Origin of the sequence: Virgibacillus sp. NKC19-3 (assembly GCF_019837165.1) — a bacterium.
In the GTDB taxonomy this organism is placed as follows: domain Bacteria; phylum Bacillota; class Bacilli; order Bacillales; family Amphibacillaceae; genus Virgibacillus_L; species Virgibacillus_L saliphilus.
In genome coordinates, this window is record NZ_JAGYHC010000001.1 from 3,632,661 (window position 1) to 3,690,331 (window position 57,671).

Sequence of the window (57,671 nt, forward strand, 5' to 3'; positions counted from 1 at the left end):
ACGTCGTTCTACTTTACTGCGGGCATGCATGACATCCATATCCACATAAGCTTGCTTTTCTGTTGGATCTACGATAACCGGAGACATATTTTCCAAACTGACAGTACCTGCTCCATAACCCCCATGGCCATCTGTGGAGTCATCTTTAATAATGGTGAACGTATTTTTCTTCTTTGGCTGATCTTGCTCTGAACTCATCGCAGGAACCTCCTCCATATTTCTTTTGCTTCCATTGTAGCACAGGAAATGCGCTAATTTCACTATTTGGCTTTAGTAACGGTTTTTGTGCATGAATCTCACCTGATTAACGCCCAGCAACTTTCATATTGTCGCTACGATAAAGAAAACTTGTCGATCGGGTGCTGCCAAAGGAAATAAGACCTCAACGTTCTATCGTGTATCTTTTTGTTGTTTCAACAATTCTATATATCATAGAACCTTCCTAGCGTACATCATTTGGCTATTTCACCTATTCCATGTACCGTAGAACCTTCCTAGCATACATCGTTTGGCTGTTTCACCTATTCCATGTTCCGTAGAACCTTCCTAGCATACATCGTTTGGCTATTTCACCTATTCCATGTTCCGTAGAACCTTCCTAGCGTACATCATTTGGCTATTTCACCTATTCCATGTTCCGTAGAACCTTCCTAGCATACATCGTTTGGCATTTTTTATTGCTTACCAGGTGAGATCGTGTCTCTGCTAGTGTTTCATATCAGCGATAACACGCCCCGCCTCCTGTATTTCTTCATCTGTATAATTTTGCTTGCCCTTCACAAGATGAATTTTTTCTATCATTTCATCGAAAGACAAACCGTCAAAATAAAGCATTGTCGCAACAAGCTCCAGAAAGCGTGAGCTCCGATGTTGCAGCATTTCCACTCGTTCCGCAATGGCAGGCATTTCAACCGCGAATTGATCTAAGAATGTCTCCCCTTCAGACGTGATGGTATAATGGTATTGGGAGTAATTCCCTTTATCTTCTTTTGTTTCATCCAAAAAGCCCAAGTTATAAAGCTCTTCAACTCTTAATGTCAGTTCTTCTGAATATGGACCGTAAAAGTGAAAATGAAATTTTTCCTCAAAAGGCACATTGCTTTTTTGAAGAATGTAGATCATTTTTTGCATTTTTTTCCTGCCCGTGATTTCTTTTGCTACTGAAAAAAACTGCATCAATCGCGCATGATTAGTCAACATCCTGTATCACTCCCTGGCCATATAAGATTTCATCTATACGTTTTCTCTTGCTTTCATCACACATCTCGTCCAATAAATCCTTTGGAAAATATAGCTTATGGTCTGTGCGCTTTTTCCCGGAAATCGCCTCAACAATATCAGAGTGCTCCGAGAGCTCTTTTAACCTCTCGTCCGGCATACGTAAATGAATGGGAAGGCGTCCTTCATCTTCTCCGGGACGATAGAAATCATATGGCAGATCCGAAGACGAATCTACTTCCAGATAATAATTCGGGTCAATTCCTGCCTCCTGAAACAACGCTTGCAGCTCCAACCATGCATCTCGCTGTGACTTCGGATCAAATTCAATATATTTAAACAGACGCCGATTCATGAACCGCTCGCACAAGTCGCGTAAAATCGCATCATTCTCTTCCTGCCACATGTGGAAATAATATTGGACGACAGCCTCATCCAACTTCAAATATTCATCCAACGCAACCTCCCCCTTGAAAAAAGATAGGAAATGTGTCGGTTCCAGTTTAAATGTGAAGGTTTGCGATTCAAATAAGTATTTGGCGCGTTGCAAGATTTTCGATAAAATGACTTCTGCACTTCTTGTCACAGGATGAAAGTATACCTGCCAATACATCTGATAACGACTCATAATATAATCTTCAACCGCATGCATCCCGGTTGATTTAATCACAACCTCATCATCAATCGGGCGCATAACCCTGAGGATGCGTTCCATATCAAAGTGGCCATAACTTACACCGGTAAAATAAGCATCACGCTGCAAATAGTCCATTCGATCCGCATCAATCTGGCTTGAAATAAGGCTGACAACTAATTTATCTTCATACGTTTTTTCAATCACATCTGCCACTTTTTGTGCAAAGCCGGCACTTACACGCTCCAGAATTTGATTAATATACGTATCGCCCAGAATAATTTGTTGTGTAAAATCCTCATGATCCAATTTGAACACTTTCTCAAAGGAATGGGAAAACGGCCCGTGCCCTAAGTCATGCAAGAGCGCCGCACATAAGCTAAGGAGACGCTCATCCTCATTCCAATGCGGTCTGCCTTTAAAATTGTAAATAATACGCCGTACAATTTCATATACACCGAGGGAGTGGTTAAAACGGCTATGCTCCGCACCATGAAACGTATAATTCGTTGTCCCAAGCTGTTTTATCCGGCGCAAACGCTGAAATTCCGGTGCGGCAATCAAATCCCAAATGACTCGATCGTTAACGTGCACATATCTATGTACAGGATCCTTAAACACCTTCTCCTCATGTAATTGTTCATCTTTATATGCCATCGATGTCTCTCCCGTTTCTTTTCGTTCATTGGTTTAATATACGTTCAAAAAGTCGACCAGTTGGAAGCAAGAAGGTCGGGGTGGCGAAGTTTTGAGGAACGAAGCGTATTCCTTTCATACGTAAGTAGCGAGGGGCATTCCAAGAGGAATCCTCTGTGCTGCCTTGCACTGAGAAATTTCCCTCTTTGAATATGCTTATAGGTGCATTTCTTTTAAATCAAGCCAACGAAGAGATTCGTAGCTTATCATTTGGTGGCTTTTTGAACATCCTATATTATTATATAATAGATAAGCAAATGAAAAAAGGAAATGCAAGGAGTAAATTATGAAAAACTGGAAAGAAATCATCAGCCATACAACGTTTCGATATCTGGATCATTCAAGTAAACCTACATTCGATCATGAACCCTATACAGCGTTAACTTCTTTTGCGATTGATGATGCTCTGTCGCTGTCTGTCAGTAACGATAAAACGCCTCCTACCATTCGTTTGTGGGTCCATCCAGATACGATTGTCCTTGGAATACCTGACGGACGCCTTCCTTTTATTGAAGACGGCGTAAAACTACTAAATCATCAAGGGTACGATGTCATTGTGCGAAATTCCGGCGGGCTTGCCGTTGCGCTGGACAGCGGTGTATTAAATCTTTCACTTATTTTACCAGGAGTGAGGCATATTTCCATCTATGACTGTTATGAGGCGATGGTCAGCTTTGTGAAATATATGCTGCGGGATGTAACGAATGAGATTGAGGCTTATGAAATTACTGGTTCCTATTGCCCCGGGGATTATGATTTAAGTATTCATGGAAAGAAATTTGCCGGTATCTCCCAGCGCCGTATTAAAGACGGTGCTGCGATCCAAATTTATTTGGATGTGGAAGGAAACAGTTTCGAGCGAGCTGCTTTAATTCGAGATTTTTATGCCGTTAGCAAACGAAATGAAACGACAAAATTTGAATTCCCAACCGTAGATCCGAACGTTATGGCATCATTATCAGAGTTATTAGGCGGGCATATGACGGTGAAAGACATGAAACACCGCGTCTATCAAGCTTTAGAGGCTTTTAGCGATGAAATTGTTACGATGGATTTTTCGAAAGAGGAGCTTGCGGCATTTGAGCATCGGCTGGAGCACATGAAAAAGCGAAATGAGCGTATTGCCGAGATGCAATAATTACCCACCCCAATCACGCACACAATACGAAAGGCAAGCGAAAACAATGAAACGTTAAGATAAGAAGAGGCTGCAGGAAGATTGGATTCTCCCTGCAGCCTCTTCTTACATCCTTTAATCCGCCTGTGCTGCTGTTATCAGTGCCAATTTAAATACATCGTCTGCACTGCAGCCGCGTGATAGGTCATTCACTGGTTTGTTCAAGCCCTGTAATACCGGGCCTACTGCTTCGAATCCGCCGAGGCGTTGTGCGATTTTATACCCGATATTTCCAGCTTCCAGGCTAGGAAAAATAAACGTATTCGCATCCCCATTCAGCACAGAATCCGGTGCTTTTTTTGCCGCAACATCCGGGGCAATTGCAGCATCAAATTGAAATTCCCCATCGATCACAAGGGATGGATTTTTTTCCTTGGCAATTTGTAGAGCATCTGTTACCTTTTCCGTCTCCTCTGATTTGGCCGATCCCTTTGTTGAAAAGCTTAACATGGCAATACGTGGATCCACATCAAATAATTCAGCAGTAACGGCACTCTCTACCGCTATTTCAGCAAGATCTTGAGCTTCCGGTGTTATATTGATGGCACAATCGGCGAATACATATTTTTCCTCGTCACGAACCATCACAAATACACCGGATGTTTTCTTGATGCCTTCTTTCGTTTTAATGATTTGCAGCGCCGGCCGAACGGTGTCAGCAGTGGAATGTGTTGCTCCGCTCACCAAGCCGTCTGCCTGATTCATATAGACGAGCATCGTACCGAAGTAATTTGCATCAAGCAGCATTTTTCTGGCATCCGCTTCTGTTGCTTTCCCTTTGCGTCTTTCTACAAATGTCTCCACCATTAAATCAAATTCCGCGAAATGATTTGGATCCATCATTTTACAAGAAGACACATCGACACCAATCTCTTCCGCTTTTTGTTTTATATTCCCTTTATCTCCGATTAAAATCGGGGTTAAAATCCCTGATGCACTAAGTTGGCTGGCTGCAGTCAAAATACGATCATCCAAACCTTCTGGGAACACAATCGATTTATTTTCTGTAGTAACTTTATCTTTTAATTGATCAAATAATGTATTCATGTTTTTAAACCTCCTGCTTGTCTATACTTATAATAATATCTAATTTTACACGTGAATGAAAGCAATGCCCTTTGCGGGAATGGGATTTTTGACAGTCTAATGACAAATTGTTTTTTCACAATGGATGAGAAACGTTGTATAAGATTAGATTCCCCCATTTATGATAAACTAATTATTGGAGAAAGATTTATAAATAAAAAGGAGCGATTTTAATGGTTGAAGCAGTAGAGACCATGGATGGCTGGTATAGCCTGCATGATTTGCGTAGCATAGATTGGAATTCTTGGAAGTTAGCATCCGTTGAAGAACGCAAGGAGGCCATTGATGGCTTTGACAAGCTGCTTGCAAAATGGGAAGCAGTTGAAGAAGAGAAGAAAGGGAGCCATGTTCTTTATAAGGTCGTAGGACAGAAAGCCGACTTAATTTTCATGTTCCTGCGTCCAACGATGGATGAGTTAACAGACATAGAAACTGAATTCAATAAATCAAAACTTGCGGAGTTTCTAATCCCAGCACACTCCTATGTATCGGTGGTTGAGCTTGCTAAGTACCGTCCTGCCAAAGATGGAGTTGATCCGGAGACATTGCCGGAAACGCAAGAACGATTGAAACCAATCCTTCCAAAATGGGAGCATATTTGCTTCTATCCAATGGACAGACGCCGTACTGGTGATGAAAATTGGTATACCTTGGAGAAAAGCGATCGTGGCAAACTACTTTATGAACACAGTAAAACCGGTCGCAAATATGCCGGGAAGGTGAAACAAATTATTACTGGATCCATTGGGTTGGATGACTGGGAATGGGGCGTTACATTATTTGCCCATGATCCACTGCAATTCAAGAAAATCGTTTATGAAATGCGCTTTGATGAGGTGAGCTCTCGCTACGGTGAGTTTGGAGAATTTTTTGTTGGGAATAAATTGCCACGGGAAGAGATTGCAGATTACTTGAGCGTGTAATCCGGAGCGTCTCCCGTTTCAGAGGTGCGCTCTCCCGGTTTGATGTGGGCGTCTCCCGTTTCAGAGGTACGCTCTCCCGGTTTGATGTGGGCGCCTCCCGTTTCAGAGGTGCGCTCTCCCGATTTGATGTGGGTGTCTCCCGGTTCGGAAGTGCACTCTCCCGTTTTAGAGATGCTCTCTCCCGATTTGAGGCGAGGGTCTCCCGTTCTATGTTAATTGAAGGGAAGAACTTCACACTTCTTATAAGGACTTTCTGTATAAATAAATGCAGAAAAGTCCTTTTTTCTTGTCATCATTTTCTAGGCATTTGCATAGGTATAATTAGTGAGCATTAGCACCAGAGATTCAAGGAGCAATGCGTGCGATGGTTTGATAGAAAGCACATTGCTGTATTCTCACCGGATGCACCGAATGCCCTTTTCGTTTATTCATTCTATGAAGGAGGTTTTTTTATGAGTCAAGATGCAAACAATACAAACCCACAATTTCAGAATCCCTATCAGCCATATCCGTACTTCTATTATCCTCAAGCGTCACCCGCATACTATCCAGCGTACTATAGGCAGGAATCCATGCAACAACAGCAAGAACAACAGATGCAACAAATGCAACAGGCACAACAATCACAGCAAGCTGGCGAAAATGGTATGCTTCCTATGCAGGAGTCCTACATTGAAAACATTTTACGCCTGAATCGAGGAGAGCATGCGACGGTCTATATGACATTTGAGAGTAATGATCAGTGGAATGCGCAAGTTTTCAAAGGGATTATTGAAGCGGCAGGAAGAGATCACATCATATTAAGTGAACCACAAACAGGTAAGCGGTACCTGCTTCTGATGGTCTATCTTGATTATGTCGTATTTGATGATGAAATTAATTATGCCTACCCATATGGCGGAAACGGCCAGCTGGCGAACTACCAACCCCGATAATAGGAAGAAGGATGACACAAAAATGGAACGTGTCATCCTTTTTCACAAGAAATGAAATGTGGTTTTCTGATTTCTAATGTCTATCCGATAGCTGGTCACTGAACTCCGGAAAGCCTAGGTGAGCATTTTGCTTAGCAGAAAGGGCGGTTACATGCGACATCCGTATGAAAAATTCATTCGCATCGAACTCATTTGCATTACATTTGTCATTTTAGTCGGTGTATTCGCTATCTTTCAAAGTGCTGCACTCGTTATATTGATGTGCTTTTTTGTCCTTGCCCTCAGCTTATGCTGTGATGCGCTTATCGAATATTATTCACACCGCACCGTACAAGCCGCAAAACAGCTTATTCGCGCCATTATGATCATCTTATTTACCACTATCCTCTTTTTCCAATTATAGGTTCCTTGCGATAGCCGTTCCAAGTAGAACCCACCCGATTAAAAATGCGACCCCTCCGATGGGGGTAATCATAGCAAATGTTTTGATCGCTGTTGTGGAGTAAATATAGAGGCTACCTGAAAACAAAATAATCCCCGCAAAGAACATCCAGCCAGCCCAAACGGCCCCTCCGCTGGTGATTCTCGCTAAAACGAGACCTGTGATGAGCAGCGCCATTGTGTGAAACATTTGGTAGTTCACAGCTTTATCCCATGTATCCAATGAACTCGCAGATATCCTTCCCTCTAAACCATGCGCCCCGAAAGCGCCCAGCGCCACAGCTACAAATCCATTTATGGCACCCAGAATGAGAAAAACTTTCATCATAACTAAACACTCCTACACTAAAAATCAAAGATAGAATCTCCATTTGCACCATCATGATCCATCGGCTTTGATTTTATTGTTTTATTTTCGCTTGCTTGTTTGCCAAGCATTGCTTTCATTTCCTCTGCTGATATCGTCTCTTTCTCTCCTTTAGAAGGAGAAGCTTCCTCTAAAAAAAGATCGCATAATAAACGAACATTTTCAATATGTTTTGTCATTTTATCCTGATTATCCTGCTCTTGTGCCTGAGTTAATTCATGGATCATTTTCCGAATCACCGTATTATTTCCTACTGCCACTGCGATCGCTCCCTACTTCGCATTTCTGCCTGCATTATACCATTATTTTCTCTAATGTAAAAAGCCTTGGAAACTTCCAAGACTTCCCTATGTATAATATATTTTATCATTACGTCTCTTTACGCTATTGCTTTGTATACTCAAGCTTTTTCTCCTGTTCCTCTGTATAACGGCTGTACATCCATCGCAAAAATTCTACTTCATTTTCTTGCAATTGCCGATTGAGTTTCTCTGTCGTATCCTCACATACCTCTAAAAAGCTCTTCATAGCGTCTAAGAACCCCCTTAAACTGACGTAATTTGGATATTTCTAACATTATTATACCGCGATCCGATTGAAGAAGCAATAACAAAAGTGAAATTAATAAGAATTTACAGAAAACAGCAAGGTTAGACAGCAAAATTTGCTGGAAGCGACAAACTTCAAGCATTTCTCTTACATTATTAAAGATCATACGAACAAAAGCGGAAAGACCTTCATGTGGCCCTCCCGCTTTTCATTAATTATCTTCTTCCAGTTTTGCTTCCAGTTCCGTAATTCTAGCTCTTATTTCATTGATATCCTCTTTGGTCGCCAGTCCAAGATCCTTAGCCATCTCTTGGGTTTGCTCATATTGCTTGGCGCTCCATTCATCTTTTTTCATTTCGCCTTTTTCAATGAAATTATTCATCACTGTCCTTGCCTGCTCCGTTGTTAATTCGTTTTTTTCAACCAATTCACTGAGCTTGCTTTCCAGTTTTTCCTTCCCACTAACTGCGGCACCAAGTCCCAATAAGAATCCTTTTTTTAATGTATCAGCCATGTGTGGTTCACCCCCTCATTTTGCGGATCGAATCATTCGAAAATGTTTAAACAAAAGAATACTTGTTATGATTGTAAATAAAGCGATGAGCACAATTGCGATTATGCTGACGCTTGCTAAACTGTAAATACTAGCATATACCTCTAATCCTATTCCTACTACTATCATGATAAAACTAATGGCCTCTAAAAGTAAATAAAAGTGATGCTTCAGTTGCCTTTGATGTTTCTCTTTATCCCATTGCCTATCCTTTTCTCCACTTTCCAGAAACGATAGCAACGCACCTGGCAAGGATAAAACAGGTTGTGCCAAGTCTTTTGCCTTCTGTTTATAGATCGATTCAAAGATGTTTCGCCTACCAAACCACTCTTTAACCTTTGGTTTTGCCCATTCTTCAATATCCATGTCCGGGTAAACCGTAAATAATATCCCAACCACAATAGAAACCGCTCGCCCTAAATAGGTATAGTCTGCAGGCAATTGGATGGGTTCTTCTTTGACGAAATGCAGGATCTCATCTTTTATTTTTGTCATTGCTTCTACGTCCATGTCCTTGAGAGAGCCGCTTTCATACATTTCTACCGCCTGTTTCAGCGTTTTTTTAATCTGCTTCTTATCTGCATGTGGCAACAGAAAGTTCATCTCTTCCAGTGACTCGACAACGATATCATAATCATCGATAATAAAACCTTGAACAAGCATTTTAAAATTATGCGTATCCTGTTTGCGTAGTTCACCCACCATGCCAAAATCAATAATTGCAATGGTTCCATCCTGCTGTATTAAGATATTGCCGCTATGTGGATCCGCATGAAAATTACCCGGATTGAGAAATTGATCAATATAAAAATCAAACAGTGTCTTCGCCGTTTCCTCTGCGCTAATATGATGTTCCTTCATAAATTCCAGATCTGTTATTTTTGCCCCATCCATCCATTCCATCACAAGGACTTTATTTGTACTTAAGTCTTCATAATAGGCTGGGATATGTACGGCATCAAACGCTTGATAGCGTTCCCTGAAATACTTTCCGTATTCCAACTCCTGCTCAAAGTTCAACTCCCGATCCATGACGCGAACGATTTCATGGTAAAGTGCCTCCATATCCGCTTTTTTACCAAATGACGTGAAAACAGATATGATCCAGAACACCATTCTCAGTGCAATAAAATCTTTTTGGAAAATCTCCTGTACACGATACCGCTGCACCTTTACAGCGACTACGCTGCCATCTTTTAATTTCCCCCGATAGACTTCGCCAATCGATGCAGAGGCGATAGAAGATTCATCCATTTCCAGTAGATGTTCATCAATGGCCGTTCCCCATTCTTCTTCCAAGAGTGATTTAGCATAGTCGAATGTCATCGGTGATACCCGGTCAACTAACCCCGAGAGCTCCTTAATAAACACATCCGGTAAAATATCCGTCCTTGTCGTTAAAAACTGACCGACCTTTACTAATACACCACCCAGTCTCACTGCTTTCATTCGATATTCTTTCGCCATATTTACTAATAAATCATTCCATTTTTTTTGCGTTTTGCTATCCCATACACTATAGCGAAAAAGGAAGAAGTAAATTTGAAAAATAAATTTAATAACCATCCATACGATGACGGTATAGCGATAGATAAAATTATATTTAAGGGAGCCTTTCAAGATTAACACCTCATCTAACTTATACCCGATTGTGTATTAGGTTAATCCTAGTTTACTACATTCCATTATTCTATGCGAACGGTTCTCGGTTATGTATAATTATTCATTTTATACTGGACATTTGCATATATTCACTTATAATAAATAAAGAAGTATTTTATAAGGTGGTACATGTCTGATGGAAGACAACAAATATACATTTACTGATCATTTAAAATTTATCATCCCATCATTACTCGGTATCTTTTTATTTATGACACCTGTACCAACAGATGATGGATTTACAATACCAATTGCCGTTTTAGCAACGTGGCTAGAGGAAACATTAGCTGGTCAGTTATCTGCTATTATGATGATTATTATCGTTTTTACAGCAGTGATGACGTTGATTGCTAGATTCATAGGACCTAACGCGTTTGCCAAAACTCCTTTTTTCCAAGGTCTTTTTTATACCGGCTGGTTTTGGACCATAGCTAGGGTTCTTGCAGGTATATTTGCTATAGCGATCTTTTTCCAATTAGGGCCTGAAGCGATTCACGGTCCGGATACCGGACAAATGTTGCTGGACGACTTGCTGCATGTATTATTTGCCGTCTTTTTATTTGCGGGATTATTTTTACCGTTGTTAATGAACTTCGGTTTGCTGGAATTATTCGGGACATTGATGACGAAAGTGATGCGGCCTTTATTTAAACTCCCCGGTCGCGCATCCATTGATTCCCTGGCATCCTGGATTGGGGATGGTACGATCGGGGTACTATTGTCAAGCAAGCAGTATGAGACCGGCTATTATACAAAGCGGGAAGCAGCCATCATAGGTACAACGTTCTCGGTCGTGTCGATCACATTTTCATTGGTCATTATTTCTGAAGTCGGACTGGGGCGTATGTTCGTTCCTTTCTACCTAACTGTCCTTATTGCAGGTGCTGTAGCAGCATTAATCATGCCACGTATCCCGCCGCTGTCCAGGAAGTCAAACACGTATATCGACGGGAAAGCTGAGGGGATCACGGAAGAAATCCCCGACGGCTATAATAGCTTTACGTACGGCTATGAAAAGGCTTTGGAGCGAAGTAAGAAACAAACGAATGTTTATGCGTTTTTTAAAGAAGGCGGACAAAATATTCTCGATATGTGGATGGGGGTAGCCCCAATTGTGATGGCCTTTGGTTTAGTTGCATTGATTATCGCGGAATATACACCCCTATTCCAGTGGCTCGGCCTACCTTTCGTACCATTGCTTGAATGGATGCAAGTTCCGGAGGCTGCGGCAGCATCGGAAACGATGTTAATCGGGTTTGCTGACATGTTCTTACCATCCATTTTCGCTTCATCTATTGAAGCAGAGATCACCCGTTTCATCATTGCTGCCTTATCCGTTACGCAATTAATCTATATGTCCGAAGTTGGCGGATTGTTATTGGGATCGAAAATCCCCGTCTCGTTTAAGGATCTCGTTATTGTATTCTTACTCCGGACGATCATCACCCTGCCAATTATCATATTGATTGCGCATATTATATTTTAATAGATAGGTACGCTAGTACGAGTACGAAGAGAGATTGACAGTTTGCAATTTGTTTTCTTGTTTTCCAATAAACATCGAAACTCGATTCCCTTTAAGAGAGGCAATCACAGATAAGGAATAGACCTCCCCAGGCTGTTAATTGAAGGAGAGGTCTATTTTTATTGGATGATTATCCAAACAAATCTTGCAAATGCTGTTCTTTATCAATATTTAAATGACTTTGGCTATTTCCAGGGGGAACTACTAAGAATTCGCCTGTTTTGACGAACCATGAAAACAATGGGGACAGAAGAAAGACTGGCACTTTGTGATGGATGAATAGAAGCGTATAAAGAATCTCACTTGGATAAATGATTAGCCACCAATATTATTCCCAAACGAACTCATCTTCTTTTATATAAAATAGAACATCGCCACGAACCACTTTATCACCAGCTTTCACAGCTAATGTCTCAATCACTCCACTTGCCCCGGACAAAATTCGCTTTATATTGCTCTGTTCATCTTGAATCATTGCCAGCAATTGCTGAGTGCGAACTTTTTCACCTGATTCGACCTTGATGCTTTCCACACTTCCTTTGATTGGACTTGTTATAATATGCCCATATCCCCAACGTCTCGGGTATACTTCATACTCCATCATTCGATTCATCCCCTTTATAGATAGATGCTGTCCATATCTAACTGTCATTATCATTTTTCCTAATTTTCAATCGAATTGCGCATACGTTTTTAAGATCGTATTTTCTGTATATTATTAATGATACCTTTTCAAATCAATCGAATCAATATAGATTTAAGATAAAATCAATCGAATTTTGATATAAATGATCAGCGATATTATGGGGGGCGAAACAAATCACGTTTCAACAACCAATTTACATGATGCCTTAAAAATAGAAACAAGGCTGGGATAAACAAATATGTTCCGAAGCGATATATGTTCGGATTTATTTGTTAAAAACACTTTTATCCCAGCCTTTTCTTCTATCTATTGTTCAAAACATATCACCCAGATGTTGCCCTTTCTATACATATTCGTGATATTCGTTGGGATCCTGCCCCTCTACACGGCCGGCTTCTCCTTTATCCAATGAATCCATTTTTTCCATATCTTCAGGGGCTAATGCAAAATGGTACTATGGATATTATCTTTTTGATGCATTGGGTTACTTGATTTTGGAATAGCAAATACGCCGGCCCGATAGTTCCAGTTTAAAATAATCTGTGCCGGGGTTTTATCGTATTTATCCGCAATTTCCTGAATGGAGCTATTTTCCAGTACGTCATTCAAATAACCCCGACCAAAAGGACTCCAAGCTTCCGTAAGAATACCCCGTTTTTCATTTTCTTCAACCATCCGATTATTATTAAAATACGGATGACGCTCCACTTGGTTTGTAGCAGGAGTCACACCTGTTTCTGCGATAATGTTGTCCAGATGTTCAGGTTCAAAGTTGGAAACACCAATAGTTCGGATTAATCCTTGTTTTTGCGCATCCACTAAAGCCTTCCAAGCTTCTACATATTTGCCGTCTTTGGGATTTGGCCAATGAATTAAATACTTGTCAAAATATTTTAATCCAGTGCGGCGCAAAGATTCTTGAATAAAGATAAACGCTTTATCGTATTCATGGTGAGAGCCGGGCAATTTCGCACTGATTAAAATTTCTTCTCTGGGCAGTGCGGAGCGACGAACAGCTTCGCCGACAATACCTTCATTGTTATAGTTCGTTGACGTATCGATTAAGCGGTATCCTAGATTCAAGGCGTTTAAAATTTCAAATGTACCTTGATCACCGTCAATACCGATCGTACCTAATCCCACAAGGGGAAGTACGGAACCATCATTTAGAATAAAACCGTTATGATCAACTGTCATGGTCTCATCTCCTTTAAAACCTTTGCAATGTGCGCCTGAGAATGGTAGAAAAGAATATTTCCTTCATGTTTGCCAATAGGCAACCAACAGGCTGTCTTCACCAAACTAAAGTCCCGGTTAAATAGCCACCGGGGAATCATCAAACCCAGGTCACATTAGCCGTATTTCATGTTTTCATCTCTCCCTGAGATGTCCATAAGTAGTATACCCCATTTCCAAAGCTCCTACACCAACGGAACCATAGATGAGAATATCTTCGTAATCAACCATTTTATTAGCAGGTACAAATTAGAGCATGAAAAGCGTTTTTGAACTGGCGGGCGATGAGCATCTGCAAACAGTTGAAGGTCTTCCGGATGCCATTTTAAAATGGATGATACAAGTCCAACTCCTTTATCCACCACTTGAAAAACATATAATATACAGATCCTTCTCTTACGCTTTTAATTTACAATTTTCTCCCTATTATTGCCCTTTATTAAAAAGAATGTCATATTACTGATTTACTTGTTACTTGTTATGTTCGAGCACTATTCAGTTTAATAACAGGTTTTAACTGCTGTACTTGCTCCAAGCTGCTTTATTCCAGAATAAACCCCAATTTAAGTGGCTAGCATTATTCCGTTACTGCACCCGGCAGTTGAACACCTTATTCAAAAAAGACCTTTGGATACTCAATTATACCGGAAATATTATCAAGGGAGCCTTCCTGTAATTCAATAGCCATTAATGCTTCTTCAGGCACTTCAAATGGTGCTCTAATTTGCCATTGAGATGACTTCCTAAAACCAAATTTCGGATAAAATTCTGAATGGCCTAGTACAATAACTGATTGAAATTCAAGCTCCTTTGCCTTTTCTAATGCATTTTGTATTAAGTTCCTCCCTATACCTTTATTTTGATAATCAGGTAAAACAGAAACGGGCGCAAGTGCTAATGACTCTGCCTTTTGTTTGCCATCATTAATTAATACTTTAGATAAAAGTATATGTCCTAGTATCTCATGATTATCTTTATCAACAGCCACTAAAGATAACTCGGGAATGAATGTATCTGATCGTCTGATTCGCGAAACTAACTTATGCTCATTCTGATCACTTTGAACTGCAGAAGCAAATGCGATTTCTATAATCTTCTCAGTTGATTGATAGTCACTTTTTTGCTCTTGTCTAATAATATAATTCATATACACAACTCCTAATTCCATTATCTGGCCCGAACGAGCAATGTTTCGAATAGCATCTATTAATAGAAGAAAAGTGTCAAACTCTTTTAACAGTAAAAAAGTAAAACGCCCCACCAGCCATCCAGAATGGCTCCCAAAAAGTTAACCTCCAAAACGTTGCATAAGAATCTAAGTCAAAATCTAAAATATGAAATACACTTAATGCAATGGTGATGAAATTAAGAAATCCGTACAAGAATAAAAAGACTCCCGAAAATTTCGTCACGTAATAAAGCATCCTGGTTATTAAAGGCTTTCTCCATTGAACGAGAAGCATCAACAATACGGTTGCGCCAAACAATTTTATAAAACCGGTAATCCATATCATAATAACGAACGATAGCTCAGGATTTAAGGACATCTCGTAGATACTCCCACCTAAGGATCTAACACCGAGCATACCGCCCATTGCCCAGTAGAAACTCATACCAGCAAAAATCACAGTCCAAATAATTCCTAAGGCAATGAACCAACAGTTAACCCTCAAATAGAAAGCACCTCCGAATGTAGCCAAATTTCCAAAATAATCATCGTCGTTCCAATCTACTGCATCCATTTTGACCCCATTGCTTATGGCTTATGTAATAAGGGGCTTTCATCTTCTATCAATTTTCGCTGTTGTGCTACTGTCTTTTGAAATTTTTCATCAGACGTCGTAATATTGTCCAAGCAAGCTAAAGCTTCCTCGTCTTGATGATTCCTATGAAGCGCCGTTGACAGACTTAAATAATAAACAGATACTCCCTGTGTTGTTTTTGGAGAATAATCCATACTTTTAAGGTCATCTAAAAACAATGATGCATCCCCTGTTTTATGGTAAGTTTTTAGGATATTGTTATATTCCCTATTAAAGTGGCGATCTCTAAATCCTTCTATATTTAACCCTATATATGCAAATAGGAAAAAATGAACGATAGCCATTAACACAAGAAAAACTAATAATAGCAGCATACTATCGGGCGCGACCTTCTGACTAAGAAATAAGGCGCCGATTTCCATTACCAGCAACGTTGCCAGATACAATAATACCAGTAACTTTTTCTGTATTCTTTCCTTCAGCGGTGACTTGTGAGTCACAGCATACAAATCTCCCTCAGATCCAGGGACATTCCTTTCTAAAGCGAGCGCTAGACATTTTCTATCCCGGCGTTTTATCTGTCCCCATACAATCGTATAAGGATTAACACGCATCCCTTTTTTTATAATTTTAAGTATCCCAGACTGATTTGATAGACCTTTTTCTTCATCATACAAAATAACTTTCAGAATTTTATTATGATTAAGGGTTTCCAAACGGTAACCTCTTATATCTTCCCACGGAACAATTATCTCGTTCCTATCCGACACGTTTATCCATAACGCTTCCTCTGTTAACAAAAGATATGGATGTGTTGTCAGCATTCTTTTTAAAATAATCAAAGAAATAATAGCCATAAAAAGTGTGAATGCTATCCCCATATAATATGAAAAACCTTCAAATCCATAGTAGGTTACTACTCCAAAAAAGAGCGCAGCTGCTGCACATATGAGCACTAACCAAAATAACTTTCCTTTTGATCGATAAAAATACAGTTCATTTGAATTTTCCATGATAGCCTCCCGGTTTGACATTCGTATATGATCTTCTTAAGTGATTTTATAAAATACCTCCTTCAATCGCAAAAATTGGTGGAGTTAGCCGGTGGGTCCTTTGTTTTTCTTCTTGCTTCCTTTCTGATAATAAACGTTAATAATGCAGAGTTGATAATTTGTCACGGGACATATTCCTTTATCGAAGGTGTTAAATTGGTAATGATGGCAAGCAAATGTAATCTTTACAACCTTCTCCGTTGATTCATAGTCATTTTCCTGTTCTTGTCTAATAATAAAGTTCTTCTATACAACTCCTAAATCCATCATTTTATGAGTGCAATTTCTTTTTTATGGACAAATAGTATACGGTTACTTGAATAATTGGGAAAAGCATTAATATGACGACTGGATAGGCAGCAAAATAATCAGAAATAAACGGCTGAAACAACATACATGCAGCAAGAAATGGAAATACAATCGCCATTGCAATATAAGAATTACGAGAAGCCCTTGCGGTCAGTGCTTTTTCCCGCTCATCCCTTTCTCTGAATTCAGATGGAAAAAGAAGAGCTTCTTTCCATCCCTGTTTATCTTTGATTTGTTTACGCGTGAATACAATCCCGGCTGGTATCGCAACGATTAAAAAGAGAATAATAGAGACATTTAACGTAAACACAAATTCATCGGTATTTGAACCATCAATGGTAGCTTTAATATCCATCACAGCCTCATAAAATGCTACCATCGCCCATCCAAATAAGCCTAACACTGTAACAATCACTAAATAATTTCTTAAATTCACTGCTGATCCCCTCCTTTGAATTGAAATACTTCTTCAACAGTCATTTGAAACGCATGGCAAATGTTCATCGCTAAGAGAAGAGAAGGAATATAATCCCCCTTTTCTAATGCAGCAATGGTTTGTCTCGTTACTCCTACTTTTGACGCGAGATCTTGTTGTGTCCATTGAAAACGCGCACGTAATTCCCTAATTCGATTGGATATTTGCAAATTAATCTCCTTCATTTCTTTGGTTAAACTTATATATATAATATAACCTAACATAATGTTAAGTCAAGTTAACATTATGTTAGGTTTATTATTGGTTTCATGACATGCAAAAAGACGCATTCCAATATTTCAGAAAACGTGTCTGTTCGTTGGTGAAAACATTATTAGCTATTTGAATTCTATTTTCTCAATATCCGGTTCTCTTCCATTTTCATTGAGAAGGACATTAGCCTCTTTATCATTTTTCCATTCCACAGATATATTATCAGGATTAGGTAGCACATTCAGTTTATTAATGTATCTATTTCCATATTTAATTTTAAGAGTTGGATCAGGAAATTCAGCTACTTTATAAAATTCAATTTTGTTCTCCCCATTAGGAGACTGATTAACCATTATCTTCGTTTCTTCAGGAGTAAATATATGGTCTAAAAAAATCCATGCACTCAGTAAAACAACCAAGGATGGCTAAAATTTTAGTTTTCTGTGCAGTCATTCTGGTCTTATGAGGGGCATTGGTATTCATTTGACTTCCATTCCTTTTCCAACTTTATTGCCTCTATATTTCACTGAATGGCAGCTTATCTTTCTGTTCTTGCACCGATCGTTTATTCCTTCTCTGTTGATTCTAATCGTTTTCGCTCCAATGCTAATCTTTCCTGTTCCAATTTCAACTCTTGCTCCTTCAATTTAAAGTTTTTGTTTGTAGAATATATAATCATAATAAGACTTACTACCACCACAATAACAATTAGCCAAATAATGATTTCCAAAGTAACTCACTCTCCTTTTCTAATCAATTATCACCCGATCGAAGGCAACGATTACTTGGGATATATTATAATAGAGCGTCTGTAATTGGACAATATGTATCACGTATTCGCCACTTAAGTCATTGTCATTGGAATCATAAACTACCATTTTATATAAGATGTTTCTATTATTTTATCCGCAACTTCCTCTGGAGAGCTGCCATTTGTGTAAACAATATATTTGGCTAAGAGCCTATTAGACTTGTTTTTAACAAAGTGCTCATTTAGCTTATACACATCATTGTTAGTGGTCACATCTTTTAGCCTTTTGTTTAAGACATTGATAGATTCCCTTTCATTTGGACTTGGCAACAATAGAAATACATTTTCGTAGTCATTGAGGATATTCTTGACATTCGTGAATAAACTTTGGTCTTCATAAACAGAATGCCCAGCACCAAAATCGTGGATACCATTCGGATAATCTTCCAATATCCTTTTAACTGCGTGCGCTTCAAACGGCTTCCAATATGCATACATAGCCATATAACCATCATTTTTACGTATTTCATTTTGCTTTTCTATGCTAAAACCTATTTCTTTATAGTAATCAAAACGCTGATCATCCATCGGCCGTTGAGGAATCCCGGTTTGAGTTGAAATCTCCTCAGCCACTGTACTTTTACCAGCACAAATTGGTCCGATTAAAATAATAGTAGAAGACATCTGAATCCCTCCGATATCCATTTATCATCTCCATGTTAAACACTGACAAACCTTTTGATGTAAACAGTGGAAAACAATTACTGGAAGAACATGCTTTTTACAATCTGATAAACAGCAATACCAACGGCAACACCCGAAGTAGTAACCAGCCATTTCGGCAATGTTCGTTTGTGTTCTATATTCATTTAGAACTCCCTTTCCATGTGGTTTTTTATGTATATAAACCCGCATAAAACGTTGGGATTTTGACGCCCACCTTGAGAATATACGATTATGGTATATCCATATGATAGGATGAATATTTCATCATTTAAGGCCTTTCTAATGAAAAAAATCATCATGAGGTCTGGGATGGCTTTTCCTATTTCGAGCCGCAAAAAAACAGACGGCCGTCTCTATAAGGCGACCTTCTGTTTTCTTAAAAACGATAGTATTTATCTAAACCTCTGATCCACAACGCCAGTAATTTTTTCCGTGACGAGGGATGTATCTTTAGGCACCTCTTCATCTGCTTCTTCATATTCCGATGCTCTTTCAACAAGATTGGCATCATATCCAAGCTGCTCTGCCATACCACTCATAAATTCGTAAAAGCTTTTATTTGTAGAAGGCCCTGTATTATAAATACCTGTATTATCTTGTTGCGCGAATTTCACAACAACATTAGCTAAATCTTCCACATGGACAAAGGTCCGAATTAAATCATCGCGAAAGGCAATCGGCTTACCTGAACGTAAATGATAAGCCAATTCATCTGTCAACTCATCCCATTTGCCAATTTGATTTTCCCCATAAATAGGGCCTGATCTTAGTATTACAAAGTTTGTTAATTCATTGTTAATAAATCGCTCTGCCTTTACCTTTGCATTTGTATAATTACTATAAATATGATCATCAGGCAATGTACTTAAGGGGTCGTGTTCCGCGTACGGTCCTTTTCCCTCACTATAAACGAAGTCGGACGAAATATAAATCAACTTCGTAGCTGGAGTGATGTGTGTTATTAAATGCAATAGGCCTTGATCGGTTAACTCGTGTTCGTTTGGTCCATTCATAACAGACCAGATGACAACATCCGGATTTTCCTTTTTAAAGAAATCGGAGAAAGATTCCGGTTCATTAATGTCCAGTTTATACAACTCGTCATATTCAGGTTCCGTTTCCAGATACGTTCCAATGACTTCCATATCAGACTGATGTTCAAGTAATTTATAGACAGATGTTCCTACATAACCACTAGCTCCAAATACGATTATTTTCATTATGAACACCTTCCTTCTCCCTAAGCATTAAGCTTTTGTTTGTGCCGATTTCTTATTTGTCTTCCCAATGTGCGCATTTTTAATCACAGTGGCCTTTCCTTCCATGAGCGGCTGCGTTATTCCAAGAATCGGTTTACTTGATAAAACAAGCACAAGTACAGCGGAGATAATGCCAAGCCCTATTACATCGAGTGCATTACTAATTTTAAATACATCTGCCTCCCGGAAAAATTGAATGAAAAACCCGTGCAGCAAATAGACATATAGTGTTCGTGATCCAATAGGGGTAAACCACATTTTTGAACGGGGGACCCAAGACAGAATACTAATAACCATGAGTGTTGCGATCATATAAACCCCGAGACGAGCCAACCCGCCATAAACAGGTAATCCCAAATCAGCATAGGAGGTGGATCCAAGCAACCAGTCCGTATTAATAGCAGGAAGGTAATATACCGCTACAGCAAGTGTTGCCATGATAAAAACGGATGCTATTTTTACCCCCTTTTGTTTCACCTGCATGATCTGTTTTTCGGTAATGAAATAGCCTATTAGGAAAAATGGAAAGAAGACAAATGTGCGTGATAAACTAAACGTGTGTCCAATGTCTCCAAAATAGCCTACAATTAATCCGAGCTGAACGGCAATCATCACGCTTAATCCAGCCGGTATTTTTTTAAACCAATATAAGAGCATATGCCAGCAAAACAAGCTAATTAAGAACCACAGAGCCCACTGTGGATAAAATAGAGTCGATTGCCAATCTGCCTTTCCAATAAAGAAATAGTATCCCGTATATAGCAATTGAAAAATGATATACGGCATGATTAATTTCTTTGCTAATTGAATGATATAATCTTTATTCCCTAAACCTTTTGCAAAAAAACCTGCCAACAAAATAAAGGCGGGCATATGGAACGTGTAAATCCACGTATAGAGTGTATTTATTCCCCTTGACTCATCGATAAAAGGCTGAATCATATGGCCAAAGACAACAAGGAAAATCAAAAATATCCGCGCGTTATCAAAAAATGGGTTCCTTTTCATTTACTTCTCATCCCTTTACGTTCATCTAATGGTGTACCCCCATTCTACCCGTTTTTAGTGAAAAATACGTGCGATTTGCCTTGTTTTTATAGACTTGTAAGGGGATTGTAAATGGAATGAAAAAATATGGGCAGTTTTGTAAAAGGATTGCTGGGATTGAAACCGGCTTTGAATAACGATCCCGATTGGACCTTCTACTCTCCCGTTTTCAAATTATACTCTCCCGATTCTAGCTTCTGCTCTCCCGAATTCGAAATGCTCTCTCCCGATTCCAGCTTCTGCTCTCCCGAATTCGAAATGCTCTCTCCCGATTCCAGCTTCTGCTTTCCCGAATTCGAAATGCTCTCTCCCGATTTGGCTGTTTGCTCTCCCGATTCCTGGATTTCCTCAAATGATAACTTGTTTTATGTCGCCTTTTTCTTCTTTTTGGTTGCCGTTGTCTTTTTCTTGGGTTGTTTTGGTTTCGGCTTATCTTTTTTCGCTTTATCCAGCGAGGCTTCCAGTGCCCCCATTAAATCAGTAACGTTATCCGGAGTTTGCTTTCCTTTGTCGTCAGCTGTGGTTGTTGCTTCTTCATTATTTTTCTTTTCCTCGATTAATTCCAATAACGCCGTTCGGTAATTGTCCTTGTATTTTTCCGGGTCGAATTCGGTTGTTAACTGGTCGATGAGCATTTTTGCTGTATCCAGTTCTTTCTGCGCTGTTGTTACCTCATCAGGGACATTCGGGACATCTCCTACGTCGCGTACTTCATCCGGGTAATGGATCGTTTCAACTACCAATGTATTTTCATACACGCGTATTACTGCCAACTGCTCTTTTGATCGGATCATCATTTTTGCAATACCAATTTTCCCGGTGTCCTTCAGGGAATTGCGCAATAATCCATAAGCATTACCCCCACCTTCGTTCGGTGACAGGTAATAGCTTTTTTCAAAGTAGATTGGGTCAATCTCTTCCAACTTTACGAAGTCAACAATTTCAACTGCTTTATCCTTTTGTTCCTTTTGTAATTCCTTCAATTCCTCGTCGTCTAAAATCACAAATTTATTTTTGGCATATTCATATGCTTTCACAATATCGTCGCTTCCTACTTCCTTATCACAATTCGGGCAGACTTTCTCGTATTTAATCGGTGTTTCGCATTCTTTGTGCAATTGCCGTAATTTGACATCCTTGTTTTCCGTAGCGGCATGCATTTTCACAGGGATATTGACAAGCCCAAAGCTGATCGAACCCTTCCACATCGTATGCATGGAATAAAACCTCCTTTTTTCTATTAGTTTGGCTTTATGGAACATTTTTATCCTACAGCGGGTTTATTTTGGTGAAATTGAGCCATGATACATCAAGAAGGGAGCTGTTTTTAGTGGATATGATGAAACCGATAGTAAGCGCTGAAAAACCAATCGGCAACGAATGGTTATATGAGGTTAAGTATGATGGTTTTCGCTGTGTTTTGCATTGGAACCTCCCTGAAACCGGTAATAGAAATATTTATCTTACAAGTAAAAATAATACAGATTTAACGGCTAATTTTCCGGAGATTGTAGCATTTTGCCAGGAACACGAGGCGCTCGTTAAACCTTTTCTTCCACTCCAATTGGACGGGGAATTAGTAGTTTTAAATCATGCTTTTCAAGCAGACTTTTCCTCGATTCAGAAAAGAGGGCGGTTAAAAAATAATTCCTCCATTCAACGCGCAGCAGCATCGAGACCAGCCAGCTTATTGGTATTCGATCTAGTACAATACAGGGGAACAGACTGCACGAAGAAATCTATTCAACATCGAAAAGCACTGCTTGCTGACATTTATGCCGTAATGGGAAGGAATAATCGGGTTGATTTTATCCAAACTTATGATAATCCGGATGAATTAGGTACCATCATTTTTGACTATAAAGCAGAAGGGATGATTGCGAAGCGGAAAAATAGTGTCTATCATTCCGGAAAAGATCATAATGACTGGTTCAAGATAAAAAATTGGCGAAAGGTTTTTGGATTTCTGACCCATTATAACCCGGAGAATGATTATTTCACCGTAAGTATTTATGACAATGATGTTGAAAGACAAATAGGAAAATGCAAGCACGGGCTAGGTGATGAATCCGTTCAAGCCTTACAGCAGATTTTTACAACCAAGGGAGAAAACGTACATAATGGCTACAGGCTCCCGCCAGCTATTTGTGCCGCTATTCATACCCTTGATTTGTACAAAGAAGAACTACGCGAACCGGAATTTGATAAATTATTACCGAATATGAAAGCGACGGATTGTACGATGGAAAGATTGGAACTCGATATGGCAATGCTTCCGTCAACTATCAACCTCACAAATACAGATAAACTTTTTTGGCCGGATGTAGGTCTGACAAAAGGAGATTTGCTTATTTACATACGAGAAATTGCGCCATATATGCTCCCCTTTCTCAACGGGCGTACACTGACTGTGATTCGTTCCCCTGATGGGGTGTGTGAGGAGCACTTCTTTCAGAAACATTTGCCGGATTATGCGCCTTCTTTTGTGGACAGTGTTGAGGTAGATGGGCAGAATCGTATCGTATGTAATAATCTGGAGGCTCTAGTGTGGTTCGCCAATCATGGCACAGTGGAATATCATATTCCATTCCAGATGACTCAACATGAAGAGCCTAGCGAAATCGCCTTTGACTTGGATCCACCTGATAAAGACAGATTTGATTTGGCCATTCAAGCGGCCAAGATTATAAAGCCACTGCTTGATGATTTGGATCTCATTTCTTTTGTTAAAACATCCGGAAACAAGGGGTTGCAAATTCATATTCCAATCCCTACCGGAAGGATGACCTATGAGGAGACTGCTATATTCACAGAGGCAATTGCCCGAACAGTTGAAAATGCTTATCCCGATTTGTTTACAACCGAACGGATGAAGAAAAATAGACATGGCCGCCTGTATATTGATTACCTTCAGCATGGAAGAGATAAAACGCTAATAGCCCCCTATTCTCCCAGGAAAACAAACCTGGCAACGATTGCCACTCCGCTGTTTTGGGAAGAGGTAAAAGATGGACTGGACCCAGGTCAATTCACGATTTCCAACGCGATTAAGCGTATCAAAACATTGGGATGTCCTTTTGCTTCGTATTTTGATGTTGCCAGAAAACAGTATTTAGATAGCGTATTAGACCTTGTACGAGGAGATTGAAGAATAGCCGCTCCTAGTCAATCAGGAGCGACTATGCTGCTTACAATGAAACATTTTCTTCTATTCACGCATCAATCTTCTTCCAACGTTACGTCTCTCAAAAACGGAAAACTGCTTGGATATTGATAAAACCCATCTACTTCATCCTGCAGTCCTGCCAGAAGGACGGAATGATAAATTGGCACAATTGGAGCCTCGTCAATAATAATTTGTTGTGCCTCTCTATACAAATCAAGCCTTTCATCTTCATCAATCGTTTGTCTCGCCTGCTCCAGCAAATCATCTACTTCATCATTACTGAAAAATGATCGGTTCCCGGGCGCACCAGCATTTTCCGAATGAAACATTGGATACAGTCCATAATCGGCATCCAGTGTCACCGTTCCCCAGCTTCCAACAAACATATCGGTTTCCCCATCGGCGGTTCGGTCCAGGTAGGCCCCTTTTTCCATCATTTCTACTTCCAGGTTAATACCTATTTCACTTAATTGTGCCTGCACGACTTCTGCTATATCTGAAGTCGTCCGGTCATTGGTAGCAATGGTTGCCGTAAACCCATCTCCATATCCGGCTTCATCAAGCAGCTGTTTCGCCTCATCCAAATCATACTCTAGTGGGGTTAATTCGTCGCTATGACCAAAAACGGTTGGCGCAAGCGGACCTTCAGCCGGCAAAGCAACACCATCGGTTACTCCATCGATGATGAGCTCATTATCAATTGCCATCGCTATTGCACGGCGGATACGAGGATCATCAAAAGGCTCCTGTTCCGTATTCATCCCCACATAGGTCAAGTTTGAGCTTTCCGATTGTTTGACATGAGTGCCTTCGTTGCCATCGATTTGTGCGATATCATCTGCATTTACCGGATAATTAATATCGGCTTCTCCTGTTTCAAGCTCTGCAATTCGCGTCAAATCCTCCGGCACCACTTTAAATGTAACCGAATCTACCTTGGCCTCTTCTCCCCAATAATCCTCATTTTTCACCAGGGTAATATTTTCTCCGTGGGATCGGTCTTCATATTTAAAATAACCGGTACCGACTGGATTTTCATTTACCGATGTGAAAGGCTCTTCCCCATTTTCAACGGCTTCATAATCAGCTTCTATGGATTCGAGAGTAATGATATGTCCTCCAGGATGAGCCAGATGAAGAGGTAGTGCAGAAAATGGATATGCTGTCGTTATCTCCACCGTATATTCATCCGTTACCTCTACAGTATCAATCATGTCATAAAGAAATGCCAGTGGAGATCCAATATCCGGATCCATGACACGATCCAAATTTGCTTTTACCACTTCGGCATTCAATTCGGAGCCATCATGAAAGGTCACACCTTCTCTAATTTGAGCTTCCCAAACCGTATCTTCAATTTGCTCGAAGCTCTCCGCTAAAGCAGGTTGCAACTCCAGGTCTGTATCCAAAGCGACCAATGTATCATACATAGCGTTCATGACGTACAATGAATTTCCGTCATTTGCCGCGTGTGGATCAAGCGAAACGGGATCAGATGCCAAATCCACGACTAAATCTCCTCCCTCTGCTTCTGTTTCATTTTCATTAGTGCCCTCTTCATTTGTTGTATCAGGCTCTTCGGCACATGCCGTTACGATAAGTAATGCCATAAAAAGCATTGATATGACTTTGTACTTTCTCATGGATATCCTCCTTATTATTCTATGTCGGCTAACATTACCTTTACTTTTTCCTAAAAATAGCATTTGTGACGTCCCTTTTCAGAACTGTCAGCTATAAAGGGCGAAAAAAGCCATACGTATCCCGTTGAATGAAATTTGCGTTTTAAATTTTTTATTATGGTCACGCAAAATGAGCTAATACAGCAGAGATAGTATTGAATGCGTTTTTAACGCACGACAAAAATGCCCTTTATATATAACGATGCTGGCTGATTTCAATGTTATGTAATAATCAGACTGAAACATGCTTTACGACATCCCTTCCCCCCTTATCAATTGAATCGTTGTCTTATGACCCATTATATGCAAATTATCATGTATAGTTCATGCATATAATTCCGATAAGATTAGTAAGACTAAGCCAAAACTAAAATACAATGATCTAGTGAAAGTGTCAAGGAAATGATTTCCTACCAAGCGTCATGTGCAAAGGGAATTCATTCAAGGAAGTTGGCATATGACATTATACGGGGCCTCCATATAATAAACTTTCCACCTGAATAAATTCCCTCTATTGAAACTTATGACCAAACCTTAGAAGAAAAAGCTTATACTTGAGTTTCTGGATCCTCTTCTCCTTGATCTATTTCTAATGCACCTTCCACAGCTGTTGCGAAAAAAGTTCCTCCCGATACGTCTTTGACATTATGAACAACGACGAATGCTTCTGCATCAATTTCCCGCACTAGTCGTTTTAATGTTAAAAGCCGATGAGAACGAACAACGACATATAACGCTTGCCTTTCTTCTCCGGTATACGTGCCCGAACCGTGAAAATACGTAGCACTGGAGCCCATTTCTTTTGTAATTTTCTTGGCGATCGCTTTGCTTTTTGGAGAAATGATATTCACAGCTTTCTTTGCATCAAAGCCTCCCAGCAGATAGTCACTGGCTACTTTACCAGTGAACAAAGCAATAATCGTGTACATGGTATATAAAGGCCCGATAACCAATACACCGGCCACAACGATGATGGCATCCATAATGAACGTCGATGTCACAATGTTCCAGCCAAAACTCTGATGGCATATTCTTGCTATGATGGACGTTCCTCCAATAGAGCTTCCTGCCTGAATGATTAAACCAAACCCCAACCCCATAACTAAACCTGCAAAGATGGCTGCAACAAGCGGGTCATCAATTGGCTGACCTAAATTCTCCGTTAGATAAATAAATAAGGACAAGAGCGGAACGTTGATCATGGTTTTGTAAACCATATGACGTGGCAAATATTTAAAACTTATGCCTAACAATGCAATAAAACTAATAAATGTAACGATTCCGGGTGAAAAGCCAAACGCATAGAAAAGCAGTAAGGAAATACCCAAGATACCTCCATCTGCAATAGAGTTTGGCATTGCCAATAAAGTTGTAGAAACAGCGCATAAAAGTGTCCCGGTTATAATAAAAGCCATTTGTTTCATTTGGTACCACCTCGTATTTCTTGATCGTTCGATTATATCATTTTATATTCAAAATGAAACTCCAAGTGATATTATTGTTAGATGCGAGATAAGATATTGCATTAGGGGGAATTAAAAAGTGAGACTGATATGACAAAAACAAACAGCAATGATGCGATTGCTAAAAAGGCTATAGGCAGGCTTCATTCTTACAATTGTGTTTTCGGTCTGTTTTGGGAACGTTGCGTGTACGAGGATTGAAACACGCTGATAAAGTGGAGAACTACAGCAATAAGGAGAAGTTGAAAAATGATAACAATTGAGGTTTAGCTTCCCATTAACGTATGTGCATCATCATAAATGATAACTTTAAAGCATTATCCTGCTTGATAATGGTGTGGAAAAATAAAGTGACTATGATCCAATCTAACCATACAGGTAAATAAAGATGAAAATGAGGGGTTGAAGTTATCGCTCCCTCCCCTGGTTAAACCTAGACACGTTAACAATAACTACTATTGACTAAAAGATTTCAATTCAGCATCGCGAGGACCCCTAGCTCCTATCCTATATTCGGTTGAAGTTCCATCTCGACATTTCCCTGAATCGCCCTTGAAATCATACAATTTTTCTCTGCTTTTTCAACAAGTTTCCCGAGTTGTTTATAATCTGCTTCCTGCGTGTCTTCCGTTAGGGACACAGTTGGCTTATGAATGATTTTCTTGTAAGTGAATACGCCATTTGTCACATCAACAATGCCTTCCGATTCAAGCGCCATCTCTTTCAGTGGTAAGTCAGCCCGTTCGATCATAGCTGCCAGCGTAATAATATAACAAGTGGCTGCTGCTCCTAACAGCATTTCATCCGGGTTCGTGCCGATGCCGGGGCCACCCATTTCCGTTGGAATGGAGATTTTTGTCTGCAAATTGCCTGCATCGATATAGCCCTCACTATTTCTCCCACCAGGCCATGCTGCTTTTAAATGGAAATGTTCTTCCGCCATAAGATCACCTCTGGTTTATTTTAATGTTATCACATTTACAACGCTTGTTGTGTCAATCATCGACTATAAAAATAGACCCACCTAAAATTATTAGCCGCGGCGAGGTCTATTCCTTATGTGCGCTGACCCTTGAAGGAAAGCGATTCATTGCTGGCCAAAGATATAGCCGTATCTTCGGTTTTTATATTCTATGTCTGATCTCTGTTTCAATGTATATGGTACCACAAGAAAGAGATTTACAAACCAAAGGAGTGTCTTACTCCCAGCTCACCTCTCTGATCTCCATTCGCGCCTTAAAAATGACGTTGTGATCATTTTCATTAATGCCCTCAATATGAACGACTCCTGCGTCTGTGCCTGAGAGCCCCTTTTTTAACATAATGGTCTCCCCTGGCAATGCCTCTTGATTAAAGTTCACTTCCATGGCTTTTACCTCATGGGTTTTATGATCTTCCAACGGAAAACAGTCCAGTATGTAATCCACATATTTGGAATTGTTCAAATGACCATTAAAATCAATATCACTGTAGCCAATGACTTTGTGATACGCTGTTTCTAAGCCTTGGGGACTCTTTAGTTTTTTTAGTTTATAATCAATGGCCCGCTCTTTCATGACAGATGGATATTGGAGCGAGATATGGGAAGCTCGTTTGACTTTTCTCTCCACTAGATCCATAACCACCCAGACAGAGACTGCTCGAATAATCGGGATTCCCTTCTGATCACGAACAACAAAATCACGTTCGAATTCTATTTTTCCAGGTTCCTGCGGCCATGTTTCTATCGTTATGTCTTCATTCCATTCCGGCATTCGGGTGATTTCTACCCGTATCCGCATCAGAATCCATGCAACGCCATAATCATTCGCTAAATCATCGATCCCTGCGCCAAGATTTGCAGAAGAAAGACTGGCCACTCCCTGAAAATGACTAAATAATGTACTAAGCCTTAATTTCTTTTTAAAATCGACATCGCGCAAATCAATTGGATAATGCTGCTTATATAATATGTTCTTTTGCATAGCTATAGCTCCTTATTCCTTGTTCCCCTTTCATTCTATCATACTACCCCAGCAGATTAGAATTCCAAACCTATGAAGTGCATCACGAATCTATGCTTGAAGAACACATAAGTCGTACCGCCATCTTCATTGGTGGATGGCGGTACTAATCGTCATCAAACATTTTTGATCTTTTCCATTTGCTCTAGCTTTGCTTAGGGTTTCGAAACGGACAAAGGTTACTTGGCAGGTAAACCAAGAGCTTTGGCTATCCCATCCGCATGTCCTTGTGCTATTTCTTCTAAAAAGGCGTCATTTTTCAGCTTGTCCGCATCTTCTGCATTATCGATAAACCCATTTTCCGTTAAGATGGCTGGTGAACTCGATTCGCGCAAGACATGTAAATCGGATTCTTTTGCCCCGCGGTCCGTAAATCCTGTTTGTTCCACAATTTCATTATGAATTGTGTTTCTTATGGCATCGGTTCTTTCCTTATTGTCATTATCATAGTTTCCATTCCATATGTAAGATTCATAGCCTGTAGCCTCACCTGCATTGATATGTATGGAAACAAAAAAGTTAGCTCCCCAATTATTGGCCTCATTCGTTCTCGCATCTAATGATTTGGTAACATCGGACGTCCGGGAAAGTTGAATGGTGTGACCGCTATACTGTTCATTTAACATGTCTCTGGTTTTCAATGCGATATCCAACGTTATATCCTTTTCTTGTAATCCGTTCGCTGATGCTCCTGTGTCAGATCCCCCATGTCCCGGATCGATAAAAATACGAGTATTTGCTGCTGCTTCTACTGTATGCTGAGGAATAGTCATACCTGCTAGGGCAATTCCCAAAATGACAGAAACAAACAGAAACCCCTTTATACTTCGCTTTACTTGTTTTGAAAAGATAACGTTCTCCTCCTTCTATATAATTATTCTGCCAATTTAGACGATATCTTTTATTCTATCAAAAAACGTGTCGATAGAAAATAAATTTTCATATATTTTAAGATTTGTAAAGCGACAGGAGCTAGATATTCCGTTTCTACTCAATATTAAAATGTACGCCTTTTCTCCGGAATATGACATTATTGAGGAACCAGCAGAACCTATTCCCCCCACTACGTTAATGCTTTACTGTAGTGGGAGACAGACCCCGTGAATTAGTCATCCGTCATCGTCTTTTTAAAACAAACATACATAAATACTGCAGCGGCCGCCGTCCAGATAGTAATTATCCCTAATGGCAGCCAGGAGGTGGTGTCATGTATTTCAATTCCCTGCATAATTGGAAAGGTATCGGCAATCTTAATGACTATACCATCTTCATCCAGTCCGAGCATCCAAATAAACGGCGTGAAACCAAAGAGGAACATAATCGGCATGATATAGAATGAAGTTGAAGCAATTGACTTTGCGAAAAGGCCAATACCTATTCCGAGAAATAGAAAGAACAAAAATATCAATAGCAATCCAAGCATAGCTCTAACATGTAGGAAAGGTTCTATATCAAGAATCACCAGTGACACAATCAAGGATACGAACGTGATAAGTCCGGTCACCAAACTTTTCCCGATAATAATATCCATCATGGATGCAGGTGACTGAATGAGTCCGCGCAATGTCTTCTTTTCGCTTTCCTCAGCCATCATGGTCATTATCGTACTTGATGTTACCGCTGAATATGTTACTCCAATAATAATATACAACATGATAATAGGGAGGTCTTCATCTCCACTACCCATCCGAGTATATATGAGCGCCAACACGATTGGAATCACTGGCATCATCAAAAGCATCATATTTTTCATGAAGTCTTTGATATCTTTTTCAAATATGGCAGATATACGTTGAACGTGCATTATTCAAGCTCCTTTCCGGTCACTTTTAAAAAGATTTGGCCAAGGGTGGGATTATCCGTATGCATGGCTTTCACGTTTTCGTTTGCAATTAATGCTTTGATTTGATCAGCATTCTCGGCTTCATTTTCAATAACCAGTTGCTCGCCGGAAAATGTTTCCACATGAAAGGCATGGGTAGAATATTTGTAGCGAAGTGCGTTCGGATTATCCAGTTCCTGCAGTTCCCCATTGTGCAAAAATGCAACACGATCACATAACGCTGTCGCTTCTTCCATATTATGCGTGGACAAAAAAATCGTAGTTCCGGCTTCGTTTAGTTTCTGCAAACCGCGGTGAATATGCGCCATATTCCCCGGATCAAGTGCAGATGTTGGTTCATCCAGAAAGACGAGGTCCGGTTTATGCATCAATGCTTTTGCCAGCAGCACACGCTGCTTCATCCCTTTTGACAGCTTCGAAACCGTTTTGGAACGCACGTCATGCAAATTAACCTCACGCAATATCACATCGATTTGCTTAAGGGGAGCGTTGTATAATTTACAAAATAATTTCAAGTTATCATAAACAGTCAAACGCTCGTACAACGAACTATTATCCGATAATATCCCGATGTTGGATTTGAACGTAGGCGCCCCGAACCGCTTTGAATCAATCCCGAGAACCGTAACTAAGCCGGCTGTTGGCCCAAGCTCCCCGGTTAGGATTTTAATCGTTGTTGTTTTGCCTGATCCACTGGGGCCAAGCAGCCCAAATATTTCACCTTTCTTCACATGGAAACTGACATCTTTTATAGCCGGATGTTGGCCATAAACTTTTCGCATTCCCGTTACTTCTATCGTATGTTCCAACTGAAAACCTCCTTATGATGTTCTACATTCATCATAATGGTGAATGCCTGCTGCTGCAGTCATATCAGAATGAAATGTAGCTTAAAAAGGTTCAGATGTACCGAGTAAGGGTTGAAAAAACGGCCGTAATGATATACGGTTACGCTACATCCAGTTTCAGCGATTAGCGAGACTTCCCTCACCTCCGCACGTCGCTAACCGGGCGCTTCCACTTTTGTATTTATCGTGAACGGTACTTATTTCAGGCTGAATTTCTCCTGGATGTCCTGAATTTTGGTCCGTGACAATGGAATGGTCGATTGTGCTTTGTTGTCAATCCGGAGGGAATATGTATTTTTGGACCATGTAATAATTTCACGTACCTTTTGCAAATTCACGATATAGGATCGATGGCAGCGATAAAACCCATAAACCCCCAATTTCTTTTCCATTTCCCCAAGTGTAGACTCCATCGCATAAGATTGATCATTGATGACAATCATAGCCTTTCCGTCTTGACTCTCGATATAGTCGATTTCCGGAGGATCAAATAAAATCATTTTATCATCCACCTTTGCCGTAATCTTGAATAAATTTGTCGTTGTCGGTGGTGCAGGACTATCCGTGGTCGCTTCTTCTTCGCCGTCATCGACTTCAATTGGTTGGATTCCTTTTTCCTGCAGCTTATACGCCACCTCTCCAAGTAACAATGCATGCTCCATATTGGATACCAAGACAAGAACCGGTATGTTGCTAGCTTTGATCTTTTCCATCATAGTAATAAATGTTTGGACTGTTTTGATATCAACACCGTGAATGGGCTCTAGGAAAACCATTGGATGGGCAGCGCTCATATAATACCTGACAAAACGAACTCGGCGGATTTCCGATTCAGAGCATTTATAGATCGGGGTCTTTGCACAGGTTTGCAATTCAAACCATACGAGAATTTCGGGAATGGGGGTTCCGCAGCCAAACCATTTATGATAAAAGGCGATATTCGCTTCTACGGTCAAACGTTCATATAAACCGTCCTGCAAGTCAAAAACGGGAATCTGACCATTATTTCGGAGGCTTTTTACCAGTTCAGCTTGCATATCTGTATCACTATAGATGGACGTTGCGTAGGAATCTTCTAACGTAAGGGAAAATGATGGGAGAAACTTACTAGCTATCACTTCATTGTTTATGTTAAAGTATGCCATGATCCAAGCTCCTGTTCAAAAAAATCATGTAAATATAAATGTAGTATAACATGAAATGATTGTAAAAGGGGTCTGTTTCCCACCACTTTAATGTGTTAATGTAATGGGAAACAGACCCCTTTTTTGATCTACAGCTTTTCAATCTTACCTGCAAGATCAAAATCCTTATCGGTAATACCATCTTCATCGTGTGAGCGGAGTGACAATTTTACGTTATGATACTGGATAACAATATCAGGGTGATGGTTAGCTTCCTCTGCCAAATCACCGACGCTATTTACAAACGTCAGCGATGCTTTAAAATCTGAAAATTTATACGTCTTTACCAGATAATCATCGTTGTATTCCCAACCAGGCAATTGATTCAGGTTTGTTTGAATTTGTTTTTCGTTTAACACCATGGTTATACCTCCTTGATTTTTGAAACCTCACGATGTTGAACTTTTGTGTAATGAAGAATTAGCCCATTGAGTCCATAGCACTTTACTGCCGATCCAATATCTCTTTCAACACCCGTGCTTGGTTATGCTCCTCATCCTTGGCGGCAAATAATAAGGTCACATTCTTATCGCGTTCTTTCGTAATTTCTTTTAATTCTGCCAATGCTTCCTGCTGCTTACCGCTATCCAGTTCTTCTTTATACTTTTTCTTAAACGCCTCATATTTATCTGGATCATGCCCAAACCATTTTCGTAGATCATTGGAAGGCCCTATTTCTTTCATCCAGTGATCCAGTTTGGCATCTTCTTTAGAAATGCCCCTCGGCCATACACGATCCACTAGCACGCGAACACCATCATTTTCCGTCGATCCTTTATCATAAATTCGTTTTATTTCTACTGGCATTTTCATTCCTCCCTGCTTGTACAATACCCGTTTTAGAAAAAAATAAAGCAATCAATGATGAACGAACGGGACAAACCACCCTTGCTCGCATTTTAACGCACTGAGAGACACCTCCATCAAACTTCCTTTTCCTTCTTTCCCGAAGCAAACCACCCGATAATTGCAATACCTACCAACACAACATAAAATAGCCCTTTCCACAGGGTTGACTCAGGGAATGTATGCGGGATCCACATGATATCCGGATGTGCGAATACGATGATCGCGAGTTTCACACCGACCCAACCTACAATCAGGAAAGCTGCAACTTCGAGTCCTGGCCTTTTATGAAGTAAATCGACAAATATATTAGCCGCAAATCGCATAATGATTAAACCAATCATCCCGCCTGCGAATACAACGGTAAATTGCCCAGCATCCAAACTCCCAATCGTACCCAGACCTGTTGGCGGAAGTGCTACAGCTAATGCCACAGCTGCTAAAATAGAGTCAACAGCAAAGGCCAAATCAGCGAATTCTACTTTTACAACCGTCATCCAGAACCCACTGCCCTTTTTCCGGTTTCTTTCCTCAACAGCAGCCGCAGTCTCCCCACGCGCTTTTGGTTTAAACCGATCATATAAATTCTTAAACGAAATGAATAATAGATAAATCGCCCCCATTGCTTGCACTTGCCAGACGTCTACAAGGAACGAAATGACAAATAGTGAGCCAAAACGCAGGACAAAGGCGCCAGCCAGTCCATAAAACAAGGCTTTTTTCCGCCGTTTTTCCGGGAGATGCTTTACCATAATAGCCAGTACTAACGCATTATCTGCTGCTAGCAAACCTTCTAAACCTATTAAAATAACCAATACCCATAAATATTCCACCATTAATTCTACACCCATCAGCTTCTCTCCTCCTATAAGATCGATCTGCTAACAGGTTTTAAAGCATAAAAAAGACCCTTACCCGTTAGCGGTAAAGGTCTCGCAAACAACGCCCGTTGCCAATTAAGCCGGAGAACTCATCTCGTAATGACGACTTAAATTGTACAGCTACTCCCCTTTAGGAAACTACTATTATCTTTATTAAATCCTTTTATGTGTAAATTGTCAACTTCTATTTTATAGACGCACGTATTTTTTCAATAATGTCATCCATATTTTCCTTTAATGATGCCAGCCTTTCTTTACTATCCGCTAGAGATTGCCCGCGAACACCATAATAGCATTTAATTTTAGGCTCTGTCCCGGATGGACGCAGACAAACCCAGCTATCTTTTTCTAATATAAATTTCATCATATTTTCGTTTGGCAATTCGATCGTTTCACGTTCACCGGACCCCGTTAATATACGCTCGCCTGCTAAGTAATCTTCTACCTTTTCCACCTTAAAACCGCCAATTTCCGTTAAAGGAGTTTCCCTAATTTCACTCATAATGGCAGCTATTTGGTCTGACCCTTCTTTTCCTTTTAACGTCAGGGAAGACATCCCTTCCTTATAATAGCCGTGTTTTTCATATAAATCATGCAGAACGTCGAGCAATGTTTTTCCTTGTTTTTCCCAGTAATAAGCCATTTCACATGCCATTACAGCTACTTGCACAGCATCTTTATCCCGGGCAAAGCTACTGATCAGATATCCATAACTTTCTTCGAAGCCGAAGATAAATGTTTCCCCTGTCGCATCAAATTGGTTAATTTTTTCCCCGATAAATTTAAAACCTGTTAATGTATCCACCGTTTTTACATTATAAGAATCCGCAATCGATCGGCCCAATTCTGTTGTGACAACGGTTTTTATCATACGGGCTGTTTGTAATATGACCGGGTCACTATGGGATAAAATATAGTCGAGCAATAAGGAACCCAATTGATTCCCGGTTAAAACCTGATACTCTCCCGCATTGTTTCGAACAGCTACGCCCAAACGATCGCCATCAGGGTCTGTGGCGAGTAACATCGATGCACCTTGTTTCTTCCCTTGTTCCATCGCATACGTGAAAGCTTGATGTTCTTCAGGATTGGGGGATTCCACGGTAGAAAATTCCGGATCCGGCGTTGCCTGATCTTTAACAACATCTACATTGGAAAAATGTAATTGATCCAGTCCTTTCATGACAAGCTGATATGCCGTTCCATGCAGCGGTGTGAAAACAATTGGTAACTCTTTTTCCTGTTGTTGCTCCTCAGGTTTTATTTTGGTAATAGCCCTTAATTGTTCTAAATAGGCGTTATCAATTTCATTATTTACCCACGTAAGCAATTCTTTTTCTTCCAACACTTCCCTATCCAGTGCAGATACGGTTAGTTCATCTTCCGTTGCTTGGATCGCATCAATAATCTCACTTGCCTCATCCGGCGTGATTTGTGCCCCATTTTCATTGTATACCTTAAACCCATTATATGCAGGAGGATTATGACTTGCGGTTATCATAATACCTGAGGCGGTGCCTAAATAACGCACGGCAAACGATAAAAGCGGTGTCGGACGCGGGGAATCAAACACACTTATCTTTATTCCATAGGCGCCGAGGACTTTTGCCGCCTCAACCGCAAACTCCCTGGACATATATCTTGAATCATAAGCAATAACAACGCCTCTATCTTTGACGTTTACACGGTTTTCAAATAAATAGTTTGCCAACCCATTGACAGCCTTACGTACCGTGTAGATATTCATCCGGTTCGTCCCAACCCCTAAGACACCACGCATTCCACCAGTACCAAAGGTCAACTCTTTATAGAAGGCATCCTCAAGCGTGGCACGATCTTCCTTTAATGTATCCAACTCCTGTTTTAGTGATGCATCAAGATTTTCAAATGAATTCCATTTTTGATAAACGTCTTCCCAATTACGCATATAAATGTATCCCCCGTTATGTATAGATGGTAAAATCTTAGCATATTTTTTTATAATTTGCTATCGGAGCGTTTAATCCAGTCATTTACAGGATAAAATAATTAGTAAAACTTGATAATCGCAAAGCTTTGAGGCGATTATCTTAGTTGCACTTATGCAGTTAAGAAATATGGATATATTTTTAACGGCGAAAAAATGCTATCTATCCTTCCTATATTTTTAAAAAACAGGTAGAATGGAAATATATATAAATCGGACAGAAAGTTGTGATGTACGTGATTCATAAAAAATGGTTCCAGGTTATGGTTTTCTTTATATTCCTTTTTCTATTAATCTGGTTAATTTCGATTACTGATTTTATCTTTATTCCAGTAATCCAATTACTGGGGGCAGTTGCATTTCCTATTATTGGAGCCGGCATTCTTTATTATCTAACCAAACCGGTGATGCATTTATTCGAACGACTTAAAATCAATCGCATTGTCTCTATTATTCTCGTATTTTTACTACTTATTTTAATTGTATTCTTATTTGTGTTGTATATTTGGCCCATTGCTGAACGACAGATTACCAATTTAATTCGGGGAATTCCATCGATGGTAAATGCCGTCGAGAACTTTATTGATTATTGGCAGACTAATTACGCAAACATTCCGGATCAAGTATTGACCGCCATCAGTGATTTTGCCGATGATATCCCATCCCATGTTGAAAATATCATCAACAATCTTTTCGGGTTTATTGGAAGCTTTATCGGCCAATTAGTGACGATTATTGCCGGGATTGTGCTAATCCCCTTCTTCCTTTTCTTTATGCTGAAGGATGGAGAAAAATTGGTTCCCTTTATCACACAAATTTTTGAAAAGAAAAAAGCGGATAACATACGTAATCTACTACAGAAGATTGATAATGTGTTAACCTCTTTTATCCAAGGTCAGCTCATTGTCAGCTTCTTCGTTGGTGTCCTGTTATTTATCGGCTATCTCATTATTGGTCTTGATTATGCACTGGCACTTTCGCTGTTTGGAATGATAACAAATGTTATTCCATATCTCGGTCCATTTATCGCCGTTACGCCGGCACTTATTATCGGAGCAATTCAGGATCCAATGAACCTTATTTGGGTTTCATTAATTATGATCGTTGCCCAACAAATTGAAAGTAACTTAATTTCACCAAATGTCATGGGGCAGGCGCTGAATTTACATCCATTAACCATCATAACGGTCATCCTGGCTGCCGGAAGTATTGCAGGATTTATCGGTATCCTGTTTGCTGTACCGTTCTATGCTGTGCTACGAACCATTATCGTTCATTTTTATGATACCTATTTAGAATCGAAGAAACGTAAACAAGACGCTTTATTATAAATAATGGAGGAGATCACATATGACGAGACAAGAGTTGGAAGCAAAATTGCAAGAATTGAAATCCGATTATGCTCGTATTCAAGGGGATATGGATAAATTAGAATATGTGAAAGGAAGAGTTTCCTCCGCAGAAAGGCAGTTGGTCCGGTTGGAGGAGGAAATTGCTTCCATTAATCAGCAGCTTGAAGATAGAAAAGCGTGAGGCTACGGGCCTCACGCCTTTTGTTTTGCTGATAAATCTTCTACTATAAGGGTTTATACGCTAACGTATAGAGATTCCTACTTATTTTCATTTGTTTTTCGTTGATTTTCCACTCTTGACCGGATTTTTTCTTTTTCTTTTGTGGGTGGTGTTAAACTGACCACTTTATCTCCGATGGCAGGAACTGTTCGCATTTCCTCTGAATAAAATTTAAGCAATCCGGATGGCTTAATTAAATACAGGAATACAGTAGATTCATCTTTATCCGCAAGATAATTTTTATAATTATACTGTGAGGTAAGCGTTGTTTGGCGAAATACATAGCCATTTTTTAGCTTATCATTCAAATCATCCATGGAAAAATTCTTATCAAACAGAATTCTACCACCGACTTTGGAGACAACCCCACTGGAATAGCCATTATTGAGTTGCGTGTACGGGCTCACTTTAAATACATTGGTCCTGCCGTATTCAGGCATAAACGTTGTACATACAAGCGAGTTAAACGCATGATCATCTGTTGCAGCAAGTAAATAATCATATGGTATCGTATCAAGATTATATTCCGTCTGTTCTGAAAGCATATTTCCATGATAAACAGGAAGCCCTGCCTCTCGTGCTTTGCGTAAATTTTCCCAGGAAGAATCAACAATAATGACAGGGAATTTTGATTTGGATAGGGACTTGGCGAGTTCGACTGTAAATGGATTACTGCCAACAATTAATGCACCAGGTTTCCCTTCCATGGACAGGTTGAGCTTTCTCGCCAGCCAGCTGATGGAGAAGCCATGTGCCACAACGGTAAAAAACACAAGTGCGAAAGTTAGCGTCGTTAAAATAGACGCATCTTCATAGCCTGCATCTGTTAATACCGTAGCGAAATAACCAGACACGGTTAACGCAACAATTCCCCGTGGGGCTATCCAACCAACTAGTGCTTTTTCATTAAATGTTAATCTTGTTCCGATTGTTGATAAAAATATAGATAACGGACGAACAATAAACATCATTAACAGCACATATCCAATAATGTTCGGGCTGAAAATATGAAGCAGTGTCTCTGGCTCCAATGAAGCTGTTAGCATAATAAATATGGTTGAGATTAATAGAATCGATATATTTTCCTTAAAGTGACGCATATCGGAAATCGAACTAATCCCCATGTTTGCAAGCGTAATACCCATTGCTGTTACCGACAAGAGCCCTGTTTCATGCATGATTAAATCTGCCCCTGTAAAACAGAAAATGACCACTACGACGACTGCAGGAGACTTCAGAAATTCAGGGACGTGACCCGTTTCAAACATCCAACCGAGACCCCTGCCACAAGCCCAACCGAAAATCGCAGCAAAAATTGACGCTGCAAAGAATAAGAGAAGAGCGGACTCATCCGGATTCGAGGCAGTGATAAATACAATAATTTCAAAAGCAAAGACTGCTAGTAAGGCGCCAATGGGGTCAACAATAATACCTTCCCATTTTAATATCTTTGCAGGTCTTGGTTTCAGCTTGGATTGACGAAGAAGCGGCATAATAACCGTTGGGCCGGTTACGATAAATAGGCCACCAATGACAAACGCTACTGCCCAAGACAAGCCGGCTATATAATGAGCCGTTAAGGAGCCAAGGATCCAAGCAATAAATGCACCGACTGTGGATATTCGAAAAACTGGTTTCCCTAGTCCACGAAGTTCTTTAAAACTCAGATTCAAACTACCTTCAAAAAGAATAATCGCTACCGCTACTGAAATAATCGGACTATATAAGGCACCAAAGTCTTCTTCAGGATTGATTAAACCAATAATTGGACCAGCCAGCAGGCCTGTGATTGACATGACAACAATTGCGGGTAACCGATATCGCCAAGCCAGCCACTGTGAACCAATCCCTAAAAGACCAATCAGTGTTATTTCAAATAATAGAGATGGAATCATTTTCAGACCCCCTTAATTTTGTTCAAACATAGAGACATTCTATAGGTGAATAAGGGGATTGTAAACAGCTTTTTTGAAAAAAATTAAGATGGTACTCGATTTAAGGATGAGGAAGCTGTGCAACGTTTGCTATGACAACAAACCAGTTACTGGTAAGGGAAATATTGTTTTTTTGAGAAAATGGGGACTAAAACGAGATGTTCCCTGATTTATCTGATAATAGGAAGTAATTGCGTGGAATGATGTACGTTATGAACCGACTCACATTCTGTTCACTCCAAAAGTGGGTGGAATCCATATGAGATAGGATCAGCCAGTTATTATAGCAACCATCTCGGCAATACTAATCTCTACTAGTAGATCGTAACCCATACTTATTCCACCCTGCTTGTCTATTTATCTGGTTCTAGTAAGCATTGAATTATCCAGTTCACTGACCGATTTTCCTCCAGCTAACGCCATGGTTATGTCCATGTCAGCAATTATGTTTTGTAAGACTTCTGTAACGCCTTGTTCACCTGCTACGGCTAGTCCATACATACATGGCCTTCCAACAAGTACAGCTTTCGCCCCAAGCGCAATCGCCTTCACAACATCTGCCCCTCTTCTGACTCCACTATCCATCAGCACTGGAATTTGCTCCTGAACAACATCACAAATAAGCGGCAAAGCCTCGAGTGCTCCTAGTGCTCCGTCAACCTGGCGACCGCCGTGATTGGAAACAATGATTCCATCTACACCGTATTCCAATGCCTTTTTGGCATCATCCGGATGCAGGACTCCCTTTAACAGGATAGGTAGGCTGGTATGTTTTCTTAAAAAAGAAATATCATCCCAGGTTAACCCCGTATTGCCAAAAATTTGTGTCCAATACATAATTGCTGCTGTTGGATCCTCCTCAGGGGATTTCTCCAATTTAGAACGAAACGCTGGATCACTTAAATAATTTCCAACCCCTTCCCCGATCAGAAACGGTAAATACACATTTTTCAAGTCATATTCACGCCATGCCAGCATTGGCGTATCCAATGTAACAACAATGGCTGAATATCCCGCCTTTTCAGCTCGTTGCAGGAAGCTGGCAGTTACATCGGGATCTTTACTCCAATACAGCTGGAACCATTTTGGCGCATCCCCCATCGCTGCTGCAATTTCCTCCATCGGTTGCGTCGACGCAGAAGAGGCGATGTATGGCACACCCATCTGTACACAGGCTTTAGCCGAAGCCAGTTCTCCATCCGGATGGATGATAGACTGTACACCAATAGGAGCATGAAGAATGGGAAAAGGATGCGTATGCCCAAATAATTCAACAGTAATATCGCGATCCTCTACATCTCGCAGCATCCTTGGGGTGATTTTCCAATGGTGGAATGCCTCTAGATTGGCCTTCATTGTATCCTCCCCACCAGCACCCCCGGCAATATAGTAAAACGGTCCATCTTCCAGAACTTCACGCGCCTTCGCTTCCCACTCCTCATAAATAACCGGCAGTCTATTTGGGTCGGGATTAAACATCGTTTGATAAATTTTGTATTGAACATCGTTACCAATGTTAGACATTCGTGATTCTCCTTTTGTTTTCGATTTGCATGTTCTGTCTTTATTGCAGCCATGGACAAATACTTACATTTATATTTTAGACAAGTATATATTTTCATAATTATTACGTCAATATAACTCCAAGAAAACGTAATAATAGAGGCATTTTACGTAAAAAATTACATTTTCAATGCTCTATCCATTACTAACATTCTATTTTTAGCCTCTTTCCGTTCATACAGCAATAAATATGTTACCATTAATCTAGGAAAAGGAGGAGCAACAGATGCTTGTAAAAGAAGAAAAAATTCTACAAACCTATTTTGGCTATGAAACGTTTCGCCCTGGTCAAAAAGAGGCAATTGATCATATATTAAACTTACATAACACACTTGCTGTGATGCCAACGGGTGGCGGTAAATCCTTATGCTACCAGATTCCCGGCTTGTCCTTAGATGGTACAGCAATCATCATTTCTCCATTAATATCACTTATGAAGGACCAGGTTGACGCCCTTTCTTCATACGGCATTCCCGCTACATATATTAATAGTTCACTTTCTGTGAGTGAACAGCAAGCACGGCTGCAGGACATCGCTGCCAAACGCTATAAATTCGTTTACGTAGCTCCCGAGCGGTTTGAGTCGATGCATTTTGTCAATACCATTAAGCATATCCCGCTTGCACTTGTGGCTTTTGATGAAGCGCATTGTATTTCCCAATGGGGACACGATTTCAGGCCCAGCTATCGTTCCATTGTTCCTAACTTGAAAAAATTAGCTAATATCCCGGTTTTTGTCGCATTGACAGCAACAGCTACCGAGGAAGTTATTTCGGATATTCGAGATTTACTGCATATCGAATCAAATCATGTCGTCAACACTGGCTTCGAACGAACAAATTTATCCTTTCACATTGCAAAAGGAAAGGACAAATCATCCTATGTCCGTTCCTTCTTAGAAGAGCATCAACATGAATCAGGCATTATCTACACCGCAACGAGAAAACAGGTAGAAGCATTACATGATCAGTTGACGCGCCGCGGCTTTGACGTAGCTAAATATCACGCCGGCCTCTCGGAGGAGGAACGTAAACAAGCACAGGCAGCATTCATTTATGACGAAAAATCGGTCATGATTGCAACAAATGCATTCGGGATGGGGATCGATAAATCAAATGTGCGGTTTGTTATCCATTATGCCATGCCCATGAACATCGAATCCTACTACCAGGAAGCCGGCAGGGCCGGACGTGATGGCGAACCAAGTGATTGCATTCTTTTATTCTCTCCGCAGGACATTCAATTACAGAAATTTTTAATCGAACAATCGCTCATGGATGAGGCCGCTAAACAGCAGGAATACCGTAAATTACAGGCGATGATTAATTATTGTCACACCCATAGCTGTTTAACCGCACAAATTCTGGATTATTTTAACGATACAGAGACAACGGAAACTTGTGGACGATGCAGCAATTGTGTAGAGCGTCAGGAGAAAACAGATATTACCGAGGAAGCGCAAATGATTTTGTCTTGTGTCAAGCGTATGGGTGAACGCTTCGGTGTCGGCATGACTGCCAAAGTCTTAAAAGGATCCAGAGATAAAAAGATAAGAGATTTCCGCTTGGACCAGATTTCAACCTACGGCATATTATCTGCCTATACGGAAAAAGGGCTGACAGAATGGATCCATTTTCTGATTGCCGAACAGCTATTGGCAACGGAAGAGGGGAAATTCCCGACATTAAGATTGAACCAAAACTCGTTTGATGTTCTAAAAGGGGCTCGCCCTGTCTGGATGTTTACAGCACCAATACCTGTGAGCGAAGCAGCCGACTATCATGAAGACTTATTCTCGTCGCTACGGGCACTACGAAAACAAATGGCTGATGCAAGAAATGTTCCGCCATATGTATTATTTTCCGATGCAACATTAAAGGATTTAAGCCGTTATTTTCCTGTCACCAAGGAAGATATGCTGGAGATCAAAGGCGTCGGGGAAAGGAAATATGAACAGTACGGAGAGCATTTTCTTTCCGTCATTCAGAATTGGCGAAAAGAACATCCAGATGTGAAAAAGAAAATCCAAATCGCTGATGCACCTGCACCTAAGCCGAAGAAGAAGAAAACGGATGATGATCGGCCAAGCCATATGGTGAGTTATCAAATGTTTCAGTCGGGCAAGTCGATGAAGGATATTGCCGTTATTCGGGAACTTTCCCAGCAAACAATAGAGAGTCACCTCTTTCAAGCTTTTAAGGCAGGATATCCAATTGCATGGGAAATCTTTTTTAACGATGAAGAAGAAGCTGCTGTACTTGCCACGCGTGAGGAGCTTGCTGAACCACGGTTGAAGCCATTGAAAGAGACTTTGCCTGAGAACTATAGCTATACGATGATCAAGGCTGTTTTGGTTAAAAATGGACTGATGTAAATGTGATACAGGACAGAGATGCGGATGGTTCCTTCGGCGTTCGGGATGGTTCCTTCGGCGTTCGGGATGGTTCCTTCGGCGTTCGGGATGGTTCCTTCGGCGTTCGGGATGGTAAACGCCATGCTTCCAGGGTCGCATGGCGTTTATACAATCATTCCAGCATATAAAAATACCCTTCCATCATTAACAGCAATTTGCCCCTTTGTATCCTCCATTGAGTAATCGTAACTCCATGCATGTGGCAATTTCTTCATTAATTGAATAGCTTCATCCGTTGTTTGACATGTGTCCAACACAATCCTTAGAATACTCCCTGCACTTAATCCTTTTCTAGAACAGGTGTGTTTAAAAATGAAAGCCGATTGCCAGCCCTTTTTCATTTACTCCTTCATGTCTGCCAACCATATGTAGACTGTAGCCAACACTCCCGTAAGCCTTCTGTGGATTAATGATCGCTAACCGATGATCATAGCCATCAAGCGAAAAATCATAATTTCGAACATAATAGTTGGGCGTGGACTACGGCAGAGCAACCCATTTCCTTTAATTTTGGAATATCATAGCCACTGAACAGAGACAGTACCTTCTTATAAGGCATTTGCATTGATCTGATAATCCCTTTATCTCATCAAGAAGGTGTGGCGCAAAATGATGAAAGATATTCTCGACGGCGTGTACATCAATATTTTCATTCACAATGGGCTCGAATTTTTCTACCAATGAAGTGGGGATACGTTTACCCTGATGATAGCCGATTTCATGCGAAGCCCCATTTTGTTGATCTATGGCTACTTCGAAATATGGCATGGAAACATCCCCTTATTTTCGTTATAATAGTTCATTCTGCATCGCGCTGTAAAATTCCTTTATTGCCCATATTATGTACCTCACCCCTCCCTCATGTAGGCTCGCTACGTTTACCAGCTATTTCATCTATGCCTGCGTCACCCTCCTGTTCGTTTACCCTATGATATCTTCACTTCCGCCTATCAAGAGCGTAGACAACGATCTCTTAGATAAAAAGCGTATTTGAAAGATAGATAGATTTTTTCACGGTTAAATTGAACAACAAGCGCGATAATCCAATTTGATTACGTTACATACTATTGATATAGTAAAAATCTGGTAGCAGCCGGTTGTGAATATACACACAAATTCTAGAAGTCGACATTGTGAAACAATAAACAAGAAAAGGAGATGATAGATGTGAGATCTGGAGAAACTGCAGATCAACATACTCACGAGGAAATGGATCAAGATTATTCATTAGACAGAGTCCCTCGCGAGCAAAGGAACATGGGTTGGATTAGTATTACAAATATTACGTTTGGTATTGCAACAGCCATATTTTACTTCCAAATGGGGAGTGTCATGGCTCTTCAATTTGGTGCAATTAATGCTATTATATCGGCTGTCTATGCGATTATTGTTGCCGGTATACTGGGAACATTCATTGCTTATTTATCTGCAAAATCCGGAATGAATGTTAATTTATTATCACGTGGCGGTGGATTTGGCTATATTGGCGCCTCGTTGACCTCATTTATTTATGCTACAAATTTTATCATGTATTGCGCGTTGGAAGGTTTAATACTCGTAGCTGCTGTTCATGAATTTTTTCCTGTAATCCCTGAGTGGGTATTAATTATCTTCTTTGGCTCGATTGTTATCCCGTTAAATTGGTTTGGGATCAAGCAGTTGGATAAATTGCAAAAATGGTCGTTGCCGTTGTTCGGCCTTTTTTTAATTGCAGCTATTATCATGGCTGCAAACACGACCTCCGTTTACGACGGTAGTTTCTGGTCGTATATGCCAGAGGGCGTCCAAGTTGGAGGAACAGCTTTATTGCTTTGTATTGGCATGCAGCATGGTATTATGGGACTAACACCACTGCTCGCATCAGACTATGCCCGCTTTCTTAAACCAAAAGATACGAAGTTTGGCATATTTGCCATTGGATTTATCCCCCAGATTTTCTGTTTTGGCGTCATGGGTGGCCTTGGGATATGGTTTGGCGTTCGACTGGGAGAGCCAAATCCAGGTGTATATATTGTGCTACTCCTGAGTATCTTTGGAGTCTTGTTTACCATGATCACGCAGGTAAGAATTAATATCACAAATATATATAGTGGGTCATTATCGCTTTCTACCTTTTTTGAAAATATATTTAAATTTAAACCAGGGCGTCGCTTTTGGGTGGTCGTTACAGGGGTTGCTGCGATGATTTTAATGCTGGCCGGTATCGTCAATCATCTGGAAGCGGCTATGACGTTCCAAGGCGTCTTCCTAATGACTTGGGCAGCGATTTTGGTTACGGATGCCATTATCGTCAAAAAGGTATTAAGGATTGGTCCCGGTTATTACGAGGCCAGGCAACAGAATCTGCATAAATGGAATCCGGTTGGTGTTGTTGCTTTAGCGGTAGCAAGCGGATTAGGCACAGTTGCAGCATTAGGATACATGGGGACATTCTTGCAAAGTACTGCTGCATTTTTCGCAGCTGTTCTCGCAGCTATACTCACTGTGACTGTAGCTATTACGACCAAGGGGAAATATTACATCAAACGAAAAAACAATGATGTGGCGAGAGAAGATTATATTGCGTAAAAGCAATGGGAAGTAAACCCGCCTCTTTGATGGTTCCTTCGGCGTTCGGGTTGATTCCTTCGGCGTTCGGGATGATAAACGCCATGCTACTGGGGTCGCATGGCGTTTACGTTGGCATGAGGCGGTTCCTTTGCTTCCTACGTCACACCACTTTCCAAAATTGAGAACGTCCCTTTAACACAATTAACTTCTGCCATTGTGCCATATGGCAAAATAAACTTCGGCTCTGTATGGCCAAAATTTAAGTTATAGAGTATAGGCAAATCTTCTAAGCCATATTCCTTCATAACGTTTACTATTTCTTCTTTGTATGCTTCGTAATATTTCTCATTATGCGGCTTACCAAAAATGATTGCCCTCGATTTGTGCAGAATGCCTTGCGCGGCATAATTCCGCAGCCAATATTTCATACATGCAGGTTCTGCCTCTTCCTCCGAAGTTTCAAAGAAAAGAATACTATCATCCCAATTGTTCTCATCAGGCCAAAGTTCGGTGCTTTTTGCGAATTCCAGCACATCCATACAACCACCAATCAGACGTCCCTGCACGACACTCGTTGCGCCCTGAAGCACTTCATATCCGGTGTTTTGCTGCATTGTTCGCCGCTTCTGTTTATTCGCTTCATCCCACTCCAGATACTCACTCGTCCATTCTTTAGCAGGTTCCACTTCACCAACCACACTGTTGGAGAATAGCGTCCGCTTCACCGCCTCTACAGTGTAAGGATCCATTTCCACATTTTCAGCAAAATCACTTAAAACAGCAGGCCCATAAAAAGAGGACACACCTGCTTTAAGGCAAAACAAATGGGAAATTGTCACATCGGAATACCCTACGAATATTTTCGGATTGTCACGGATCACATTAAAATCAATATATGGGAGTAAACGTATACTGTCATCTCCACCAATATTCGAGAAGATCCCTTTTATTTCCTCATCCCGAAAAGCCGTCATCAGATCGTCGGCACGGGCTTTCGGATGCTCGTATAGATAATCCGCACCCTTTAAACTGTTTGGCATCGGCACAACCTCAAGGCCAAATACCTCCTCTAATCTTCGCACTCCTTGTTCATATCGCCATTTGATTTCCGGTTCCCCAGCCCCTCCCCAGGAAGGGCTTACTGTCGCCACTTTGTCTCCGGGTTGCAATTTTTTTGGTTTTATGAGCATTGGATCCCCTCTTTTTTATTATGACTTTTTCTCTTCATGTATATCTATTTCTACTCCAGCCTTTCCAATTCCTGCAGAAAACACTACTTAATAGAATGATCCATTTTACTTAACTGTAGCAGCCATTTTTCTACATAGTGATCAATGATTTGCTGTTTATCAACATTATCTTCCAAAGCGGGGAAAATAAAGCGTTGATGCACCGTAAGATAATAGAGAGGGGCGAGAACACGCACAAGGCGAAATTCCTCATACAAACGGGCAAGCGAGTCAAACATCCTCCATTCTTCAAGATAAACATCTAATAACTGCTGACTTATCTGTTCGGAAAAGTATTCATTCACTTCTTCCAATAATACGATCACACTCAAGAAAGGATGGGTCAGGGAACTATCTGACCAATCATAAATAATTGGTTCTCCATGGTGAACCATAATATTACCGCCAAACAAATCGCCATGGTCTAATGAGATGGGAAGTTTTGATTCACGTAATCCCTTTGCAAGAGACAACATAGATGGGATGCTCATTTTCAATGCAATATGCTTTTCCAACGAAATATTATTACTGGAAACTAATTCACTCAGGGATTCCTCTAAATGGTTGTTTAATATCTCTATGATTGGCCTGACAGGACATCCTAATTTTCGCAGCTTATCTTTATGAATGTGGGCTTCCTTTTGTATATTACCCATTCGATATAAGGCGTCTTCCCAATGGCTACGATTCGTTGAATTACCAAGAAGATCCCCTTGTAGTTCGCCCATGATATACCAATTATTTTCGAGATCCAAAGCGATTACTTCCGGAACATAAGATGGATAATGTTCTGCAAGATAGTTGTGAATACTGGGTTCATGTGAAAACACATCTGGGACAGCTTTCAAGTAATAATTTGCTTGATTTGTCTTAATCTTCCACAATGCTGCGCGTTCCCAGCTTCTGATTTGTACAAATGTGATTGGATAATATGGCAATTTCTGCTTTACCCATGCTTCCATTCTCTGACGCCATCCAAATTGAAACCATGCAAAGGCTCGATTATCATCTTTAGCCGACCAATCAAGTAGCACTTTTCGTTCATTTGGATGAATTGCTGCCAATGATGGAATAGAAATAGGGTCTAACCAGACAAGTCCCACCCTCTCACTTGAATAGTTGTCTAAGACTTCAATTTCATATATGCGTATAGCTTCATCCTGATAATAACCGCGTAATACATTCACTTCTAAATCGAATTCCCTTTTAAAAAAGTCATTGATTGGTGAGGTGACAGCCACATGTAGACGTTCTAAATGAAAAGAAGGTAATGCGTATGTACGATGTTTCCGGCATAATAACAATTTCCATTGACTACTTGAAAAAACGATAAATTTCAAAAGCAAGGCATTGATCCCCTCTCGAGCATTTTTGTCCAACTTCAAATGAAAAAAGGCAGTTTCATTAATGGCTTATTTTCCATGAAGTCAGTGTAAATATCCTCATATGTCCTATTTTATTACTGCCTCTTTCCACGTACTTCCTTTTTTATTCCGTCTATTATATCATAGACCCAAAGGAAAAAACCTTTTCCATATTAAAGTGATGCCTGCAAAACAAGAAACATCCTCATCACATAACGGAGGGATTACATGAAAGCAAACAAAGAACGTATTGAAACGCATATTAGCGATCTGAGTGCATTTACAGCCACGCCCAATCAAGGTGTGACTAGGCTGACCTATAGCAAAGAAGATGTACAAGCCCGAAAATATATAAAAGCAAAAATGAACGAATATGGACTGGACGTTCGGGAAGATGGGCTGGGCAATATTTTTGGAAAATTGCAAGGAACCAAGAAAGATGCTCCGAGTGTCCTTGTCGGATCTCACTTCGATAGTGTGCCGCATGGTGGAGCTTATGATGGACCGAGTGGTGTTGTGGCAGGACTTGAAGTAGCTGCGCTTTTTCAGGAAAAGAACCTTACACCGACATATCCATTAGAAATTATAGCAATGATTGAAGAAGAGGGCGCACGCTTTGGTGGCGGACTAATGGGATCCAGGGGAATTACCGGCACGACAGATGCAGAAGAACTAAATCATACGAAGGACAAGGATGGCGTTTCAGTGGCTGAGGCCATGCGGGATATCGGATTAGACCCAACACTTTCGAAACAAAGAGACCCACAGACGATAAAAGCCTTTCTGGAAATGCATATTGAGCAAGGACCAGTTCTTGAAGAAAAGGACATTGCAATCGGTGTTGTCGAAGGGATTGTTGGACTCAGCCAATTAGAAGTGACCATCCAAGGTCAAGCTGGACATGCCGGTACGACACCTATGGACCGGCGCTCAGATGCCCTGGTTACTGCTGCAAATATTATCGCGAAGCTACCAGCTATTGCAGCAGAAGAAGGGGAAGGAACCGTTATTACCGTAGGAAGGCATGAGGTGTTTCCGAATGGAGCTAATGTCATCCCGGAAAAGGTTATTTTTTCCGTGGATATACGCGCTGGAAAAGAAGAACATATGCAAAGTGCCATCCAGAAAACCAAAGATTTTATCACCTCCTTTGAGGGACAAGGAATGCAGATATCCATGGAACAGTCATTATATATGCAGCCAAAAACATTGAATCAGCATATCCATTCGCTTTTACAAAATGCTTGCAATCAATTGGACATCTCCTATCTACCCATGAATAGCGGAGCAGGCCACGATGCCATGGTCTTTGCTGATGTGACGGATGTTGGTTTGATTTTTGTCCCGAGTAAAGACGGAATCAGTCACGCTCCGGAAGAATGGACAGATACGAAGGACTTAGCTAATGGTGCAGATGTATTATTTCAAACTGCGATGAAACTAACGGAAACAACGTAAACCATTTCAGCAAAAATTGGAAAAGATCCACGGTATTCGTTGACGCTGTGGATCTTTTTTCATATAGGCTTTCCAGGATAACCTGCACCTCTCCCCATCCTGTTTTCGACAAAGTTCAGGGCGTGTCAGTACACCTAGCTGGCAAGCACAATCGATAATTTTCATGTTAAACATGTCGAGTATTTCTAAAGCTGGTTTGCTATGATGAAGATATGAAGGAGGGATACATTGCTAAAAGAATTAAACCTCGTGATTGACTATATTGAGGATCATTTAACGGATGACTTATCTCTTGAAGAAATTTCTAACTATGCCGGTGTTTCCGACTACCACTTTCGAAAGATATTTTTTTATTTATCGGGATTAACGCTAAGTGAATATATTAAAAACAGAAAATTGTCGGAGGCAAATAAGGATTTATTGAATGGAGAAAAAGTAACAGATGTTGCTTTCAAATACGGTTATCAGTCCATGGATGGCTTTACTAGAGCATTTAAAAATTGGGGCGGTTTCCTGCCATCAGATGTAATTAAAAAAGGAATAAGCAAATCGTATCCCAAACTTTCATTCATCATAACTGTTAAAGGAGGAACTACGATGGAATTTAGAATTGAAGAGAAACCAGCTTTTCATTTGGTCGGTGTAAGTAAACGCGTTCCAATGCAATTTGAAGGTGTTAATAAAGCGATTGAAGAGCTTGCAGAAAGCATTACGGATCAACAAATGGAAGAAATGCATGCTCTACAAAATATGGAGCCGAAGAAAATCGTGAATGCTTCTTATGACGCTGACGCTAAATTTTTAAAAGAAGAAGGCGATTTAACGCATTTGATAGGTGTTTTAACAACGAAAGATCAAGTAAGTGACCTGTTAGACAAGGTATCAGTAGAAGCCTATACGTGGGCAATATTTCCAAATGAAGGCCCATTTCCATCTACACTACAAGAAACAATGGCAAAAACTTATTCGGAATGGCTTCCTTCTTCCGATTATGAAGTAATCGATGCCCCAACATTTTCCTTCACGAAAATGGATGAGAGCAAAAAAGATTACGCTTATAGTGAGATCTGGATTCCTGTTAGGAAAAAGTAAAAAGGGGGAGGCATGGGGTGATCCTCATGCTTCCTATAAAGGCAAAAAAATCAGCCTCTTAAGTCTGCATCCGCCTGTTTCTAAAAATGGTCTACTTCCCTCGGGACATTCAAACCATAACACCCTCAATATGAAGTAATTGCTTTTTCATTCCGATCCCTCCAGCATACCCGGTCAAACGCTGATTTTTTCCAATAACCCTATGGCAAGGAAATATAATCGGTAGCGGATTCCTGCTATTTGCATGCCCTATGGCCCGAATAGCTTGCGGGCGACCGATAGAACAGGCTATCTCAAAATAAGATCTTGTTTCCCCATAAGGAATTGTTTGCAATGCATCCCATACTTGCTTTTGAAATGATGTCCCCTCAAGTTCAAATGGTAGAGTAAAATCCTTTCTTTCCCCACTAAGATATTCTTGAAACTGTTGTCGAATAGGTTCTCCCAGCTCAGAGCTCTTCTTAACCGTATTGTTTTCAACAAAAAGTAACCAGTGGTAATTGGTTAAGAACACACGAGTTAGCGTCCCATTTTCCTTTAAGGCAAACCGTAAATGCCCGATAATAGTTTGACATTCATCATAAATCATAGCTCAAGTCAAGTCCTTTCTATACTGTTGTGGCGTATATTGCGTTTGTTTTTTGAAAGCCTGATAAAAACTAGAGACATTTTGAAAACCTACTTCATAACAAATAGCAATAATGGACAGTTCAGTGGTTTGGAGAAGATGAACCGCTTTATTTACACGTAGATTTTCAACGTAGCAACGGGGGGTTTTCAATGTGTACTGTTTAAAAAGCCGACTTAAATAATAGGGGCTTATGCCAATGTTTTGCGCTATTTGCTTCAATGTCATGTTTTCCTTGTAATGCCTTTGAATATATGCCCTTGTATCATTAATAAGATCCCATTTCGGATCAAAATGCATCCTATCCGGTTGGCATCTTTTGCAAGGACGAAATCCCGCCCTCTTTGCGTCCGCTACTGTTTGAAAAAAGGTGATATTTTCTTTATTCGGGCTTTTCGATTTGCAAGAAGGACGACAAAAAATTCCTGTTGTTTTCACCGCATAGAAAAACAGGCCGTCATAGGAATCGTCACACGCCTCAGCAATTTTTACCATTTCGCTGAAAGAAAACGTTGCATGAACAACCATCTCCTTCACCTCCTTTTATTACAAAAACACATATAAACCACATATATAGAAACAACAATCAATGGAACAATGATGTATGACCGAAAAAACGGAATGACGAGCACACATAAGATAAAGGCGATCCATGAACACAACCAGGGCACGGTTCCTTTTCCAAATAGTTTAACACCAGCAGCCATGGAAAAAATATAAACGAGTATTCCCAAGGAAGTTGGTATAAATAAAATATCATTAAATGTGAGAGAAAGAGCACTTGTAGTGACAACTCCAGCCCCTGCGAACAGAACGACAAACAAAACCATACGTCTTGATATTTCCATTTTTGGGTGTAACACTGAAAAATAAGACGGAAATGCACCATCTCTACTTAATGAATAGCCAAGCTGCGTAAGACTTGCAACAAACGCATTTGCTGTTCCGGTACAAATGACAAAAGCAAGAATGCCAGTTAGCAATTGAGCATTTAAACCTAGCGTATCATTCATAATAACGGCAATCGGAGATAAATTGCTTTTCTCATCACCGTATGTCCCTGTTCCAATGGTTATAAAACTAAGTGCCAGAAAAAGCACGCCTATAATGATGGCACTAATAATGGTACTTCGAACGATGTTTTGATTTGGATGCTTAAAATTAGTCGCAAGGTTGCAAATCGCCTCCCAACCAAAAAAGGCCCAAAAAATGACAGTTATAGCAGATCCGATTGAACCACTACCTTTAGAAAAAAAGGGGCTAAATTGATGCCAACTGATACGAGGAATAGCCAATACAATCGTTATGATTAACAGAAAAAATAAACATCCACTTAACAATAGGGCGACTTTACCACTTACTTGAATGCCATAATAGTTCGTGATTCCAGCAATAGCCAATATCAACATGGCAGAAAACGTTATTTGAATCTGAGAAAAATCAAAGGCATTTCCTAAATAATAAGCACCTGTTAACGCAACGATGGTCTGTCCAACTGCTGCTGTGACAAAATAGAACCAACCTATTATATTACCTGCATGCTCCCCAAATGAATATCGTACAAAAGTAGCAGCCCCTCCAGCGTCCGGATACGCTCTTGCTAAACAAGCAAACGAGTAAGCCAATGGGAAACTAATCATGATCACAATCATCCAAGATAATATGGATGCCGGTCCGGCTATGGAGGCCGTAACACCAGATAAAAAAAGCACGCCTGATCCTAATACGGCCGCAATATATAAAGCGATACCTTGAGTTAATCCAATGGATGGACGTTGCATGTAGACACCTCATTTCTACATGCAGTATAGCAATCAAGGATTAACGTACGCTTCCGGATTTTTGCGATTCAATTTGGTGAATTTGCAAGTTTTTAATGAAAAATGAACAAACGCACCATTCATTTGGTTTTTATGGGTGTTACTTTCTCCATTTTAACACCTCTTTTAGTTCGTTCATTACACCATAACTGGAAGTTCCATAAGGATAAGACAATTATTCTACTATCGTGCCAGTGTTTTAACCATCTTCACAATTTCTTCTTCATATCCGAAGTGTTTATAAAAATGAAGTGCATGATCATTTGCTTTGAATACATCTAAAACGATTTGTTTACACTCTTTATCTAAGCACCACTTCTCTGCTTTATCCATCAACATTTTTCCTATTCCTTTACCCTCACCTGCACTAGTTACTGCAATCGCTGAAATATAAGCTACTTTATCATTTGTGAAATAATCCCTGTCTGTTGTTAATTCTACGTATCCTAGAAGCGCATCACCATCTTCAACCACAAAAATATCTGATGTACGAGATGCGACAGCCCTTTTTGCTAACTCTAATTGTTTTTGTTCCATATCCTCCCGGTTCCTATATTCCATAAATGGAATATCACTAAAACGATCAGATAGGCTGATTATGCTGTCTTTATCCCTTTCCTGATATGGCCTAATATGCATATGTCTTTCACCCCCTATTAAAAATTTTCTGTTTTATATCATGTACAACGTTAAGCTCTGTTTAGTTTTGATATGTATAAGGAATAGACTGTCCGATAAGTACTTCTACACCATGAACATGATACGCGCTTGTCCAGGATCTACCATTGAATGTCACCTACATGGTTTTGTATGATGGCATAGACGACATCGATCCTTTTCATCAAATCACCTTCATCTTGTTCTAATCTGAAATCCTTAGGAAGATTATTAACTCATCCATGTTAATAATTTACTTTTTGACTATTTACTATAAAAACACACTAACTATAACAAAAAGCGCCTGAACTCACCTATATTACGGTCCTTCATACGGAGGATTTACATAATGGTCTGCAAATTCCTCTTTGTACGGACTATTGGATTGAAGAATTCTCTCTGAGGCTGACTGCGTATCATAGGCTGTTACTCTGAAGTCAATTTCGTCTCCCAATATAACCCAACATGCTCCGCTCGCCCTACTCTGCAAACCGACACTCCCCGCATTGACAACACGTTTTTCTCCTACTCTGCGATCAAATTGAATATGTGTATGTCCACAAACAATTATATCTTGCTCAACGTTTTCAAGCATTGAACCAAGTTCACTATCGGTTGTATTCAATCGAATAGCTTCTTCATCACTTCGAGGTGATCCATGAACAAACAGGACTTTTCCTAAACCGGCCATTTCTATTTCTTCTTTCTCCGGCAAATTTTTAAGAAAGTGCAACTGTTCATCTGTTAGCTGGTCCGCACACCAGTGATTCATATCAGTAACGAAGTCATCCAACCCTTTTTCTTTCCCATACCGATGAGCAACTTCCCGGTCTGCATTTCCCTTAATAAAAGTGAACACTTCTTTATAATCAAACAAAAGGTCCATAACTTGCCTTGGTTCCGGTCCCCAAGCCAAATTACCTCCAACAATTACTTTCTCCACGTTGCTATCCCTTATCTCTTGAAGCACGGCTTCGAGAGCAAAAAAGTTTCCATGAATATCATAAATAGCTGCTACCCTCATTTAATCGACCTCCTATACCCCCGATGTGATTTGACTTATCGGCTATTTAATTCATCTATAATTAGAGGTATTTTTGCTAAACCCTCCACTACATAATCAGCCTCCACTTTATTCCATTGGTCATCTTTTTTCCAGATGCTTTTCATCCCAACATTCTGGGCAGCCTTCACATCTTTTTCTGGATGGTCGCCAACAAAAACACATTCAGTAGGTAAAACGTTTAACTCATCTGAAGCATTTTTGAATAGTTGTGGATCAGGTTTTTTCATACCCTCCCATTCGGATATAAGGATTGTTTCAAAATAGTTTTGAATCTCTAAAGCTCTGATATTATCCATTTGAAATTGTCCTTTGCCGTTTGTAATCATACCAAGGACAAGACCACTATGCTTCAACTTTTTCAATATCCCAATGAGGTCAGGGAACGGAACGCAACTATCTTTAAAATTCCTCACATAATCTTGAAGCAATTCCTCCCAGGTCAATCCTGAAATATCAAATTCATTCGTTAACTGTTGATACACTTTATCCTTCCATACGTGCCCTCGATCATCAAGTTCTATAAATCTTGTTATATATTGGTCTTTTGCCACATGTCTTAACCACTTATTTAAACGTTTATACTGCTTGTCAACAAATATCTTCACTGACTCATCCCGATTCAGCAACGTTCCATCTAAATCAAATATGGCAGCCTTAATCATTTCTCAACCCCACACCCCTGCAGCAAAAGTTATTTCCTTTTGTTCCCTTTTCTTAAACAAGATCATCCTTTTACACCGTCTTTCGCGTTCCATGATCCTTGTAATTTTCGGATATACAGGATCTGTCCGGTATGGTAGGTTGTGTGCAGGGTCAGATGAGCAAGCTCAGGTGCAAACTCCTCGAGTTTATCGGAGTCAGATGCCTCGACAACATTCTTCCATTCCACCATAATCGTATTTAATCGTTGAACCGCTTCATTCCAATCTAATGCTGCTTTGTTTCGAAAGGTATTATCATCTGTATTTCTTTCGTTTGGTATGTCTTTAAACCGATTTAAATACCGCTGATTATAGAATAGGAGATGATTTACCTCCTCAAAAATAGAGTTATTTGTCTCATTCGGTTTCCAATTTGCTTGTTCTTCCGTTAGACCATCAATAGCGTTTCGTAACGATACAAACCACGTGTTTTCCTGAAACGTATTTAGCTGTGCTAAGAAAATATCTTTAACATCCATCCTTTTTCTAACCTCCCCTT

Annotated in this window: 59 protein-coding genes and 1 pseudogene (1 of these 60 only partly in view); 12 read left to right on the forward strand and 48 right to left on the reverse strand. The window is 40.2% G+C overall.

The window, feature by feature from the left end; genetic code table 11:
• The 3 genes from KFZ56_RS17255 to KFZ56_RS17265 form a co-directional block, all read right to left on the reverse strand.
• Window positions 1-198 carry the 5' end (the start) of a YwhD family protein gene (locus KFZ56_RS17255; protein WP_222643308.1) on the reverse strand. The gene continues 321 nt to the left of window position 1, outside the view, so 198 of the gene's 519 nt are visible here — the first part of the coding sequence; its start codon is at window positions 196-198; its stop codon lies beyond the left edge, outside the window.
• A gap of 507 nt (window positions 199-705) precedes the next feature.
• A complete protein-coding gene (locus KFZ56_RS17260; RefSeq protein ID WP_222643310.1) occupies window positions 706-1,200 on the reverse strand; it encodes a YwgA family protein in 495 nt (164 codons plus the stop codon).
• On the reverse strand, window positions 1,190-2,509 hold the full coding sequence (locus KFZ56_RS17265) for an HD domain-containing protein (RefSeq protein WP_222643312.1): 1,320 nt from the start codon (window positions 2,507-2,509) through the stop codon (window positions 1,190-1,192). Before KFZ56_RS17265 ends, KFZ56_RS17260 begins: the two co-directional genes overlap by 11 nt.
• Window positions 2,510-2,834: 325 nt before the next feature.
• Between KFZ56_RS17265 and KFZ56_RS17270 the strand changes: the two genes are divergently transcribed.
• Window positions 2,835-3,686 carry a lipoate--protein ligase family protein gene (locus KFZ56_RS17270; protein WP_222643314.1) on the forward strand — a complete coding sequence of 284 codons (852 nt, stop codon included), beginning with the start codon at window positions 2,835-2,837 and terminating at the stop codon, window positions 3,684-3,686.
• Between the two features lie 114 nt (window positions 3,687-3,800).
• Here the strand turns inward: KFZ56_RS17270 and pta are convergent, their stop codons facing one another.
• Entirely contained in the window at window positions 3,801-4,772 is a 972-nt protein-coding gene (pta, locus tag KFZ56_RS17275) for a phosphate acetyltransferase (protein ID WP_222643316.1), read from the reverse strand.
• Between the two features lie 212 nt (window positions 4,773-4,984).
• On the opposite strand from pta, the gene hemQ reads away from it, so the two are divergent.
• The 3 genes from hemQ (at window position 4,985) to KFZ56_RS17290 (ending at window position 7,072) form a co-directional block, all read left to right on the forward strand.
• The gene (gene hemQ, locus KFZ56_RS17280) at window positions 4,985-5,734 is read left to right on the forward strand and encodes a hydrogen peroxide-dependent heme synthase (RefSeq protein ID WP_222643317.1); all 750 of its coding nucleotides are present in this window, start codon (window positions 4,985-4,987) and stop codon (window positions 5,732-5,734) included.
• A gap of 452 nt (window positions 5,735-6,186) precedes the next feature.
• Entirely contained in the window at window positions 6,187-6,669 is a 483-nt protein-coding gene (gene gerQ, locus KFZ56_RS17285; RefSeq protein WP_222643319.1) for a spore coat protein GerQ, read from the forward strand.
• A 151-nt stretch (window positions 6,670-6,820) separates the two neighbouring features.
• Window positions 6,821-7,072, forward strand: coding sequence for a hypothetical protein (locus KFZ56_RS17290; RefSeq protein ID WP_222643321.1), 252 nt, complete (start codon window positions 6,821-6,823; stop codon window positions 7,070-7,072).
• On the opposite strand, the gene KFZ56_RS17295 is transcribed toward KFZ56_RS17290, so the two are convergent.
• The 5 genes from KFZ56_RS17295 to KFZ56_RS17315 all read right to left on the reverse strand — a co-directional run bounded on the left by KFZ56_RS17295 (window position 7,067) and on the right by KFZ56_RS17315 (window position 10,199).
• On the reverse strand, window positions 7,067-7,435 hold the full coding sequence (locus KFZ56_RS17295; protein ID WP_222643323.1) for a DUF423 domain-containing protein: 369 nt from the start codon (window positions 7,433-7,435) through the stop codon (window positions 7,067-7,069). The two genes, KFZ56_RS17290 and KFZ56_RS17295, sit on opposite strands and share 6 nt — an antisense overlap.
• Before the next feature lie 20 nt (window positions 7,436-7,455).
• Window positions 7,456-7,737, reverse strand: a complete 282-nt coding sequence (locus KFZ56_RS17300) for a YwdI family protein (RefSeq protein ID WP_222643325.1) — start codon at window positions 7,735-7,737, stop codon at window positions 7,456-7,458.
• Between the two features lie 124 nt (window positions 7,738-7,861).
• Window positions 7,862-8,005 (reverse strand): hypothetical protein, encoded by a 144-nt coding sequence (locus tag KFZ56_RS17305; protein ID WP_222643327.1) that lies wholly within the window; start codon window positions 8,003-8,005, stop codon window positions 7,862-7,864.
• A 232-nt stretch (window positions 8,006-8,237) separates the two neighbouring features.
• Entirely contained in the window at window positions 8,238-8,540 is a 303-nt protein-coding gene (locus tag KFZ56_RS17310) for a phasin family protein (RefSeq protein ID WP_222643329.1), read from the reverse strand.
• Window positions 8,541-8,555: 15 nt separating this feature from the next.
• Complete coding sequence (locus KFZ56_RS17315) at window positions 8,556-10,199, reverse strand: ABC1 kinase family protein (protein ID WP_255585197.1); 1,644 nt, start codon at window positions 10,197-10,199, stop codon at window positions 8,556-8,558.
• A 178-nt stretch (window positions 10,200-10,377) separates the two neighbouring features.
• On the opposite strand from KFZ56_RS17315, the gene KFZ56_RS17320 reads away from it, so the two are divergent.
• Complete coding sequence (locus KFZ56_RS17320) at window positions 10,378-11,727, forward strand: YjiH family protein (protein WP_222643331.1); 1,350 nt, start codon at window positions 10,378-10,380, stop codon at window positions 11,725-11,727.
• Between the two features lie 367 nt (window positions 11,728-12,094).
• On the opposite strand, the gene KFZ56_RS17325 is transcribed toward KFZ56_RS17320, so the two are convergent.
• The 13 genes and pseudogenes from KFZ56_RS17325 to ku form a co-directional block, all read right to left on the reverse strand.
• Window positions 12,095-12,418, reverse strand: a complete 324-nt coding sequence (locus KFZ56_RS17325) for a biotin/lipoyl attachment domain-containing protein (RefSeq protein WP_222643332.1) — start codon at window positions 12,416-12,418, stop codon at window positions 12,095-12,097.
• Between the two features lie 337 nt (window positions 12,419-12,755).
• Window positions 12,756-13,609, reverse strand: a pseudogene (locus tag KFZ56_RS17330) (aldo/keto reductase).
• Between the two features lie 649 nt (window positions 13,610-14,258).
• On the reverse strand, window positions 14,259-14,795 hold the full coding sequence (locus tag KFZ56_RS17335) for a GNAT family N-acetyltransferase (protein ID WP_222643333.1): 537 nt from the start codon (window positions 14,793-14,795) through the stop codon (window positions 14,259-14,261).
• A gap of 76 nt (window positions 14,796-14,871) precedes the next feature.
• Complete coding sequence (locus tag KFZ56_RS17340) at window positions 14,872-15,390, reverse strand: DUF3995 domain-containing protein (protein WP_222643334.1); 519 nt, start codon at window positions 15,388-15,390, stop codon at window positions 14,872-14,874.
• A gap of 14 nt (window positions 15,391-15,404) precedes the next feature.
• On the reverse strand, window positions 15,405-16,424 hold the full coding sequence (locus tag KFZ56_RS17345; RefSeq protein ID WP_222643335.1) for an STM3941 family protein: 1,020 nt from the start codon (window positions 16,422-16,424) through the stop codon (window positions 15,405-15,407).
• Window positions 16,425-16,734: 310 nt separating this feature from the next.
• Window positions 16,735-17,208, reverse strand: a complete 474-nt coding sequence (locus KFZ56_RS17350) for a hypothetical protein (protein ID WP_222643336.1) — start codon at window positions 17,206-17,208, stop codon at window positions 16,735-16,737.
• Entirely contained in the window at window positions 17,205-17,432 is a 228-nt protein-coding gene (locus KFZ56_RS17355) for a helix-turn-helix transcriptional regulator (RefSeq protein WP_222643337.1), read from the reverse strand. Before KFZ56_RS17355 ends, KFZ56_RS17350 begins: the two co-directional genes overlap by 4 nt.
• Before the next feature lie 153 nt (window positions 17,433-17,585).
• The gene (locus tag KFZ56_RS17360) at window positions 17,586-17,813 is read right to left on the reverse strand and encodes a hypothetical protein (protein WP_222643338.1); all 228 of its coding nucleotides are present in this window, start codon (window positions 17,811-17,813) and stop codon (window positions 17,586-17,588) included.
• A gap of 212 nt (window positions 17,814-18,025) precedes the next feature.
• On the reverse strand, window positions 18,026-18,190 hold the full coding sequence (locus KFZ56_RS17365) for a hypothetical protein (RefSeq protein WP_222643340.1): 165 nt from the start codon (window positions 18,188-18,190) through the stop codon (window positions 18,026-18,028).
• A 141-nt stretch (window positions 18,191-18,331) separates the two neighbouring features.
• A complete protein-coding gene (locus KFZ56_RS17370; protein ID WP_222643342.1) occupies window positions 18,332-18,895 on the reverse strand; it encodes a nucleoside/nucleotide kinase family protein in 564 nt (187 codons plus the stop codon).
• A 434-nt stretch (window positions 18,896-19,329) separates the two neighbouring features.
• Entirely contained in the window at window positions 19,330-20,157 is an 828-nt protein-coding gene (locus tag KFZ56_RS17375) for a sugar nucleotide-binding protein (protein ID WP_222643343.1), read from the reverse strand.
• A gap of 27 nt (window positions 20,158-20,184) precedes the next feature.
• Entirely contained in the window at window positions 20,185-21,204 is a 1,020-nt protein-coding gene (locus KFZ56_RS17380; RefSeq protein ID WP_222643344.1) for an acyltransferase family protein, read from the reverse strand.
• Between the two features lie 404 nt (window positions 21,205-21,608).
• Entirely contained in the window at window positions 21,609-22,460 is an 852-nt protein-coding gene (gene ku / locus KFZ56_RS17385) for a non-homologous end joining protein Ku (protein ID WP_222643345.1), read from the reverse strand.
• Between the two features lie 119 nt (window positions 22,461-22,579).
• Between ku and KFZ56_RS17390 the strand changes: the two genes are divergently transcribed.
• Window positions 22,580-24,391 (forward strand): DNA ligase D, encoded by a 1,812-nt coding sequence (locus KFZ56_RS17390; RefSeq protein ID WP_309228357.1) that lies wholly within the window; start codon window positions 22,580-22,582, stop codon window positions 24,389-24,391.
• A 71-nt stretch (window positions 24,392-24,462) separates the two neighbouring features.
• Here KFZ56_RS17390 and KFZ56_RS17395 read toward each other — a convergent pair whose 3' ends face one another.
• The 12 genes from KFZ56_RS17395 to KFZ56_RS17450 all read right to left on the reverse strand — a co-directional run bounded on the left by KFZ56_RS17395 (window position 24,463) and on the right by KFZ56_RS17450 (window position 37,086).
• Window positions 24,463-26,052, reverse strand: a complete 1,590-nt coding sequence (locus KFZ56_RS17395; protein ID WP_222643347.1) for a glutathione ABC transporter substrate-binding protein — start codon at window positions 26,050-26,052, stop codon at window positions 24,463-24,465.
• A 587-nt stretch (window positions 26,053-26,639) separates the two neighbouring features.
• Window positions 26,640-27,515, reverse strand: a complete 876-nt coding sequence (locus KFZ56_RS17400; RefSeq protein WP_222643348.1) for a YitT family protein — start codon at window positions 27,513-27,515, stop codon at window positions 26,640-26,642.
• A 541-nt stretch (window positions 27,516-28,056) separates the two neighbouring features.
• Window positions 28,057-28,497, reverse strand: a complete 441-nt coding sequence (locus KFZ56_RS17405; protein WP_222643349.1) for an OsmC family protein — start codon at window positions 28,495-28,497, stop codon at window positions 28,057-28,059.
• Between the two features lie 256 nt (window positions 28,498-28,753).
• On the reverse strand, window positions 28,754-29,518 hold the full coding sequence (locus KFZ56_RS17410; RefSeq protein ID WP_222643351.1) for an acyl-[acyl-carrier-protein] thioesterase: 765 nt from the start codon (window positions 29,516-29,518) through the stop codon (window positions 28,754-28,756).
• A 218-nt stretch (window positions 29,519-29,736) separates the two neighbouring features.
• A complete protein-coding gene (locus KFZ56_RS17415; RefSeq protein ID WP_222643352.1) occupies window positions 29,737-30,330 on the reverse strand; it encodes an N-acetylmuramoyl-L-alanine amidase family protein in 594 nt (197 codons plus the stop codon).
• A gap of 332 nt (window positions 30,331-30,662) precedes the next feature.
• Window positions 30,663-31,361, reverse strand: coding sequence for an ABC transporter permease (locus KFZ56_RS17420; RefSeq protein ID WP_222643354.1), 699 nt, complete (start codon window positions 31,359-31,361; stop codon window positions 30,663-30,665).
• The gene (locus KFZ56_RS17425) at window positions 31,361-32,209 is read right to left on the reverse strand and encodes an ABC transporter ATP-binding protein (protein WP_222643356.1); all 849 of its coding nucleotides are present in this window, start codon (window positions 32,207-32,209) and stop codon (window positions 31,361-31,363) included. The genes KFZ56_RS17420 and KFZ56_RS17425 overlap by 1 nt, the downstream gene beginning before the upstream one ends.
• 236 nt (window positions 32,210-32,445) lie before the next feature.
• Window positions 32,446-33,393, reverse strand: coding sequence for a response regulator transcription factor (locus KFZ56_RS17430; RefSeq protein ID WP_222643358.1), 948 nt, complete (start codon window positions 33,391-33,393; stop codon window positions 32,446-32,448).
• Between the two features lie 128 nt (window positions 33,394-33,521).
• Window positions 33,522-33,794, reverse strand: a complete 273-nt coding sequence (locus KFZ56_RS17435; protein WP_222643360.1) for a 4a-hydroxytetrahydrobiopterin dehydratase — start codon at window positions 33,792-33,794, stop codon at window positions 33,522-33,524.
• An 82-nt stretch (window positions 33,795-33,876) separates the two neighbouring features.
• Window positions 33,877-34,239, reverse strand: coding sequence for a DUF488 domain-containing protein (locus tag KFZ56_RS17440; protein WP_222643361.1), 363 nt, complete (start codon window positions 34,237-34,239; stop codon window positions 33,877-33,879).
• Between the two features lie 116 nt (window positions 34,240-34,355).
• Window positions 34,356-35,129 carry a MeeY/MeeF family manganese export membrane protein gene (locus KFZ56_RS17445; protein ID WP_222643362.1) on the reverse strand — a complete coding sequence of 258 codons (774 nt, stop codon included), beginning with the start codon at window positions 35,127-35,129 and terminating at the stop codon, window positions 34,356-34,358.
• A gap of 214 nt (window positions 35,130-35,343) precedes the next feature.
• The gene (locus KFZ56_RS17450; RefSeq protein ID WP_222643363.1) at window positions 35,344-37,086 is read right to left on the reverse strand and encodes a phospho-sugar mutase; all 1,743 of its coding nucleotides are present in this window, start codon (window positions 37,084-37,086) and stop codon (window positions 35,344-35,346) included.
• Window positions 37,087-37,355: 269 nt separating this feature from the next.
• Here KFZ56_RS17450 and KFZ56_RS17455 point away from each other — a divergent pair, with 269 nt between their 5' ends.
• Both KFZ56_RS17455 and KFZ56_RS17460 read left to right on the forward strand, forming a co-directional pair.
• Window positions 37,356-38,456 (forward strand): AI-2E family transporter, encoded by a 1,101-nt coding sequence (locus tag KFZ56_RS17455; RefSeq protein WP_255585198.1) that lies wholly within the window; start codon window positions 37,356-37,358, stop codon window positions 38,454-38,456.
• A gap of 19 nt (window positions 38,457-38,475) precedes the next feature.
• Window positions 38,476-38,658, forward strand: coding sequence for an SE1832 family protein (locus KFZ56_RS17460; RefSeq protein WP_222643365.1), 183 nt, complete (start codon window positions 38,476-38,478; stop codon window positions 38,656-38,658).
• Window positions 38,659-38,735: 77 nt separating this feature from the next.
• Here the strand turns inward: KFZ56_RS17460 and KFZ56_RS17465 are convergent, their stop codons facing one another.
• Both KFZ56_RS17465 and KFZ56_RS17470 read right to left on the reverse strand, forming a co-directional pair.
• Entirely contained in the window at window positions 38,736-40,592 is a 1,857-nt protein-coding gene (locus KFZ56_RS17465; RefSeq protein ID WP_222643366.1) for a cation:proton antiporter, read from the reverse strand.
• A gap of 396 nt (window positions 40,593-40,988) precedes the next feature.
• Window positions 40,989-42,155: a lactate 2-monooxygenase gene (locus KFZ56_RS17470; protein ID WP_222643367.1), complete on the reverse strand. Its 1,167-nt coding sequence runs from the start codon at window positions 42,153-42,155 to the stop codon at window positions 40,989-40,991.
• A 265-nt stretch (window positions 42,156-42,420) separates the two neighbouring features.
• On the opposite strand from KFZ56_RS17470, the gene recQ reads away from it, so the two are divergent.
• A complete protein-coding gene (recQ, locus tag KFZ56_RS17475) occupies window positions 42,421-44,568 on the forward strand; it encodes a DNA helicase RecQ (RefSeq protein WP_222643368.1) in 2,148 nt (715 codons plus the stop codon).
• 143 nt (window positions 44,569-44,711) lie between these two features.
• Here recQ and KFZ56_RS17480 read toward each other — a convergent pair whose 3' ends face one another.
• The 3 genes from KFZ56_RS17480 to KFZ56_RS17490 form a co-directional block, all read right to left on the reverse strand.
• Window positions 44,712-44,948 carry a carcinine hydrolase/isopenicillin-N N-acyltransferase family protein gene (locus KFZ56_RS17480; RefSeq protein ID WP_222643370.1) on the reverse strand — a complete coding sequence of 79 codons (237 nt, stop codon included), beginning with the start codon at window positions 44,946-44,948 and terminating at the stop codon, window positions 44,712-44,714.
• The gene (locus KFZ56_RS20120) at window positions 44,914-45,021 is read right to left on the reverse strand and encodes a carcinine hydrolase/isopenicillin-N N-acyltransferase family protein (RefSeq protein WP_375540707.1); all 108 of its coding nucleotides are present in this window, start codon (window positions 45,019-45,021) and stop codon (window positions 44,914-44,916) included. Before KFZ56_RS20120 ends, KFZ56_RS17480 begins: the two co-directional genes overlap by 35 nt.
• A 90-nt stretch (window positions 45,022-45,111) precedes the next feature.
• Window positions 45,112-45,375 carry a hypothetical protein gene (locus KFZ56_RS17490; RefSeq protein WP_222643371.1) on the reverse strand — a complete coding sequence of 88 codons (264 nt, stop codon included), beginning with the start codon at window positions 45,373-45,375 and terminating at the stop codon, window positions 45,112-45,114.
• Between the two features lie 390 nt (window positions 45,376-45,765).
• Between KFZ56_RS17490 and KFZ56_RS17495 the strand changes: the two genes are divergently transcribed.
• On the forward strand, window positions 45,766-47,175 hold the full coding sequence (locus KFZ56_RS17495; protein ID WP_222643372.1) for a purine-cytosine permease family protein: 1,410 nt from the start codon (window positions 45,766-45,768) through the stop codon (window positions 47,173-47,175).
• Window positions 47,176-47,312: 137 nt separating this feature from the next.
• On the opposite strand, the gene KFZ56_RS17500 is transcribed toward KFZ56_RS17495, so the two are convergent.
• A complete protein-coding gene (locus KFZ56_RS17500) occupies window positions 47,313-48,347 on the reverse strand; it encodes a S66 family peptidase (protein WP_222643373.1) in 1,035 nt (344 codons plus the stop codon).
• A gap of 83 nt (window positions 48,348-48,430) precedes the next feature.
• Window positions 48,431-49,732 carry a phosphotransferase gene (locus KFZ56_RS17505; protein ID WP_222643374.1) on the reverse strand — a complete coding sequence of 434 codons (1,302 nt, stop codon included), beginning with the start codon at window positions 49,730-49,732 and terminating at the stop codon, window positions 48,431-48,433.
• Window positions 49,733-49,978: 246 nt separating this feature from the next.
• Here KFZ56_RS17505 and KFZ56_RS17510 point away from each other — a divergent pair, with 246 nt between their 5' ends.
• Both KFZ56_RS17510 and KFZ56_RS17515 read left to right on the forward strand, forming a co-directional pair.
• Window positions 49,979-51,208, forward strand: a complete 1,230-nt coding sequence (locus KFZ56_RS17510) for a Zn-dependent hydrolase (RefSeq protein WP_222643375.1) — start codon at window positions 49,979-49,981, stop codon at window positions 51,206-51,208.
• Between the two features lie 228 nt (window positions 51,209-51,436).
• On the forward strand, window positions 51,437-52,300 hold the full coding sequence (locus KFZ56_RS17515; RefSeq protein ID WP_222643377.1) for an AraC family transcriptional regulator: 864 nt from the start codon (window positions 51,437-51,439) through the stop codon (window positions 52,298-52,300).
• A gap of 109 nt (window positions 52,301-52,409) precedes the next feature.
• Here the strand turns inward: KFZ56_RS17515 and KFZ56_RS17520 are convergent, their stop codons facing one another.
• From KFZ56_RS17520 to KFZ56_RS17550, 7 genes are all read right to left on the reverse strand, one after another.
• Entirely contained in the window at window positions 52,410-52,889 is a 480-nt protein-coding gene (locus tag KFZ56_RS17520; RefSeq protein WP_222643379.1) for a methylated-DNA--[protein]-cysteine S-methyltransferase, read from the reverse strand.
• Window positions 52,890-52,892: 3 nt separating this feature from the next.
• Window positions 52,893-53,456, reverse strand: a complete 564-nt coding sequence (locus KFZ56_RS17525) for a bifunctional transcriptional activator/DNA repair enzyme AdaA (RefSeq protein WP_222643381.1) — start codon at window positions 53,454-53,456, stop codon at window positions 52,893-52,895.
• Window positions 53,457-53,461: 5 nt separating this feature from the next.
• Window positions 53,462-54,709: an APC family permease gene (locus tag KFZ56_RS17530; protein ID WP_222643383.1), complete on the reverse strand. Its 1,248-nt coding sequence runs from the start codon at window positions 54,707-54,709 to the stop codon at window positions 53,462-53,464.
• A 222-nt stretch (window positions 54,710-54,931) separates the two neighbouring features.
• Window positions 54,932-55,387 carry a GNAT family N-acetyltransferase gene (locus KFZ56_RS17535; RefSeq protein WP_222643385.1) on the reverse strand — a complete coding sequence of 152 codons (456 nt, stop codon included), beginning with the start codon at window positions 55,385-55,387 and terminating at the stop codon, window positions 54,932-54,934.
• A 337-nt stretch (window positions 55,388-55,724) separates the two neighbouring features.
• Window positions 55,725-56,429 (reverse strand): metallophosphoesterase family protein, encoded by a 705-nt coding sequence (locus tag KFZ56_RS17540; RefSeq protein WP_222643386.1) that lies wholly within the window; start codon window positions 56,427-56,429, stop codon window positions 55,725-55,727.
• A 35-nt stretch (window positions 56,430-56,464) separates the two neighbouring features.
• On the reverse strand, window positions 56,465-57,133 hold the full coding sequence (locus KFZ56_RS17545) for an HAD family hydrolase (protein WP_222643388.1): 669 nt from the start codon (window positions 57,131-57,133) through the stop codon (window positions 56,465-56,467).
• A 62-nt stretch (window positions 57,134-57,195) separates the two neighbouring features.
• Window positions 57,196-57,651 (reverse strand): DinB family protein, encoded by a 456-nt coding sequence (locus tag KFZ56_RS17550; protein WP_222643389.1) that lies wholly within the window; start codon window positions 57,649-57,651, stop codon window positions 57,196-57,198.
• Window positions 57,652-57,671 lie beyond the last annotated feature (20 nt).

Excerpts from the sequence above, each read along its gene's own strand:
- KFZ56_RS17395 (WP_222643347.1), bottom strand. The coding sequence starts at position 26,052 with ATGAGAAAGTACAAAGTCATATCAATGCTTTTTATGGCATTACTTATC.
- KFZ56_RS17370 (WP_222643342.1), bottom strand. The coding sequence starts at position 18,895 with ATGTCTTCTACTATTATTTTAATCGGACCAATTTGTGCTGGTAAAAGT.
- KFZ56_RS17325 (WP_222643332.1), bottom strand. The coding sequence starts at position 12,418 with ATGACAGTTAGATATGGACAGCATCTATCTATAAAGGGGATGAATCGA.
- KFZ56_RS17345 (WP_222643335.1), bottom strand. The coding sequence starts at position 16,424 with ATGGAAAATTCAAATGAACTGTATTTTTATCGATCAAAAGGAAAGTTA.
- KFZ56_RS17260 (WP_222643310.1), bottom strand. The coding sequence starts at position 1,200 with ATGTTGACTAATCATGCGCGATTGATGCAGTTTTTTTCAGTAGCAAAA.
- KFZ56_RS17270 (WP_222643314.1), top strand. The coding sequence starts at position 2,835 with ATGAAAAACTGGAAAGAAATCATCAGCCATACAACGTTTCGATATCTG.
- KFZ56_RS17500 (WP_222643373.1), bottom strand. The coding sequence starts at position 48,347 with ATGCTCATAAAACCAAAAAAATTGCAACCCGGAGACAAAGTGGCGACA.
- KFZ56_RS17375 (WP_222643343.1), bottom strand. The coding sequence starts at position 20,157 with ATGAAAATAATCGTATTTGGAGCTAGTGGTTATGTAGGAACATCTGTC.
- KFZ56_RS17405 (WP_222643349.1), bottom strand. The coding sequence starts at position 28,497 with ATGGCGGAAGAACATTTCCATTTAAAAGCAGCATGGCCTGGTGGGAGA.
- KFZ56_RS17480 (WP_222643370.1), bottom strand. The coding sequence starts at position 44,948 with ATGAAAAAGGGCTGGCAATCGGCTTTCATTTTTAAACACACCTGTTCT.
- KFZ56_RS17410 (WP_222643351.1), bottom strand. The coding sequence starts at position 29,518 with ATGCAAAAGAACATATTATATAAGCAGCATTATCCAATTGATTTGCGC.
- KFZ56_RS17465 (WP_222643366.1), bottom strand. The coding sequence starts at position 40,592 with ATGATTCCATCTCTATTATTTGAAATAACACTGATTGGTCTTTTAGGG.
- ku (WP_222643345.1), bottom strand. The coding sequence starts at position 22,460 with ATGCATACGATGTGGAAGGGTTCGATCAGCTTTGGGCTTGTCAATATC.
- KFZ56_RS17445 (WP_222643362.1), bottom strand. The coding sequence starts at position 35,129 with ATGGGTGTAGAATTAATGGTGGAATATTTATGGGTATTGGTTATTTTA.
- KFZ56_RS17340 (WP_222643334.1), bottom strand. The coding sequence starts at position 15,390 with ATGGATGCAGTAGATTGGAACGACGATGATTATTTTGGAAATTTGGCT.
- KFZ56_RS17400 (WP_222643348.1), bottom strand. The coding sequence starts at position 27,515 with ATGAAACAAATGGCTTTTATTATAACCGGGACACTTTTATGCGCTGTT.
- KFZ56_RS17455 (WP_255585198.1), top strand. The coding sequence starts at position 37,356 with ATGTACGTGATTCATAAAAAATGGTTCCAGGTTATGGTTTTCTTTATA.
- KFZ56_RS17510 (WP_222643375.1), top strand. The coding sequence starts at position 49,979 with ATGAAAGCAAACAAAGAACGTATTGAAACGCATATTAGCGATCTGAGT.
- KFZ56_RS17360 (WP_222643338.1), bottom strand. The coding sequence starts at position 17,813 with ATGGTTAATCAGTCTCCTAATGGGGAGAACAAAATTGAATTTTATAAA.
- KFZ56_RS17550 (WP_222643389.1), bottom strand. The coding sequence starts at position 57,651 with ATGGATGTTAAAGATATTTTCTTAGCACAGCTAAATACGTTTCAGGAA.
- KFZ56_RS17530 (WP_222643383.1), bottom strand. The coding sequence starts at position 54,709 with ATGCAACGTCCATCCATTGGATTAACTCAAGGTATCGCTTTATATATT.
- hemQ (WP_222643317.1), top strand. The coding sequence starts at position 4,985 with ATGGTTGAAGCAGTAGAGACCATGGATGGCTGGTATAGCCTGCATGAT.
- KFZ56_RS17290 (WP_222643321.1), top strand. The coding sequence starts at position 6,821 with ATGCGACATCCGTATGAAAAATTCATTCGCATCGAACTCATTTGCATT.
- KFZ56_RS17525 (WP_222643381.1), bottom strand. The coding sequence starts at position 53,456 with ATGGTTGTTCATGCAACGTTTTCTTTCAGCGAAATGGTAAAAATTGCT.
- KFZ56_RS17430 (WP_222643358.1), bottom strand. The coding sequence starts at position 33,393 with ATGGCATACTTTAACATAAACAATGAAGTGATAGCTAGTAAGTTTCTC.
- KFZ56_RS17295 (WP_222643323.1), bottom strand. The coding sequence starts at position 7,435 with ATGAAAGTTTTTCTCATTCTGGGTGCCATAAATGGATTTGTAGCTGTG.
- KFZ56_RS17305 (WP_222643327.1), bottom strand. The coding sequence starts at position 8,005 with ATGAAGAGCTTTTTAGAGGTATGTGAGGATACGACAGAGAAACTCAAT.
- pta (WP_222643316.1), bottom strand. The coding sequence starts at position 4,772 with ATGAATACATTATTTGATCAATTAAAAGATAAAGTTACTACAGAAAAT.
- gerQ (WP_222643319.1), top strand. The coding sequence starts at position 6,187 with ATGAGTCAAGATGCAAACAATACAAACCCACAATTTCAGAATCCCTAT.
- KFZ56_RS17415 (WP_222643352.1), bottom strand. The coding sequence starts at position 30,330 with ATGACTATTCCTCAGCATACAGTAGAAGCAGCAGCAAATACTCGTATT.
- KFZ56_RS17355 (WP_222643337.1), bottom strand. The coding sequence starts at position 17,432 with ATGAAGGAGATTAATTTGCAAATATCCAATCGAATTAGGGAATTACGT.
- KFZ56_RS17520 (WP_222643379.1), bottom strand. The coding sequence starts at position 52,889 with ATGATTTATGATGAATGTCAAACTATTATCGGGCATTTACGGTTTGCC.
- KFZ56_RS17540 (WP_222643386.1), bottom strand. The coding sequence starts at position 56,429 with ATGAGGGTAGCAGCTATTTATGATATTCATGGAAACTTTTTTGCTCTC.
- KFZ56_RS17460 (WP_222643365.1), top strand. The coding sequence starts at position 38,476 with ATGACGAGACAAGAGTTGGAAGCAAAATTGCAAGAATTGAAATCCGAT.
- KFZ56_RS17450 (WP_222643363.1), bottom strand. The coding sequence starts at position 37,086 with ATGCGTAATTGGGAAGACGTTTATCAAAAATGGAATTCATTTGAAAAT.
- KFZ56_RS17380 (WP_222643344.1), bottom strand. The coding sequence starts at position 21,204 with ATGAAAAGGAACCCATTTTTTGATAACGCGCGGATATTTTTGATTTTC.
- KFZ56_RS17420 (WP_222643354.1), bottom strand. The coding sequence starts at position 31,361 with ATGCACGTTCAACGTATATCTGCCATATTTGAAAAAGATATCAAAGAC.
- KFZ56_RS17440 (WP_222643361.1), bottom strand. The coding sequence starts at position 34,239 with ATGCCAGTAGAAATAAAACGAATTTATGATAAAGGATCGACGGAAAAT.
- KFZ56_RS17310 (WP_222643329.1), bottom strand. The coding sequence starts at position 8,540 with ATGGCTGATACATTAAAAAAAGGATTCTTATTGGGACTTGGTGCCGCA.
- KFZ56_RS17545 (WP_222643388.1), bottom strand. The coding sequence starts at position 57,133 with ATGATTAAGGCTGCCATATTTGATTTAGATGGAACGTTGCTGAATCGG.
- recQ (WP_222643368.1), top strand. The coding sequence starts at position 42,421 with ATGCTTGTAAAAGAAGAAAAAATTCTACAAACCTATTTTGGCTATGAA.
- KFZ56_RS17265 (WP_222643312.1), bottom strand. The coding sequence starts at position 2,509 with ATGGCATATAAAGATGAACAATTACATGAGGAGAAGGTGTTTAAGGAT.
- KFZ56_RS17490 (WP_222643371.1), bottom strand. The coding sequence starts at position 45,375 with ATGCCATATTTCGAAGTAGCCATAGATCAACAAAATGGGGCTTCGCAT.
- KFZ56_RS17390 (WP_309228357.1), top strand. The coding sequence starts at position 22,580 with ATGATGAAACCGATAGTAAGCGCTGAAAAACCAATCGGCAACGAATGG.
- KFZ56_RS17320 (WP_222643331.1), top strand. The coding sequence starts at position 10,378 with ATGGAAGACAACAAATATACATTTACTGATCATTTAAAATTTATCATC.
- KFZ56_RS17535 (WP_222643385.1), bottom strand. The coding sequence starts at position 55,387 with ATGCATATTAGGCCATATCAGGAAAGGGATAAAGACAGCATAATCAGC.
- KFZ56_RS17335 (WP_222643333.1), bottom strand. The coding sequence starts at position 14,795 with ATGAATTATATTATTAGACAAGAGCAAAAAAGTGACTATCAATCAACT.
- KFZ56_RS17495 (WP_222643372.1), top strand. The coding sequence starts at position 45,766 with ATGATAGATGTGAGATCTGGAGAAACTGCAGATCAACATACTCACGAG.
- KFZ56_RS17435 (WP_222643360.1), bottom strand. The coding sequence starts at position 33,794 with ATGGTGTTAAACGAAAAACAAATTCAAACAAACCTGAATCAATTGCCT.
- KFZ56_RS17470 (WP_222643367.1), bottom strand. The coding sequence starts at position 42,155 with ATGTCTAACATTGGTAACGATGTTCAATACAAAATTTATCAAACGATG.